This window comes from Rhizobium sp. BT03 (genome assembly GCF_030053155.1).
Lineage (GTDB): Bacteria > Pseudomonadota > Alphaproteobacteria > Rhizobiales > Rhizobiaceae > Rhizobium.
In genome coordinates, this window is the sequence record NZ_CP125646.1 from 57672 (window position 1) to 114233 (window position 56562).

Sequence of the window (56562 nt, forward strand, 5' to 3'; positions counted from 1 at the left end):
ATCATGACCGACAATGCGCGGGCGCCATCGGCGCGCGACGACTTCTTCCGGGCCTCCGCCATGCAGTTGCTTACCGCCCTGATCGCCGACGTTTGCCTCTCCGGCAATACCGACCAGAAGGAGCAGACACTGCGGCGCGTCCGCGCCAATCTCTCGGAGCCAGAGCCGAAGCTGCGCGAGCGGCTGACACGCATCTACGAAGGCTCGGAATCCTTGTTCGTCAAGGAGAACGTCGCGGTGTTCGTCAATATGACACCCGAGACGTTTTCAGGCGTCTACGCCAATGCTGTGAAGGAAACGCACTGGTTATCCTATCCGAACTATGCGGCGCTGGTCTCGGGCAACAGCTTCTCTACCGACGAGCTCGCAAACGGCGAGACCGACATCTTCATCGCGCTTGACCTAAAGGTGTTGGAAGCGCATCCGGGCCTCGCTCGCGTCGTCATCGGATCGTTCCTCAATGCGCTCTACAATCGCAATGGCGAGGTGTCAGGACGAACGCTCTTCCTGCTCGATGAAGTCGCCCGACTTGGCTATCTCCGCATTCTCGAAACCGCGCGCGACGCCGGCCGCAAATACGGCATCAGCCTGACGCTGATCTTCCAGTCGATCGGCCAGATACGCGAAGCCTATGGTGGCCGTGACGCTAGCTCGAAATGGTTCGAGTCCGCGTCGTGGATATCCTTTGCGGCGATCAACGATCCGGAGACGGCTGACTATCTGTCGAGACGCTGCGGCGAGACGACGATCGAGGTGGATCAGATGAGCCGCACCTCCCAATCGTCCGGTTCGTCGCGCTCGCGATCGAAGCAGCTGAGCCGCCGGCCCCTGATCCTGCCCTACGAGGTCATGCGCATGCGCGGCGATGAGCAGATCGTGTTCACCGCGGGTAACCCGCCGCTCCGCTGTGGCCGCGCGATCTGGTTTAGGCGTGAGGACATGAAGGCATGTGTGAAGCCGAACGCGTTCTTCCGCGATACCGCGCAGAAGCAGTGAGGTTCGTCAAGTCGCGTCAGTGGGCGCCTCATCCAGCAGCCCATCGAAGACTTCGAGCAGCGCGTTGGTGATCGCCTGCCCCAGAGCATTGCCGGCGGCCTGCACATCATCCTCCGTGCCGTCGCGCGCGGCCTGAGCAAGCTCGAAGCCCTGCTCGCCGACAATCTGTTTGGCGACTTCGATTGCCCAGAGACCGAAGTCGCCGCGGCTTCCGATTTGAATGGTATCGTCCATAGTGAACCCTCTGATGTCCTGGATTCGCCATACATTCTTGGCGCGGCAAATTCCAGTTGCCTCAGAGCGAGACTCTAGCTGGACGCGTCCGAAGCAATTTCGGATCGTTGACGGCAGCCGGAGAGGACGTTCGCCGGGCAGCTAGCTGTGGAAATAGGGGCGATTGTGAGGATTGCGTAGCGACGGAGCGGTGACATCAACGCTAACAGGTGGGAGTGTCTGCCGTCACACGAAGAGGGGCACAATGATATGACCACCACCAATGAAATCGCAGACAAAATCGCAGCTGACCATGGCCTGACGAAGGCGCAAAGCAAAACGATCGTCGAGGCCGTGTTCGCCGCAATCACGACCGCCGCCACATCCGGCGCCGAGACGTCGATCCCTTCGTTCGGGAAGTTCAAGGTGAAGGCAACGCCCGAGCGCGATGCGCGCAATCCGGCTACAGGCGCAATGATCAAGGTGGCAGCTGCGAAGAAGCTGACGTTCCAGCCTGCCAAGGCGCTCAAGGATGCGATGAACACGTAACCCGCGTCCGCGGGGCCGCGGCAGGTCACGGCAGATACCGCACCGGCGGCCCGATAGTCACGAGAGCGGCGTATCACTAATTTGAATCGATCCCGCAGGATCGATTCATAAGTCTCGTTGGACGATTGGGCGCAAATCTCCGATCGTGCCAGCATGATCGCGCAGCAGTATCAGCTCTATGTCGAACGCACCGACGCATCGAAAAACATGGCGCGCTACTACGTCATGGCGATCGAGGCGAACCTGTTCGGCGATGTCTGCCTTTCGCGTAAATGGGGCCGTATCGGTGCAAGGGGGCAGATGAAGATCCATCGGTTCGGCCGGGAGGAGGAAGCGGTTCAGCTGTTTCTCGATCTGCTGCGCCAGAAACGAAAGCGCGGCTATCGTCCGCGCACTTGGCTGCCAACATGAAATTGGCCCGCCGAAGCGGGCGATAACGCTTCATCGGTGTAACCGGTGTTCTGGGTCTCCTCCCATAGAATCGCCAGGCAGGATAATAAGGGCCCAGGAGCTCCGCCGGCCCGAGAGGTCATTGGCCGTCAAAAAAATCAGCAGTTCTGCGACGGCTGCCTCCGCTTGCGAACGTCGACTTTACCTCCGAGTGTCGGGCTCCGCCATAGGCCACCAGAACGGCCCCTACGAAATAAATCATCAGACCCGTCATTGTTGCCGGCGCGTAAGCTACGCGACCCTCAACGATCTGAAACAGAAAAACGAACAGTGGACCAAGCGCCGTGATCGCAGCCAGCGACAGGGTGGACATTAGCGATATCGCCTTTTGCATCGCAAAGACCGGGAACGCCATGATCGCGAATCCGACCACGATAACAGCGAGCAGCCCGCTAGGATCGACCGGACCTTTTCCATCAAGGCCGAGCCACGCGGCCGGGAGCGCCATCATTACGTAAAGCGGAAACCGCAGCCCGTATTGCGCAGCCGGTGCGATGCCGAGGCCGTCGAGCCTCTGGCTGTAGATCATCATTGCCGTGAGACTGATGGCAGACACACAGGTCAGCAGCAGTCCGGCCATGGCGGCAGTCCAGCCGCCTCTCACGAAGCCTGATTGTCCAAGGAGCGTGATCGCCGCCAGATAACCGACGCCGATCATTACAGCGATCAGGCCGACGCCTTCGAGCCGGTTGCGCAGCGGTGACGCTTCCGGTACTCGGCAAGCCGACGCAACAAGGACACTAATAGGTATCAGCCCTGAAAACACGGTGAAGACCACAGCCGGTTCGATCATTTGAAGCGCGAAGAAATATGCGAGCCAGACAAGGGCCGTCGAGAGGTTCAAACCGAACACACTGGCTCTGTTGGCCCATGCAGTTTTCAGTTGATCCGGGGTCCGCATTTTTGCCCAGATCAGCGTTCCGGCTGCTGTGAATCCGAAGACCGCCCCACCGATCAGGAACGAGTCATAGGCCTGAAATACGCCACCAAAAAAGACGGCTTGGACTGCTTCCAAGATCACAAAGGAAAAAGCCCAGATCAGGCCGCTCGTTGCATTGTTCATCATCACCACACCGATTTTCTACTTTGATACGGCAAAAATCGCGGATAAGGTGGCCAAAATATCCGAATTAATGGTGTTTTAGACCACAGGAGGCGCGGCATTTGGATGAACTGGACCTCCGCATCGTGGCCGTGCTTCAGGCAGACGGTGCGCTCACCAAGGCGGAGCTGGCAGAGGCGGTTGGCTCAACCCCTTCAACTTGCCTGCGGCGGGTCGCGGAGTTGCGGCGAACGGGCGTCCTGAAAGCCTGCGTCTATCTCGCGGACCCCGCCAAGCTCGGGCGCAGCATTCGGGCTGTCATTACTGTCACCAAGCGCAACCACACCAAGGATGTGCGGTCGTCCTTCGCGTCGCGCATTTCAGAGGAGCTCGCGATTACCCAGGCGTTCGGTGTCACTGGCGATCTGGACGCGGTGCTAATCGGGCATTTTGGCGACATGGAAGAATATCAGGCGCTCTGTGACCGCCTCTTCGACAGCGATCCCGACGTGGTCCGCTACACGACGCTGTTCGCCGTCGAGATCTATAAGGAGACGACGAAGATTGCGCCTCAAGACGCCGCCCCCAATTAATGGCGAGCCGCTGTGACAAAAATCCTGAGATAAAAGCGACACTTGCTTCCCTGACCATTGCAACGTTGAAGAGCAGACAGTTCCGCGAACCAGCAGTAACCGCCTGGCGCGAAGTTGCCGTCGCGCTCATCGCGCAGTCTCGAAAAGGATCAAGCATGAAGGGCAAGGTGCCTGCGAGATAGCGCGTCCTCATCGGCGCCGGCCGGTGTAAAAAATTGAGATATGTTTTGCAGGGGTAGCCCTCAGAAGGGCGGCTCTGCGTCGAGTCGCCCGTCCTGTTCGGCGACGATGATTGCCAGTTCAGCCTGAGCGTATTCAAGCTCGGCCTCGATCTGGCGGCGCTCTGCGATATCACAGGCGTTCTTCAATTCCATCCGCAGTTCTACGATGTGTTGTTCCATTGTCATCGTCTCATCTCCTTGAGTTCGTGAAAGACGAGACGGCGGGGCGGGAGGAGGTGACGGGGTCAAGGAGCGCGGCAGCGACCGGCGGAGCCGGCGCGTGGGGGTGCCGATTTTGTTGGAGCGGAGGTACGAAGCGGAGGCAAAATTGGGGGAACCGCGCGTCCTCTGACGCCGGCATTTCCTCCCGGCACACTAGCCCGATCTGAGCAGATGGGATAATCGGCTTGGTGCCCATCTTTGACGGTGAGGAGGTGCTGCGCTTCGAGTTGATGGTAGAACGTGGTCTGAGCAATCAGCCACAAGCATCAGAAAGGAAGCGCAGCATGAAGCATTATGCCGGTCTCGATGTTTCCGTAAAGGAGACTTCCGTTTGTATTGTCGATGAGAATGGGAAAGTCTGCCGGGAACGTAAGGTGGTCAGTCACCCGGAAGATCTCATCACACTTCTATCCGATCCGCAGTGGCGTATTGAGCGGATCGGTCTCGAAGCGGGTCCGCTATCTCAATGGCTGTTCGAGGGCTTGGCCAAGGTCGACCTTCCTGTGATCTGCATCGAAACCAGGCACACCAAGGCTTTCCTGAAGGCGCAGCCGAACAAAAGCGATCGCAACGACGCTCGTGGCATTGCCCAGATGATGCGCGTCAACCTGTTCCGGCCTGTCCATGTCAAAACCCTGACAAGCCAGAAGCACCGCGCACTGCTTACCGCGCGCAAACTTCTACAGGAAAAAGCAATAGCCATGGAAAACGACATTCGCGGGCTGCTCCGCAACTTTGGCCTCAAGGTAGGTGTTGTCGGAACGCCAAAATACGATGAACGCATTCGTGAGCTTCTCGATGGTCTGCCGGAGCTGATGGCAATTCTCGAACCACTGCTTGTCGCCAGGGCAAAGCTACGCGAAGAGTTCGTGAAGCTGGATCGCAAGGTGCGGGAAGCGGCAAAAACTGATCCTGTCTGCCGACGTCTGATGACAGTCCCTGGCGTTGGCCCAATCGTATCATTGGCATATGCTGCAACGATCGATATCCCAGCCCGTTTTCGCAATTCTCGCTCAGTCGGGGCAGCGCTGGGATTGACGCCAGTCCTCAATCAATCGGGAGAAAGTTGCCGGATAGGCCGCATCTCGCTGTGCGGAGATGGAATGATGCGAACTCTGCTCTTCGAAGCTGCACAGACGCTCCTGACAAGGGTCGCAAAATGGTCATGGCTGAAGGCCTGGGCCATGAATATTGCGAAACGACGCGGCGCCAAGAGGGCCATTGTTGCTCTGGCACGAAGAATCGCGGTGATTTTACATCGGATATGGAGTGACGGATCGGAATTCCGCTGGACGCGAGTCGCTTCGGATGCAGCCGCATAAACCGAAGTTCGTCGAGATTTAAAGTTCCGCCTGGCGGCGGAAGACGTCCTTCGCGGACGATGGGTGATGTGAGTTCGGGAATTGTCTTACTCCGAGGATACTGCATCCTCAGGATGTTGAGCAGATGGAACCACATCATTCTTCTGATCCCATGGTGGGAGAGCTTCAAAGCTTATCCCGGAGAGAAGCGCGGGCCGCGAACGACATCACAAACCGCACAGGCTGAAACTCGTAGGCGCTTGACCTCGCCACGCCGATTAGAGAAGACATATTCCGGTTCCGTATCGCACCGAAAAAGCCGGCGGCAGGCTCGATGCCTGCCGCCGGCTTGTCTCTATCGCCGGTTTGGGCCCCGCCTTGGCGGCGGGGCCTTGTCCCAGTCTCAGTCCCGGTTGGGGCGGGACCAGATCAGCTGGTAGCCGTCCTCGCCCTCGACCTCAGTCAGTGTTGCGTAGATCGGGGCGGGAAAGCTCGGGTCGTCAAGCTTGACCGAGAGGTAGTCGCGGTCGGTCTGCTCGGAGCGCTTCTGCCAGGCGGCGCCCAGCTCCACGGCCCCTGCGTAGATGCGGAAGTGCGGACCCTTGTCGGAGGGGGTTTCGACGCGGGCGATGCGAGCCTTGACGTTGAGAGCGAGCGTGCGGATCGAGCCGTTGAAGCCGTTTTCGGTGGTGGTGAAGGTGCCGATGGTTGCCATTGTCGTATTCCTTTGCTGTTTCGGGCCGCGCCCATCGCGGCCTCGATGGCTGTCGCAGGGATCGGGGACGATCGGACCGCACCTGTAAGGCCGAAATAAAATGGAGGGCGGCCAGGAGAAGCTTTGTTGTTCCGCGAGGAATGAGCGCGCAGCGCTCAGGGGAAGAAAGTTTTGGAGGGCCGTTGCGGGAAGACGATCGAGGCGAAGCCGGTCTTCGATCTGACATGCCTCATCGAGCCCGCGAAGGACGTGGCCTGGTGCAGTGGTCGAAGGGATATGGCAACGGCAGCCGATCCTCGAATGCCCATCCGAACGCCACAACGATCGGTCCACTGTCCTGTCCACACGCCAAGCCCAAGCCTGGCGGAACCACCGAGCGCGGGGCGTTGCATTGCCCGCTCTCCGCGTTATCGTCGCGCCTTGCGATTCGTCGCCTGGAGGATCTATGCGTCAGCAGCCAAAGCCGTTTATCGTCGAAATCAAGCCGTCCCGGAAGCTCAAGCCGATCGACCGGAAAACCTCGATCTGGGGCAAACTGGACCTCATGGCTGATCGTGACGCGCCCACCGCGACCGACGGCCAAGAGCTGCCGGCCGCTGGCGAGGCCAACGACCGGCGCTGACCAAGTCTTCACGCAGCGAGCCGCTCGCCGGCGGCATCGGGCTGCAAGCCATGCAGAAAGCTCACGGCCCGTTGCGCATGCGCCGCGGCCGCAAAGATCGCCTTTCGGTCGTCCTGAAGCACAGTCACCCAGGACTTGATGTAACTGGCGTGATCGGGCCGCGGCTCCAGTTCGGGAACAACGCCGAGGTCTGCGCAGAGGAACGAACTCCCGATCTCCACCAGCATTTCTTCGAAGGCCCTGTCGCCACGGTCTTTGTGATAGCGGCTCAAATCCCGGTTCAGCCGACCGGGAGCTGCAGTCCAATGCAGCGTTTCATGCGCCCGGGTGGCAACGAATGAAGCCATATCCTTGAAAGATTCCGGCCGCGGCAGCTGGATGTGGTCGGTAACCGGAGCGTAGTAGGCCTTGTCGCCGCCATAGCGCAGAACAGCGCCGGTGTTGTCGAAGAAGCGGTCGGCGTGCTCGATGCGTTCGAGTGGCTCGGCGACCGGATCGGGGCGCTGATAAAACTGATCCGGCAAACCCTCCACCTGGTCGCAGTTGAATACCGAGTAGGTTTTGAGGAAGGGTATGTCGCGCTCGACGTCGTCGCCTCTGGCGTCCTTCTCAGTCTTCGTGAAGCGGCTGGCGTAGACAACGGTGGCGCCAGTTTCACCCTTGCGGATTTGCGCGCCAAATTCGTTGGCCTGCCTCAACGTCATCCAGGTAGGCGACGAAAATCCCCGCGCGATGCCCTCCGACCAGAGAAGCAGCACATTGATGCCCGAATAGGGCGCACCGTTGTGGCGTAAGGGCCGAGTGACCCGCCCGAAGGCGTGGCCGGCACTCCAGGGCTGCACCCAGGGGCGAACGCCCTTCTCGAGGTCGGCGACGATCCGTTCGGTGATCCGCGCATAGATGTCGGTGCGAGGTTCGTTTTTCCTATTCGACATTTTTCTGGACTCCATCATCTGGGCGGCGACCATCGCGGCCCGTCACGGAGGTTCATGAGCCGGGGTATTCGGGCAGCGAACGCACCGAAGGCCGAAACGTCAGTAGAGGACGGCAAAGCCGTTGCGATTTGCTGCCGCCCCCGGCAGAACCGACAACCGGGACGGGCCGCGCATGGCGTCGCATCGTCCTTTTTCAGGTCATCATTGCGAGCCACAGGAAACTTGCCCGTGGACATGACGAAAGGCTGGCTCGCGAGGAGCCAGCCATCTTCGGAGCATGGAAAAAGGCGGGATCGCAGCCCCGCCGGGGAGTGATCAGCCAAGTGCGGCCATCTGGGCCTCGGCTGCCTTGCGGTCGAGTGAGGCGCCGGGGTTTTCAACCGGGCGGTCGAAGGGCTTCCAGGCCTCGCCGACGATCTGCTCGTAGGCGGCGACGGCGCCCTCAGCGGCCATCCTGAGCGAAAACGCCTGGATCCCCATGTCGGCTGCGAACTCACGCTTGCGCTGGGCGGCGCTGTCGTAGCCGACCGGACCATCGAGGTCCTCGTCGCGGGCATCATTGGCCGCCTTGGCGGTGGCGTCGCGAGCCTCCGAGACCGCGCGGGAGTAGAACTGGCCGGCGCCATGCGCGGACCCGACATAGGCGCCGACGATGCGCTGCAGATGGATTTGCATGGCGCGTTCGCCGAGCCCGTCGGAAAGACTGTCGGCGGTTTCGATGATCAGGCGCTCATGCAGGTCGCGGACACCATCGCCGTCGATCACGGCGGTTCCGAAACTTTCGGCGATCGCCATCGCCTGGGCGGCGTCCGGGCAGGTGAGCCGGACCATTTCGAGGGTGGCGCCCTTTCGAAGCTGCACGACGCGCGCTGGCTGGCGGGTTTGGGTTGCGGGCTTTGCCATGGGTTCGTCCTTTCTCAGTTTCCTCCGAAGCGGCTCCGGCCCTTGCCGGTCTGCCTTTCGGTGCGGTCAAAAGGAACCGGCGGAAGACGGGCGTATCAGGGTCCGGGCCTGCCTGGACGAGCGAAGCTGGGCTGCGTGCAAGCAGGGTAAAACCCTTGCGCGGCGCGCGGTCCTGCTTTGCCGAGGACGGCGGGACCCGGCCGCCCCGCGGCGCGATAGCGGCCTTGAAACGAACGGCCGCCGGTCAGACCGCAACAAAACCGAAGGGCGGTCCGGCAAGGGAGGCTCCGACCGGGAAAGACATGAGCAGGACGACCTGCAGCAAATCGCGACCCACCCGCCGGGAGCGGCTTGGGGCTCGACGGGCAAGCGCACAAACGCCCGGCTCATGGCAGCCATCGCCGGAGCGATTGTGGTCGCCAGTGACTGCCGAGTGTTCGAGCGACGATCCCGTGAGCCGGTCACCAGATTAGGCGCCTGGGCGGTCAGTCCGACTTGTCCGCATCTTGCCGGGCGGCGTACGGCTTCGGCAGACGATAGGGCTGCAGCCAGGTTGGCCCATGGGAATTGCGCAAGCGACGCAAGGTTCCGCCGTCGTCATGGGGCGCGCCGCCCATCCAGACATGGTTGAGGATGCTCTTCCAGCGTCGGCCGTGCCTGATGGCATAGGCTTGAAGCGCCCGTTCCTCTTCGGCGGTCAATGGGGGCAGCTTTTCGAGCTTCGACCGCGTGGTGACCGGCTTCGTTGCGGCTGGCTCTGCCTCCTTCGCGGCGATCAGCCTGTTGAGTTCAGCCACACCGGCTGTCAGGCATTCGGCCCCGTCAAGGTGGTGGAACCGCATCCAGAAGTCCGTCCGCGCCTCCCGCGTCGCGCCGATGCCTGCCCTTTGCTCCAGTTCGCCGATGGTGCTCATGTCCGAACACCTTCCCTTGGCAGCTCGTTGTCTCCATCAGTCCGACCCGGAGGCAACAGGTGACGTGTTCGCAGCGCCGCGATTGCTGCATCCTGCCGGGCGAGCTTTCGTGTGAGCGCATCAACTTCAGGCTGACGTTCGGCCGTCAGAGCGGCCAGATTGGCGCGGTAGCGTTCGAGGAAGACGCCCGGCTCCGGCGGCTTGCTGCGGCGGTAGCCAGGCTGGCGCCGGCCAAGCAGCGGAATGAGCGCTGTCATGCGCCGCGTGATCTGCCGATCGATGAGATCGAGCTGGTGCTGCGTTTGCCGCCGCGCTGCTTGCATGCGGGTGAGTTGCGCCGCCTGTTGCTGGACATTGGCCATCACGCCACCCTCCCGCCCCAACCCGCAAAACTTGAAGGGCCGTCATAGGCGACGTGCTTCGGCCGCGCTCGTTGAGCACCACGGCGAGCGCATCGGCCGCGGAGGTGATCACAGGCGGCGCTGGCGGCGCGATGACGCGCTCGGAAAAGATCGGCCCTGGCCTCGCCGTATCTGTCTCCAGATCGTAATCCTCGATCGAGGCGACCAGCCAGCAATCGGGATCGTCGAGGAAGGGCTGAAGGTTCGGGCGACGATGCGTCTCGCGCACTTCGCCGCTCTCCGGATCCTCCGCTATCGAGACGGTGGTGTGGTTGATCGGGCCGAAGTCGCGCACGAAGCTCGACCAGACGATGCGCAGCCGTACCTGCGCCTCCTTCCACGGACGGTCGAGCTCCTGCGCCTTCAGCACCGCGCGCACGGCGTCACGGATCGGGATCAGCTTGGCGATGATGCGGATATGTTTTTCCGACAGGCCTTCGCCTGTCCGCCCTTTCCGCATGGTGACAGTGACCGGCTCGCCGTCGATAATTTGCATGAGACCGCGGCTTTGGTCGAAGAGGAAACTGCCCTCGCGCGCATGCCGGTCAACAGGCAGATCGACGACACGGTCACCGGCGTCATCCAGATCGAGATCGATTTCGGTCGGCTCGCCATCATAGAGGGCTTCCGGAAGAAGGCGGATCGCGGCATCCAGGAAAATGCCGAGATCCTGCCCATCGTGTGGCACGCAAGTATAGGTTTCGCCGAACGGCCCGGAGGTGAGCGCGTGTGTGCCGAGCACAAACTCCGGATGCCGCGCGAACCACCGGTTCACCCGGATGGCGCCCTCGTCGGCCGTGGCCCCGCGAACCTCGTCGAGATCGAGCCAGGACAGATCACCCTCCGGCTCGCCGATCTTGCGCTTGCGGAAAAACAGGATGTCGATGACGACGTCCGTGCCCGCGTCAGCACGGAACGAACCCTCGGGCAGCCGGATCGCCGCCACCAGGTCGGCCGACTTGCCGATATGCTCGCGCGCGGCGCTGTCCGCCTTGTCCATCGTCCCGTGCGAGGTGACGAAGGCGGCGAGTGCGCCAGGCTTGAGCAGGTCGATCGACCGGGCAATGAAATAGTCGTGCAGCCGAAGGGCGAGCGAACGGTAGGCCCTATCCGAGCGCACGGTGCGATCGGAAAAGGGCGGATTGCCGATGGCGAGATCGAAGCTTGCTGGCAGCTCCGTGCGCGCGAAATCGCCGGTGACGATCCGGGCGCGTGGCTGCAGCAGACGCGCAATGCGCGCGGTGACCGGATCGAGCTCGACGCCGGTGATGTGGGAAACATCGTGCACGTCCTCCGGCATCAGCGCCGCAAACAGGCCCGTGCCGATGCCCGGCTCCAGCACCCGGCCGCCGCGCCAGCCGAGCCTTAGCAGTCCGGTCCAGATGGCCCGGACGATAAACTCCGGCGTGAAATGGGCATATTGGGTTGAGCGCGCAAGCAGCGCCCGGTCGGCTTCACCGACGGCATCCTCGAGACCGGCGCCGATCGCCTCCCAACCTGACCGGAAACCGGCCTCGCCCGGCCGACGGAAAACACCGTTGGCAAGATCGGTGGCGCCGAAGCCGGTGAAGCGTATCAGCCGTTCCTGCTCCTCGCGCGTCGCGGGGCGTTTGTCGGTCTCGATCTCGGCGGCAAGCCGGATCGCCGCGATGTTGTCGCGCGCGCGTTGCTTCCAGCCGCGGGCGAGGCGACGGTCGGTCGCGAGATGGAAGTCGGCTCCGCGCGCCCGGGCTGCGGTCGACGCCTGTGGCGGGGCCGCTGCGACCGGCAGCGCCGGCGCAGGGGATGACGGATCGGGATCGTCGTCACCCGGTTCGAAAGCGCCGGCGAAGGCAGTCACGCCGAGACCAAGTCCCGACGAAAGCGTCGTAGTGCCGAAAAGGTCGATGGTGAAGGGATCGTCATGCGACATGCGAAAATCTCCTGATTGAAAGCGCACGAACCCGTCCTCCTGGAGGCTTCCAGTTGGTAGGTGATGCGCGGTGTGGGAAAAGGGTGATGGACCGCCCGCAGCGGCGATCGTCAGGTTCGCTCGATCACGAACAGCTGCATGGAGTCCGGCAAGAAGGCGATCTGCAGATGGGTGCAGCCGGGAGTGGCCGTGATCAGCGCCTCGAGGCCTTCGGCGTCGAGGAAATCCACGCCGTCGTCGCCGCCGAAGGTTCGGCGCTTGACCTCGAACCAGTCCTCATCCTTGGTCGGATCGCATTCCTCGGCATAGACGACGAACGGCTTTGCGCCTTCGGCGAGTTTGCCATTGGAGCAGAGGTAGACCCCATGGTCTCCGACCAGCCAGAAACCGGGTTTCAGGTTATCGGTCGGGGAAAGCCCACAGTGGGGATCGCGAAAACCGCCATTGGCTTCGGCGTCGGATATGCCGCGCGCGATCACCTCGCGGACGGCTGGGATGGGAAAGGTCAGCATCATCTTCCCCCTCCATCATGCCGCGATAGCGTCGGGCAGGAAGCGCAGATGCACCGGCAGCTTTGCCGCGATCTCCACATCCGCCAGGTGGTCCAGCAGCTTCAGGGTCGTGCCATCCCGACCGCCATAGAACAGCACGGTGCGCCTGCCGCGATTGCCTTCCGGGAAACTGTCGCCGGCATAACCGCGATAGTCGTCATGACTGCTCGACCAGATGTGCTCGAGGCGCTCGTCGCGCGTCATCGCCCGGACGGGACGGGTCTCACGGTCCACGATCGCGTCACGCATCCGATCGGGCGATCGCTTGTCGGCGAGGTCGCAATAGCCGTGGAAATACCGGATCCGACCATCGATCCTGAGGGTGAAGAAGATACTAGTGATAGATCCTGTCAGGAACTCGCGCATGGCAAACATCTCACCACGCATCCACAGCGGCGGCAGGATCTCGAACATGTAATCGTGGCCGGCCTGGTCCAGTTCGAACCATTCACCGCGATAGAGCGCGCTGTCATCATTTGCCCAACGGTCCGGACGCTGGGCGTGCCGATCGAACATCCGGAACATCTGCCGGCGATCGGCGATGCCTTGGTACACTTTGCGGATTGGTGAGACGGTCATGGCTGGGCTCCTTCAAGGCCTCGTCTGGGCTGAAGCGCGGCACACCTTCGTGATGTCACCATTTCTCTTCAGCTCTTCCTGACCCCTCCCCCGCAGCCGCCTCTCCGTCCGGCCGGGTCAAGGGCCGGTGCAGCCCGGCGAAGCTTCACCCTTGACGCCGCCGGCGGGCATGCGGCACTTCCATATTCTTCTCTTTCCCGCTCCCCTCTTTTCCTGACCAAACTCGAAAATCGTCTATCCTGTGAGCCAGGGATCGTTCAGTCCATGGGCTGATTGCATCTTGGTCGCGGCCCGTTCGGGCGGCGACGATCATGAACTCGGTCCGCTTCCCGAATTCTCGCGGCGCCGACCACGAAGCTCCTCGTTCCAATCTTCCCGGTCAGGACGGAGCCGCTCGAAATCGCACCCCATCTCGGAGGCGATCCCCCGAAGGCGGTCGGCATAGGCATCGCCCTGCGCGTTGTTGTCGGTGGCGGCCACCAGAAGCATATCCTGGCGCGCCGCCATCAGTCGGATCGCCGCGTCGGTAGCCGGAGCCCAGCCGCCACCGGTGCTGACATAGAGGCTATCGTGTCGGCCGCACTCCAGGGCTGCGAGGCTTAGGGCGTCGATCGCCGCCTCGGTGACGCAGAGGCGCATGGCATCATTCTCGCCGAACCGGAACAGCACCTTGGCGCCACCGGTCGAATAGCCGCGCCATTCGGGACCGCGCTCCTCCCAGCCGATCACGGTCCCCTCCCCGTCTTTGTGCGCGGCCCACATGCTGCCCCGAGGACCCTCGCGCAGCAGGTCGTCACGGACGACGGTCCGGATCAGGGCTTCCGGAAGATGGCGCTCGTCGCGCAGATAGCGCCAGGTCCTCGAGCCCGGCCACGGCTTGCGGCAGGCCCTCCATCGCTCAGCCACGCAAAATTCCGGATCGTATTGCCGTGCCTGCTTTTTCCACACGGGCTGGCGCGGCTCGTAGCCGATCAATCGGCCTATCAGCTTCTTCGCGTCAGGAAAGCCGACCGCATGCAAATGGGTCATCAGAGAGAACACGTCTCCCTTCGCCTCGGAAAGCGGATCGAACCAACCTTTCCCCTCATGGATGACGATGACGATCTCGTCTCCAAGCCTGTACTTGACTGCCCTTCGCGTGCTCTCCTTCTGGTCGATCGCATAGCCAGCCGCATCCAGCACCGCCGCGCAGGGCACCTTGTTTCTAAGTTCATTCAGTTCGTCCTGGTCCATTTTCCTTTTTTTCGTGCGCTGGAGGCGCCCGCCTTTCGTTCTTGGCTTTCTTTCCCGCACTTTGCGGGGCTCTTTCCGGACGACGCGAAGAGCAAAGGGGGCAAGGGCGCGGCTGGCAATCTGCAGATCTGCATCCCGGCGCGCACCGAAGCAGCCAGCCGCGGCGGAGCTTCCCTTGCCGCCTGCTGCTCGCAAGCGGCACCTCAGGAGCAGGAACCCGCCTCAATGAGCCGGTCTATGGTCAAAGGGATCGAACTCGGCGATCGCGTCGACCTCGCCGTCTTCGAGTTCGTCGGACGGAAGGACGCCGAACTCGTTGCCGGATCGGAAGAGTGTGACGGGAACCATGAGCGTGCGGGCGAGCTGGAAGGCGTGGTTTTGGGCAAGAGCAAGATCAGACATTTGAAGGCTCCATCTTCGGAGCGGGCCAATCCCGCTCGATGGCTCCGTCAGTGTCCGTCCCCGGGCGCGATCACCGCGAAGGCGCAGCCGAGAGCGGCGGCAGCTTGCTAGCCGACCCCTTGAGGGTTGAACGTGGTAGATCCGGAGACGGACCAGGAAGCCATCACCAGAGAGCGGGATTGGATTGCTCTTATGGAGAACGACAGTGCATTCTGATCTTGCGAGCCCAAGGGTTCGCGACTGCCAAGCGTCATGAAAACGGATAGCGGGCGATCGGCGAAGCATGCGGGGCGAGCTCGCGAAGACAAAGAACTCGGAGACTTGTTATCTTACCGGGCGAGCCGCATAACGAGGCAGTGGAGAGACCCCGGGCTCCGCGCGGAATTCTGCCTTAGCGGTACCGGCACGGTCACCAATCCGATCGTCGGAGCCTTGCAGGCTGGCCAGATTGAGAAAATCTCTCTCGGAGACGAGGCTAAAATACTTATGCATCAAGAAGACATAGAAAAACAGCTTGAGCAAATGCGCAAACTCGGTAGCGTCCGCTCTTCCGAATGGCAGTCCTATACCTGGAAGAATGAGCTCGCCGAGCAAAAGCGGCGGATCGGTATGCACCTTGACGAGGCGCTGAAGGATGCAGAAACCGAGCACAATCCTTATCATATGCTCGAACGAGCCATCGGAATCGCAGCGGTCTGCATGCGGCGGCTGATCGAATGTCGACTGGTGACAGATCGATTTCGCGATACGGCGCTTGAGGTTCACGAGGTGCATGCAAAGGCAGACACGGACTGGCGCGAGCCGTTCATTAGTCGCACCGCCAGCGAAATCTTCAACAACTATGATCTGACCGCCAGATATGCGGAGAAGCGGATTCCGAAGGTCGTTTCCGACAAGATGCTGCACGCACGGGTCATCGGGGTGCTTTCCGGCAACGAATATATGCCGGATGGGCTCCTGATTGCGTCGGACACGCAAAGCAGGACGCAACTCTTCCACTTCACGCCACCCGAGATAGCGTCGATTTTCGATGCATTTCTCGACGACCGGGTTCGATCTTCGACGGACGGGTACTTAGATAAGGACGGCAATATTCAGGGAACGCGTAAGGTATTCGCGACCAGGGAGTAGTCGACCGCTATGTTGGCTGGAGGGCCGAGAGCCCTCGAACAAAAGGATCAACCCTGCCCGACCGTAAGCTTTCGCCATGCGCCCGTCAGACCGAGGCTTAGATTGAAAACTACTACCGCAATCAGCCCGAGGGTTCCCCGGCGGTCGTTCGCCGGACTCACGGCGGCATCCTGACCTACGAGATCACGACCTTCGGTTTGCGGCGGACGCGCTCGGGCCAGACAAGGCTGGTTGTCCCAACCGACGAGGTCCTGGCTTGGGCCGCCGAAAACCCACGTGGGCAGATGGGCGTCAGCACCTATGCGGACGAGCCATTCTGGAGGAAGGCTCCGAGCGCCTAGATCGGTCCGGCCATACGAGCCGCCGTCACGCGGCCAACTGCCCATGCCGATCGATCAGGCGGATCAAGATGGCGTTGGCGTCACCGCCGTGCTTTTTGGCACCATTGCCGCGGAATTGGACGAGCAGTGACAGGCCCAGCCAAATCTTTGGTGACAAACGGAAATAAACCTGGAGCTTTTTGTCGGTTCATTGCTCAATTCATTCTTGCAAGCGTTGGATGATCCTGCAAGAAACTTGAACAATCTTTCGCAAGTAGAGGACATGGGTGCAGCGGCGCGCCTTCGGCCTCACAATCCCAAGAGGGTCAAGGATTCGAGCGTGGCTTCAGCTGGGTGGACGTCGGTTTTTGAAAATTTCGGCCTGAAAGCCGTATCGCGAACCGACAAGGAAAAACAGGCTTATTTGCCAAATGAGGAGCAGCGCGCGGCATTGGCTGCAGCCGGCTATCTACCAAGCTCAGGACCGTCCGCTGATCTCATCGAGATAGAAGTGCTTGGAGAGGCACGTCCGCCTCTGGCGACCTCATATTACAGCTCTTTGCGCGCAGGTTCCGGTCGGGAGCCGGAAACGCGCATGGGGCGCGGGTTGATCACATGGGCTGAAGAAGGAGATCAGCTCGTTATTGGCAATATCGGCAATCGTGTGTACGTCGTGAAGGCCAACGAATGCACGCCGGAAATGGCCAAATCGTCGATACAGAGACGTGTCACGCAGGCATTCAAGCCGCGCGCAAGATTGCTGCAACTGCTTGGCGATCAGCTGATCGGATCTTCAAAGCTGGCGGTCTTCGAACTTGTGAAGAATGCCTATGATGCGGACGCCAGTGAGGTAACAATCACTCTGGGTGATCTGTCCACTGAAGCCCCGTGGATACGGGTGCAAGACAATGGACAAGGAATGTCACTCGATACTATCCGGGACGTCTGGCTTGTCCCGGGGGACGATCACCGTGAACGGGATCGCGATCAGGATCGTAGGTCTCCGAGGTATCGACGCCTGCCGCTCGGCGAAAAGGGAGTTGGACGTTTCGCAGTGCACAAGCTCGGCGGAAAGGTCCGGATGACAACCCGGGCGGCCGGAAACCGCGAATGCTTCGTGTCGATCGATTGGTCCGAATTGATGTCCACCCGGTTTCTCGAGGATGCGCCCGTCACCGTCACCGAGCGCGAAGCCAAAATCTTCACCGGTGAGAAAACGGGTACCAGAATCCGAATAGATAACCTCAGCCAGAAGGATTGGTCGCGAGGAGAGGTCAGAGACCTTTACCGGCAGGTTACCTCCATATCTTCGCCCTTCTCTGCAAAAGACGACAATTTCGTAATAAATTTTAAGGTCCCCGGATTCGAGAGCTGGATTTCAGAACTTCCGGACGCGTCGGAGCTGGTCGAGCGAGCACCATGGCGCTTCGAGTTTGAATTTGACGGCACAACATTTCGCTATACCTACGAGTTCCGGGGGGTCCCCGGAGTTCGGGTAGAGCCTCGCACAGTCCAGCAGAATGAACCGTTGCAGATAAACGCGGAACGTGAGCCGGATGATCTGGACGCTGCATCGGGGCCAAGGCCCAAGCGTTCAATCAGCATCGTCGCCGAAAGTTCGACCATCAACGGCATAGGGCGGCTTAAAGGCACCCTGTACGTGTTTGATCGAGATCGCGAGATCATGTCGAAGTATGCACAGTCGCGCCTGATCGAGCGCTTCCTTGATCAGAATGGCGGCGTACGGGTCTACCGCGATGATATCCGCATTTACAATTACGGGGAGCCCGGAGACGATTGGCTCGGCCTCGACCTCCGACGCGTCAACAGCCCTTCGAGAAATCTCAGCCGAAACATAGTGTTGGGCTTTGTTGACCTTGACCTGGAGGCGAGCACCCAGCTTAAGGAGAAGACCAACAGAGAGGGTTTTGTCGAGAACGGGGCCTACCGCAGGCTGCGCCAACTTGTTCTCGGAGCAATCAGCGTTTTTGAGACCGAACGGCGCCTTGACAAGCAGCGGATCCGTGCTGTGACCGGAAAGGCTCCCAGTGCAGATCGGGATGTCGCAGGTCCAATTGGCGATGTGCGCAAGGTTGCTCGCTCAAAGGGATTTCTGCCTGACATCGATCCTTCACTCAAGCGGGTTGAACAGGAGTTTTACCAGCTCCGGGAGGATTTCCTGCGTGCCGGCATTTCACAGGTCGGTCTTGCCGTCGTTTTTCATGAAGTCGAGCGCGGCATAGGTGCTCTCGCAACCGCATTAGCTGAGGGCGCGAATATAGCTGATCTGAGAACACAGGTCGGTCAACTTCAGGGAGTTCTGGAAACTTCGACCCAGTTGCTGCGAAAGGGCGACAAGAAATCGTATTCCCTCAGACAGCTCGCGCGAAGAGCTCGGGACATCACACTGGTCCGCTTCCGCATTCACAAGGTTCAACTTGTTTGCCCAGCTCTGGAGGAAGGGGCAGAAGACGCAAGTTCCGTGTTCGCGTTCGGACTGGCGCTCGGCGCTGTCACCAACATCATCGATAACGCCATACATTGGCTGAAGGTGAGCACGCCCGACGGCACGACATCTGGCGCCCGGCGTATTTTCATGAACGTTGTTCCTGATTACAAGGGGCGCCCTGCGCTGGTGATTGCTGATAACGGCCCCGGTTTCAGGGATCCTCCCGAGCAGTTGGTCGAGCCATTTTTTTCTCGTCGTCCCGACGGCATGGGACTGGGCCTTTACTACGCCAATCTCGCAATGAGCCTGAACGATGGGGAGCTTCTGTTCCCCACGATGGACGATTTCGACGTTCCGGAAGATTTCAATGGCGCCGTGGTGGCGTTGGTATTCAAGGGGGATAGATAGCCTGTGTTCACGCCAGCACGATACGTCATCGTTGATGACAATCCTGACGAACTGAAGCAACTCTCCGACTGCATGCAGAAGATCGGTGCGCCATGTCTGCCGCTGAGATACGATCAGGCAGAAGGGATCGAAACGAAGCATCTGGGTGGGGTGAGACTTCTCTTCCTTGATCTTCATCTGACGACCGGGGCGCAATCCGGGAGTATCGCGCAGACAGCAGGGCTGATCGTGTCGATGCTTGAAGAGGGGATTGTCGCCACCGCAGGGCCATATGTGATCATTCTCTGGACCAAGCATCAGGAGCAGAAGGCTGATTTTGAAGCTTACGTGATGGAAAACCTCGAGCCCCTGAAGCGACCTCTCGCTATCCTCAGTCTGGACAAGAACAATTATCTCGCTGGCGACGCCGGGGAAAAGCTGACCAACGACGTGGGTCAGATTATAGAGACAGATCCCCGGTTAAGAGCGCTTCTTGACTGGGAACGAGAAGTTCTGCGCGCGGCCGGGTCGACCCTTTCCGAGATTGGAACGCTCGTAGCGAAAGAAGACCGGACTGCTGCACGATTCTCTGAGAGACTTGACGAAATTCTCAGCCTGCTGGCGTTCGAGGCAGTGGGAGACGCAAATGCCAAGGCCGATCCTTATAGCGCGATCAACGCTGCCCTAATGCCGATCCTGACAGATCGCATAGCCAACCAGCGCACCGACCCAAAGAGCAATGCCATCTGGCAAGCTGCCGTGACCAAGATCGCGGAAGTCCCCCAACCGTCGCCGGGGGATGCGGCAAAACTCAACTCAATGCTCCATATTGCCAGAGCATCTACCGAAGCCCTCAAACCGGGCGCATGGGGGGCCGTCACCCTCTTGCCGGCAGCTGAACTTGTTGACGATGTGATGATCAAGCGATTTGATCTGCCCGCCAAACCCATGTTGGCTGGTACGTTCTGCCTCACCGACAAAGCTGAGCGCAGCGCCAGCCAACTGTGCGTCCTAAGGATTGGGGCAAGTTGCGACTATGCGCAGAGCCGCAAAGGGCCCGTTCCCTTCGTTCTTGGAGCAATCATTCCTGCCGAAGCAAAGCGACGAGAAGGCCTGCCAAAAGCCGAAATCGTAACGCCGCCTCTTATCATTGATGGTTTTGACGGTCCGGTCAGGATGATTTTCAACACGCACCTCCAGATTTCATTGGTGCCGACCGAATTTGCCGCCTGGCCTGCACTCTGCAGGCTGCGTGAGCCCCTCCTTATGCAGATAACAACATACGGAGCACGCCATGCAACCCGGCCTGCAATAATCAGTTTCGGATCGCACGGAGGCTAACCCGGGCGAGGGCCAGTTTTGGGCCCCGGGGCCCGGAACTGGTCAGGAGACCAAGATGCAAGTGAAACTGCCTGATGGCTTCTATCCATTCATCGATCAGCGCTTTCCTTTGTCGGAACTGGTGATGATCGAAGTTCCTCATGATCTCGAACAACTTCTCCGGTCTCAGGCTACTGCAAACGGCATGTCAATCATCAGGGGCGTGCCGGTGGAGCTTCGATGCCGGGCGGAGCAGTTTCCGGATGCTACTTTTCTTGTCTACTGGCCGCATGAGGAAGATCGCCTGCACATGCTTGCGCCGCGGAAGTTCGCAAAGGGCCGAGCCTGACCCTTTCTCGCCCAAGGGCGAAAGAACCTGTGAAGTGCGATTTAAATTTCCAGAACAAAATACGAACATTCATTGTTTGTAAGGAAGAATAATGTCAGTCTGACAAAAATTGACCCAGAAAATGATTCGAGCCACATCATGCGAACCAGAAAGCGGACTGAATTCAGCAGGTTGAGGGAGCAAGCAGGGCTCACTCTTGAGGAGACCGAGGCGCTTCTTGAGGTTTCACCCCGCACAGCCTATCGTTATGAGGACGGCACATCCAAAGTTCCGCGGCTCGCCCTGAAGACGCTCAAGGATGCCGCCGATCGCCGGCTCAGTGTGTGCGAAGCCGGTAAGGCCGACTTCCGTTTCATCGACCTGTTCGCAGGGATAGGAGGGCTCCGGCTTGGATTTGAAAGCATCGGTGGACGTTGCGTTTTCACATCCGAATGGGACCCGCACAGCCAGCAGACCTATTCGCTGAATTTTCCTGATAACCATCGCGTCAACGGCGATGTGCGCGAATTCTCAAAGAATCCGGACCTTATCCCGGAACACGACGTCCTGCTTGCCGGTTTTCCGTGCCAGCCGTTTTCCCTGGCAGGCGTTTCCAAGAAAAACTCGCTTGGCCGGCCGCATGGCTTTTTATGTGATACGCAAGGAACGTTATTCTTCGATACGGCCCAGATCATCGCCCATCACCGGCCGGCAGCGTTCGTTCTGGAGAACGTCAAAAACCTCGAGAGCCATGATCAGGGCCGCACGTTTGCCACTATCATGAACGTTCTGCAGAACGAGCTAAAGTATCATGTCCAGCATCGCGTCATCAGTTCGGAACCATGGGTGCCGCAGAAGCGGGAACGCGTGTTCATAGTGGGCTTCCGTGAGCCGTCGAAGTTTGACTTCAAGGGCCTGAAACTGCCGGCTGCGAAAAGCGGCCCGAAGCTTGGCACCATTCTCCAGCCGCATGACGAGGTTGATCCGAAATACACCCTTACCCCGCGCTTGTGGGAGTATTTGCAGGGCTACAAGGCGAAGCATCAGGCGAAGGGCAACGGGTTCGGATTTAGCCTGTTTGGACCTGATGATGTGGCTCGCACCCTGTCTGCCCGCTACTATAAGGATGGGTCCGAAGTTCTGATTGATCAGCCCGGCAAGCGGCCGAGACGTTTGACACCGCTCGAGTGCGCCCGGCTGATGGGCTTCGATCGGGGTGACCGGCGTTTCCGGATCGAGGTCTCTGATACCCAGGCTTATCGCCAGTTTGGCAATGCTGTCGTGGTTCCGGTTGTCGAGTTCGTTGCCGAGGCTATGAAGCCGCACATCGAGGCAGCACTTGCGGCAGGCACCGAATTTCCGGTGCTTTCTGGCCCGGCTCTCTCGGTCACACGTCCTGTTTCCTCCCTGGCAGCCATTCATGGCTGACATTGTTACCCCGGAGGTCCGCAGCCGGATGATGGCCGGCATCCGGGGTAAAAACACAAAGCCGGAGCTGACGCTGAGACGTGGTTTGCACGCGGCCGGGTTCCGGTTCAGGCTACATGACGTCACCCTGCCAGGAAAGCCTGATATCGTCTTTCCGAAATACAGGGCTGTTCTCTTTGCTCACGGATGCTTCTGGCACGGGCACGATTGCCATTTGTTCAAATGGCCTTCCAGCAGACCTGAGTTTTGGCATGCCAAGATACACAAAAACCGTGAGGTTGACGCTCTTGCGTCAGCCGCCTTGCAGGCAGCAGGATGGCGGCAGGGAATCGTCTGGGAATGCGCGCTGAAAGGCAAGACCCGGTTGCCGATCGAGAGCGTCCTTGCCGAATGCGCGGCGTGTCTTCAGTCCGATATTCCTTTTTTCGAGATCAGGGGGAGCGCATAGGTCATGCGGCGGGGGCTGCTTTCAGATTATTTCGACGGTGTGGCGGTCAAGCGGCTGAGTGCCGTCGAGGCCAACGTCCTGCGTTCGAACCAGCACGAATTCAATAGTTCGAAACAGCTCAAGACCCTGCTCGGGACGCCTGACCGATTGCAGTACCAGGCAATATTCATCTGGATTGGTGGTGAGCAGGAAGCGCTTTCCGAAGAAGGCTTCCTGACCTGGTACCAGTCACGGAAGCCCCCGAGGCGGGAGCACAGGCTTTATTTTCCGACGAATGCGGTATGCGAGGCGGCCGCCGAAGGCGATGTCCTGTTTATTGCAAGGCGCACCGACAACACGCTGATGGCAATTATTGTCCCCGGAGACAGCACAATCCAGAACCAGTTGCTGTGGCTGTTCGGGCTCGAGGCGCAGCCGGCCTTGCAATTTGAATCGCTGGAAATCAGCAAGGACAATGCTGCTGAGCTCGACTTTACCGCGCGATATATCCTCGACGAACTCGGAATCGAAGTCGAGGAACCGGAAGCCGATCGCCTTGATAAACTGATCCAAAAATTCGGGCTGGTGTTTCCGCCAACCCGCGTCCTGTCGGAACTCGCCCGGGCCTCACTTCCGCAGGTTTCAGCTGCCGACGATCCGGATGCAGCCCTGATGGCATGGATCGACATGGAAGAGCAGCTGTTTCGCCGTCTGGAACGGCATGTAGTCGCAGACCGGATCAAAAACGGCTTTCATTCCGACGAAGGCACTGACGTTGACGGCTTTATGGGCTTTTCCAAAAGCGTCCAGAACCGCCGTAAAAAACGTGCGGGCCTCGCACTCGAACATCACCTAGAGGCTGTCTTTTCTGCCCACAAGGTGCGTTTTGATCGTGAGGGTGAAACCGAAAACCGCAACAAGCCGGACTTTCTTTTCCCAGGTCAGGAGGAATACCGAAATCCGGCATTCCCGGCCGCACGCCTCACCATGCTCGGCTCCAAATCAACGCTGAAGGATCGCTGGCGTCAGGTGCTTTCCGAGGCCGAAAGGATCACGCCAAAACATCTGTTGACGCTGGAGCCCGGTATCTCGGAGAACCAGACCGATGAAATGCGGGCGAAGCAGCTTCAGCTGGTTCTTCCGCAATCGCTTCACTCGACATATCGGGAGAGTCAACGCGGATGGCTCATGACGCTTGGTAACTTTGTCGAGCTGGTGAAGGAGCGCCAACAGACAGAATAGCCGTCACTTCTCATGCGTCGAAGCGAGCATTTCGCGAAGATCATCGACGGAATAAGGCGGGTTCCGGCGATGGGCGACCGAATGGCAGTTGGGACAAAGCGGCGTCAGGTCCGTTCTCGGATCGATGATGTAGTCTTCCCCGAGCTGCGAAACCGGCGTGACGTGGTGAACCTCTATCAGACCGGCAGCGGCTGCACCGTAGCGCTCTCCCAAATCCAACTTGCAAGCCTTGCAGGAATAGCCGTGAATCGAGAGGGCAGCAGCACGATTGCGCCGATCCCTTTCGTAGCGATTGACTTCGATGCGGGTCCTTGCCCCCTCCGGAAGCCGCGATACGTGAAAAGACGCCTCAGCGCCATCGTCTTCAGCTTCAACTGGCAGCAATGCCAGAACGGCCGCCGCGACCCTGGCGGTCCAGAGTTCGACCTGGCGCATGTCCTCTTCAGCGTTGCCGTCGTTGATCGCCAGCATTCCCCGGCGTACATCGAGGCTGAAGCTGCGCCACTGCGTTTCCCAGATCGCAGAATCATCCGGTGAATATGTCGCGCCGTTGATGATCAAAGAAATTTCGGCCTCAGCATCGCGACAAACGTCCAGCACTGCCCGGAAGGTACGACGGCCGGTCTCGTCTGCCGAGCCCATGGCGCTCATGAGATCACCGGCGAAATTGCCCGGCCGGAAATGCACGTCCAGCCGCCGCCATCCTATCAGGGTCCGCAGCGTAAAAGTCTGGCCGGCAGGGTAGCCGGCTGGCTGGAGTTCGAGCCAGCGCGTGCCGTCGTTGTCCCGGCCCTCCCGGCCGGAAAATTCCAGTCCGGTTTCAGCGGAAATCCGCTCCGCAAGCGAGCGTGAATCAGGCAACATCCTTATCCACGTCAGGTTCGGGCAGCGTTTCTACGAGCTTTTCCAGAATGCGTGAGACCTCGAAGCGCATGTCACGGAACATGGAGGCAGTATGGTCCTGCACTGTGGAGAGTTCCGCGACGGCCAGTGCCCACATCAGGGAGTCGAGACCCTGCATGGTCACACTGCGATTAAGGTTCGGGATGTAGACCTTCTGGTAGTAGGGGTGACTGGTGTTGATCCGAATGCCCTTGTGCCCCTCGATCAGCGCCGGTTCAAACAGCAAACCGTTGTTGATACCCTCTACCGGCTGCACGAAAACCTCGCCCGGTCTTTTGGCCGACGTAATTGTCAACTTCAGACGGGTTGTACCGTGTTTGTTTTCAACGATGGCTTCGCCGGTATTCGGGTCCGCGATATTGACCTTGGGGCCGCCGGCCGCCGCCTCGCGGTTGCGAATATTGGTGTTGGAGGTATCGTGAGCTCCCTCCCCCTTTTTCGAGATAACCTTCTGCTGTCCCTCGCGATAACGGCGATTGGCTTCCCGTCGCGGAGCGGGAAGAAATTCACCTTGCAGCCAGTTCGCCAGATCGTCATTCAGAATAATCTGCGACTTCTTGATATCGAGATGGAAGGCATCGTCCAGCTTGTGGTCGAACGAAAATTCGATGCGCAGGCCGGTCAGATGCGGTTCTTTCTGGTAAAGCCCAAGCCAGTCTGCATCGTGAATGAGACGGTTTTCGCGATAGATGTATATGCCTTGGCGATCGTTCGACAATTTCGCCGCAGCTGCCGCCTTTTCATCCGGAAACTCTTCCCGGCGCGGAAGGATAAATGCTCGCACCGTGAACGATGCCTTCCGGTTGTCTGACAGCTCTGTTTCGATAGGCTCGTCTGCGACCAGTTCCGATAACTTGGACTGGAACGGGTCCCAGGCTGCGACGGGCCTGCCATTGAGTTCCATGATGACGTTTCGGGCGCGCTCGTCTTCCGGGTCGAGGAAGCGTTGATAGACCATGGAAAGATGCTCGCGAAGGGCGTCCTCGCGGGACTTCAGCGCCTTGCGCGCCGGGGCCCCGGCCGGATCCTGGTATTCCTTCAGCAACCTGTCCACGTCCTCCCACAAGACGACAGTACCGGCATGGCCGAGAGCTACGGCATCGAGGTTTTCGAGCGCTTCCGGATCGCATTCCTCGTTCAGGAGCAGCGACCATTTGTTGACTCTGGCAACGTGGTACAGGTCCCAGGTCGCCATCAGCGCCGGAGTATTGCCGTCCGGCCGGGAAATCACCGACAGCTTCTTGCAGAAGGCCGTTGAGGCGGTTTTCAGACCAAGACCATATTTGCCAAGGCTGGCGGCGCTAGGGCGTGCTTTCGAGCCATACTGCATGGCGTTAATCAGGCCATCCCGGTTCATGCCGTCGCCGTTGTCAGCAATCATCAGACGGATGTTGCCGCGCAGATCGGCAGCAAGCCAGAGCTGGACATGGGTCGCGTTCGCAGCAATGGAGTTGTCCACGATGTCGGCAACTGCCGTATCGAACTCATAGCCAGTGTCACGCAGGCCTACGATAACCCGCTCCGGGTCCGGTGGCAGTTCAATTTCTTCAATGCTGCTCATTTTCCCCCCTGAATTTCGATTACGCGCCAGCCAGTTCCTAGTTTCAGGACGCCCTTTGCCCGTTCCGTTTGCTGCTTGCGTCTATGGGTGATGCGATATCGGTCATCGTCATCTCTCACCAGAATGACTTCATCGCCAGGAACCAGATTTGCCTGACGAATGTATTTGGTCATTCTGGTCAACCTGTACTCGTTACGTGTACCGTCAAAAAACTTGTTGTTGTAATAGATGAAGGCAAATTCCCAGAAGGTGCCCCCATCATCCACAAAATTCAGGTGACATCTCGGGTTGTACTGGCCTGGGTCGAGGCGGGGAAAGAACGACAGCAACCGTTCCTCTCTGGGCACCAGGATGCCGGCCTGGTGCCCACCGGTTTCGCCCGTATCGTTGGCGCTCAGCACCTTTGCAATTGTTTGCTCTGCCATATCTTGCCTGTTAAGCCCCCTTCGCTGGCGACCGCATCAGCGCCGCGACGATATCGCCGTAATCATCTTCCCTGCCTTCAAGGCCCACAACCGCAGTGCCGGAAATCGCCCTCTTGCGCGCCAGTCGTTCATCCACCACGTCCTCGACCGTATCGGCCACGAGGAGTCGGTGAACTGTTACAGGCAATTGCTGGCCGCGCCGGTGAGCCCGGGCAGATGCCTGGTCTTCGAGTGCCGGATTCCATTCCGGATTATAGTGGATCACATGGTTGGCGGCTGTAATGTTGAGGCCAGCTCCTCCGGCCTTCGGGTTCAGCACGAGTGCCTCCCCGCCCTGGACGGCGCTGAAGCGGTCAATCAGCGGCTGGCGATCATCAATAGGCAGACGACCGTCGATCACGCCGGCAAAAGCTCCAAAACGGGTCTTGATGTGCCGGGCGATCATATCGGCCATTGCCGTAAATGATGTGAAGATGATCACCTTCTCGCCACGTGCGAAAATCTCTTCCACGATCTCGTCCATGCGCCGGAACTTCGAGAAGGACATGGGATCGGCCGTGGCGGTATTGCCACTCATCAGGTCGGGGTGAGCGCAGAAACGGCGCAATGATGTCAGGGCGACGAGAGTCGCGGCCGCACCATATTCCGAATAGATGCGTTCGCGCTCGGCGTCATAGGCCGCTATCTCGCCTTCATCAAGTTCAACCACCTGGGGAATATCGATCCGCCTTGGCAGGTCCTGCGCTACCTCGGCAACACGTCGGCGCAACATGAGCGGCGAAACCAGCGGTTCCAGCTTCGCTGCGCCATCAACATCATCGGCATATTCTGACCCGAAGGTCTTTGCGTCCCCAAGATGACCAGGCAGGACAAAATCCACGATCGACCATAGATCGAGCAGACGATTTTCGACAGGCGTCCCCGTCACGGCCAGACCAGCCTCACGCTGGAGCCGTTTTACGGCCTTTGTCCGTTGGGCGTCGGGGTTCCGGATGAACTGTGCCTCGTCCAGCACAATCACCTTCCAGACGATCATGTTGAGCAGACTGTTATCGCGGACGGCATTGTCATAGGAGGTCACGACGACATCGTACTCCTTCAGCTCTGAAGGCCTGCCCGTTCGAACAGCCCCATGGTGCTTCAGCACTGTGAGATGCGGCGCGAATTTCGAGATTTCCCGCCGCCAGTTCTCCAGCAACGAACCGGGTGCGATGATCAGCGCTGGCCGCAACGGCGGACCACCGGAATCGCTGAGCGCGCTGATGATCTGCAGGGTTTTGCCGAGGCCCATCTCGTCGGCCAGAAGGCCGCCGACTCCCTCAGCAAGCAGGAACTTCAGCCAGCGCCAGCCGGAAATCTGGTATGGATAAAGGGTCGCCTGCACTCCATCCGGCACATCATCGCCGGAGGGTGTGAAAGCGAGTGGGGAAATCGCCCGGTCAGCTGTCCGGTCCTCGATAGATGCTCCGGAGCCGGCAGCCTTCCGGATGGCAAGAAAGGCCTTGAGAGAGTCAGCTTCCCCGAGGGTTACGCCAGTGCTTCGCACCAGTTCCCGGATTTCCGCGCCGGCAGCCGGTTCGATCGGATACCAGGAGCCTTCAGCGACCTTGTGGCCGCGTTCCAGGTCCGCGAGATCAAGAGATACTTCCACGCCTCGGCTGGTGGACGTGATGCTGTAGGATGGCGCTTTGTTATTGCTGCCTTGCGAGATCGTCAGGGTCGGGACAAGGGGGTATCGCGAGGGGCGAAGGCCATCGACGCTTGTCGGGATCCAGTCGGCCGAAGGCCTCTTTTCCACGATGGCGCTGTAAATCTCGTCGGCAGACAGAAGACGTGTAGCTCCGGCCTCATCGATGAGCGAAAGTACCCCTCCCTGAATTTCCCACCCCGGTGTCGTCATATTCGCCTGATGCTCAAGTATATCCGTGGTTTGATATATCGATTGCACGGGCTACATGAAAGCCGCAAAGGCAAGAATTCGGTCGCAGAAACGGGCAAGCTGTTGTGTCACCAATCAGCCTTTCGGCTCGGGTCAGGCTCATGCTGGGGCTCCCGCTGCTACCTTGTTCACCGCTCCGGCGGCTGAAATTCATGAAGCGGGGTACCACCAGCGCGATGCCGACTTCTCCGATACTCTTCACTTCCTTTGGATCGGCCTTGCTCGTGGCATTTCGTTCCTGTGGGATCATGTTGGCGACGAGCGGCCGGAATGCACTTCACGCCTTCCCATGCATCTCAAGAGTCGAAAAGTCGGTTATCGCTTTTGGATGCGTGAGAAATCGTCTAATCAGAAAACGCTGTAAGCCGTCACGCTGAGGGAAAAATGCTCTACAAATATTGGCGTGTCAGCGAGCGCTCTTTGAATGCTCTTTCAGAAGGCATGCTTTACGCGCAGCATTTCACGCGGTTCAATGATCCTTTCGAATGCGGAGCTCATTTCGTTGCTGGCCAGATTGATCCTGAGAAGGAGCCAGAGCGTTTTGCTTTCATGATCAGGGCCTGGGGGTTTGATGATCCCGAGGCCGCTCCGCTTGAGGATGCTGAAGGATATTTTGAGCAGTTCGAAAGCTATAGCCTCGAAATGTCGCTTCCGGGAGTGCGAATCTGCTGTTTCGCCTCGGAGGTCGACAATCTCCTGATGTGGTCACACTACGGCGACGGATTGCGAGGCTTCTGTGTGGAATTTGACGAGGCGATTATCAGCGCAACGATCGCTAAACTTGCCGGTTTTCCTTTTATAACGGACGTCACCTACGCTGATACTCCGCCATCGGTAGATGGAATGGTGTTGGGCGTCCTCGGTGACCAGGTCGATTACGCTTATATGTGTTTCCATGAGGAAAAAAACGACTTTTGGCTGGAGGAGGCAAAGCGCCTCGAAGGTGAGATACAAAATCTGTTTCGCCAAGGGTTCGCCACCAAGCCTTTAGCTTGGAGCTACGAACAAGAGCGTCGTCTCATTGTTCAAACAGATCAGCATGACATGGAACCGCTCACTATCCAGTTCCCGCCAGAAGCCGTGAAATCGATCATTCTAGGTGAACTCATGTCGCCGGGGGATCGTGCACGGATCGAGCAGATTGCAGGATCCTATCCAGCGGCAAGTATACGTACAGCACGAAGGGAGCTCTTCACCTATAAGCTGAAGATCGGATGATAAGGGTACGCCCGAACACTTCACTCAGGGTCCGAATGCTCGGGATAAAAGGGCGAAACTGGCTGCAGGCCCGCGGCCTTCTTAAGGTTGCAGGGCTCACATAGCAGTTGGAGGTTCGTGACGTCGTTCGCACCGAACCGCGCCAGTGGCACGATGTGTCGTACCGCTCTGTCTCGAGACGGTTGATCACCATTGCCAAGCTGCGCTTGCATTCCCGGCACTCCCCCTTGTCCCTATGGAAAACCGCCCGACGCGCCCACGCTGGAATCGGCACGCGCTTCAATCTTCCAGCCTGCGTCATGAACTCCTGACCGAAACCGGCGCCGTCAATGTATCTGGCACAAAGCTCGTTGAAACTATGGAGGAAACGAACGTCGTTGAAGAATACGTGGAATACCTCGTCAACAAGGTCGTCCATTGCAGAATGGTATGCCTCGGATTCCGAAACGAACGTATAGAAGTCGTCCTCGTCGACCAGGTTCATGGCGGTAAAAGGCACTTTGTAGGTTTGGAGGAAGCCGATCAGGAAGCGGGGCTCGTGCTCGTCCCGACGGTCCATCTCCTCCTCGATAATGTCGCGAATGATCGCATTAAGGAAATGGTGGAGATTGGTAAACTTGTGAAACGGCCTCATCAGGTTGAGCACCTGCATATCCCCGAGAATCTCTTCGATGCCACGAAGATATGCGCCGTCGTCCTTGACTACATTGAATACCGCGTTGGCGAAGTAGTAGACGCTAAAGCCCCGGGCCTGGTAATAATGCCTCGACTTGTCAGCCATAAGGCTAGCCCAGCGGCAATTTGACGCCGTGCTGCTCCAACCGCTTGCGGGCGGCCGCTACTACATCGGGCTCGAACCTGTTGGGAAACTCCGCGACAACGTACTCGCCCGTGAACTCAGCCATTCCGCCTTCGCCCAAAGCTATGAATCCCGGGGTCGCGTTCGGGTTCAATGCCCAATCAGACAGTGTCGCGACCGCGCCGGCATTTGCGATCTTCCGTCGGGTGTAGCCGGCAGCTTGCGCGCGCCCATGCTTTTCACGATAGGTTTCCTCAAGCGCGGCAACGGCTTGCGCCAGACGGCGTTCGACAGGGTCGTCGAGATTGGCCCCACCGAGTTCGAAAAGCCGGCGCCGGCACGCAGCTACCATTTCGGTCGCGTTGAGCCGTTCGGCGTTCGCAAGCAGCTGTCTCACCTTGGTCGGATCGCTCATTTTAGCTGGATCAAGCTGACATTCTTGATCTCCTCCGATTGGCTTGTTCTGCGGCGCGATGAGTAATGAGCATGCTGCCCATGTGCTGCTAAAACCCACAGTTGTGGGATACCATCCTGATGAAAGGCGTGAATTGGTCTTGCGGCTTGCACATGGTTAGCCGCTTCGAAGCGCGGCGGCAAGAAGATGGGATGCGCATCAGCTTTCGGGAAAATCAGATAGCTTACGTTTCCTCTGGATCTTCGAAATAAGTCGTGCCTTCATCTGAAACGGCCTTAGTAGTTTCTACTGAATGATCTGCCTTATTCAGTAGACCAGCGTGTTCAAGCGCTTCGATATCGGGAAGGTCGCGCAGGGTCTCCATTCCGAAAGCGGAAAGAAAGTGTGGCGTTGTCACATAGGTATAGGGCGCACCCGGTGTCGGGCTTCGCGGCCCGGAGCCGATGAAACCCGCGCCCCGCAAGTTGCCGATGGTGTCGCGGCTCACCTCCTTGCCAAAGATCTTTGATAGCTCGCCGCGTGTCACCGGCTGGAAATACCCCACCGCCATCAGTACCATTGCCTCGAACTCCGACAGCGCGGCGGCCCCTCCCCTCGTTGGCGCCGAGGAAGCGCGGATCGTACCCGCGAACCGCGATCGGGTCCGGTGCTGCCAGCCGCCGGCGACCGACACGAGCTCGTAAGATCTATCACGCAGTTCCTCGATGAGATCGTCGATCAATAGGTCGATGCTGCAATCCTTCCCCACCACTCGCGCCAGCGTTTCGCGGCTGACCGGCTCGGCCGAGGCAAAGATCACCGCCTCCACCCGGAGCATCCATTCCCGCCAGCGCAGCTCCGCAGGTAGGTCTTCGAGCTCGCGATCGTACAGGACTTCTTGCTGTCGCTCTTTCGCCTGTCGCCCACTGGTTCTGGTTGCGCTCGCTCCCGCCATTGTCACAACCCAAATAGCCGAAAGGAGGAGCGGCCGGAGAGTTCCCGCACCGCCTCGAAACTTTCGAGGCGCTCGAACAGCCGGTTTGCCGCCCAGCGTGATAGGGTGCTGCCCGGCGCCGAGGCTGCTACAGCATCCTCGTTCAGCAGTCTGCGGATCACAGGCTCGGCGCCTTTTGTTCGCACCTTTGGCGCCACGGAGAGCAGGCGCGCGGCACGGCGGTCAATCTCCGCGGCGGAGCGCAAGGCGGCGTCGACGCCGCCGACAAGCGCCAGGCAGATTGCTCTTGGATAAGCCGGCTCGCCCGGCCGAATGCGGCCTCTGCCGCCGATCGTCCGAAAAGCCGGTCCATAGCGTTCGGGCAGCAGCAGCGGCACGGACTTCGGCCAATTCAGCTTGTGCGCCAGCGTGACCTCGGCGAGGCCGAACGCCATCACCTCGGCGTCCGGGCGAACGGCAGAGATCGCCGTTATCAGGTCCGCTACCGCGAAGGGTGTTGCGCGCCCGGACTGATTTGCGGAATCAACCATATCAGCGATCGAGGCAAGGCTGTCGTCCCATTTCATCCCCAGAAGCGCGGCAAGCTCCTTAACGAACGGTGTGGTGTGTATCCCGGATCGGCGCGCCAGCATTCTCGTGGCCAAAAACAGCTTTCCGGCCGGCCCGGGATCATCGCCCGTAGCGGTCAGCAAAATCGCATCGCGGATGGCATTTTCATCCTCGCTTCGGCCAAGCATTCTTGCGGCCACCGCCGCCGATTTGAGGGCCAACCGATCGCGCCAGCAGCCGAGCCATGGTGGATCGGCGCGGATCAGATCATCCAAGGATTTCAACGCAATGCCGGCGGCGAAGGCGGCGTCGGCTTCAGTGATGTCATGGGCGCGCGGTCGCGCCCAGCCTGGCAGGCGGGACGACCAAGTCGGCGTCGTTGGAGCGGCGGGGGTGAGCGAATCCATGCGGAAGAGCATAAATTGTACGAGCAGTTTACGCCAGCAATTTAATCCTAAACCGCACCGCCTGTCGAAAACAAATAACGTCCGATAATCTTGCATTATCGGACGTTTTCTCTTTATATAAAGAATGACCCAAATCATCGACCAGACCGCCCAAAACCACCGCCAAGAGAGCGCAGCGCCGTCTGACAGCACGGCGCATCCCAGTGATGTTTCCGCGCCGGCAGTGTCAGCCGACGCCTCCCCTCGCCTGCCGGCGCATCTGCAGGATCTCACTGATCGTGCCCGCGGCTATGTCGAGGCCGCCAGTTCCACCAATACCCGCAGGGCCTATGCCTCCGACTGGAAACATTTCACCGCCTGGTGCCGGCGTTCAAACCTCTCTCCCCTCCCCCCGGATCCGCAGGTCGTCGGCCTCTACATCACCGCGTGCGCGTCGGGAACCGCAGAACGCGGCATGAGAGCGAATACGGTTTCCACGATCGAACGGCGCCTGTCCGCCATCACCTGGAATTGTTCGCAACGCGGCAGGCCGCTCGATCGCAAGGACCGGGCCATCGCCACCGTGATGGCCGGCATCCGCAACACCCACGCGTCCCCTCCCCGGCAGAAGGAAGCCATTCTGCCGGAAGATCTCATCGCGATGTTGGAGACGCTGGATCGGAAAACCCTGCGTGGCCTGCGTGATCGCGCCATGCTGCTGACCGGCTTTGCCGGCGGCCTGCGCCGCTCGGAGATTGTCGGCCTCGACCTCGGTCGCGGCCAGACTGAGGATGGAAGCGGCTGGGTCGAGATCGTCGACAAAGGCATGCTCGTCACCCTGCACGGCAAGACCGGCTGGCGTGAGGTGGAGGTCGGTCGCGGCTCATCTGACGCGACATGCCCGGTCGCCGCGATCGAGACCTGGCTGAAGTTCGCCAGGCTGGCTCATGGCCCCCTCTTTCGCCGCGTGACCGGACAGGGCAAAGCTGTCGGGTCGGATCGGTTGAACGATAAAGAGGTTGCCCGCCTGGTGAAACGAGCGGCGATGTCGGCGGGGGTGCGCGGCGACCTCAGCGAGATCGAGCGCGCCTTCAAATTTTCCGGCCATTCGCTCAGAGCGGGTCTCGCCTCGTCTGCCGAAGTCGATGAGCGCTACGTCCAGAAACAGCTGGGTCATGCTTCCGCAGAGATGACTCGCAGATATCAGCGACGGCGGGACCGCTTCCGTGTGAATCTGACCAAAGCTTCAGGGCTTTAGCGATCCCTCTCCTCGGCACGGTGAAGTGCACGGAAATTTGGGTGTAGGACTCTCGCATAGCTCTATCGCCGAAATTGAAGGACGAAGGGCGTCCTGTCGTTGCTTGATCCGCGCTTTACGGTGAAGAGCCATGAAAGTATCTCTGCGCAGAACTGTGAGATCTTGATGCTGTTTCGGCGAGACGCCAACCTCGCTAACCTTGGCGCTCGTACGGCGTCTGCCCTGAATATGGGCCCTCGCCGGAAACAGGACCGCTCTCTGACGTGCTTGTAAGGAAAGACCAGGAGGAAGGCCCGTGGAAGTATCGGCCATTGATCATCTCGTCATCAACGTCACGGACGTGGAACGCCCCGCCGCTTGGTATGTGCAGGTTCTGGGCATGAAACGATTAGAGTACGGGAGTGATCGCGGCCATCCGCGTAAGGCTCTCATGTTCGGCTCACAACGGATCAACCTTCGTCCAGTCGCTATTACCAAGCAGGAATGGTTGACAGCAGACTATGAGGCTCCTGGAAGCGACGACCTATGCTTCTTGACCACGAGTTCGCCACAGGCCGTGGTGGCTCACCTGAAAGAGTGTGGGATTGAGATCGTTTCGGGTCCAGACCGCAGAGATGGAGCGCGCGGAGTCCTCCACTCCGTCTACTGTCGAGATCCAGATGGCAGCTTGATCGAAATTTCGTCTTACGCGGTGTGACCGAAAGACTTGCGCTCTAGCTGCGGTCTTCGCACCAATCCAGTTGAAATCGGCGTTTCGGCATCGCCCATTCGAAAAGCTCTGGCAGCTCCGCTAGGTCCTAAATCCCTTAGCTTGCTCACCATCATTTCGGTGCGCCATTCAAAGACGACCTCCCTCACAGAACCTTACGAGAGCTCTGGGCATGGCCAGCAGCCCCGTCCCCGGCTCCTGATTGATGCCGCTGGTCGGGCATCCACTCCTTGAACCCGGATCTGACGCTGCGCGAAATCGCGCCCCCGTTGCAACGGCTTCGCACTCCCCGCGGCGGCTCCAAACTATCGCCTTCCGCCGTGAAAAACCTCTTCGGTCACGCCGTCCGAATGAGATTGCTTGCTGGTGCCAGCAACACTGAGATTCCGATCGTCGACTAGAAGCGCAGCCCTCATCGCGGTTGAGGCGACTCTGTAGAATCGCCATTAGCCTGTTCGAGACTTGCAAACTGTGCGCCGTCCTGGGGCGCGGCCTCCGCTTCGCGTTCACCAGCGGCAGGCTTTCCTGCGCGTCGAGCTTAGCCAGGAGTCAGGCCATGATCCTCGGCCAGGTCGAAAACTTCCCGTCTGCAGCTATGCGATCGGATGGAGGTCCGGATTGATGACCACCGGTCTGTCGTTATGGGTAACGAGATGGCAGTGCCTCCATTTGAGCCTCACGCACGAGCACGGCTCGGCCCGAGCGAGCTTCATCACTCAAATCCGAGTTTTGAGGATTGCAAAACTGGTCTCCATCTGCCGCACCATCCAATCTGCTCCACGCCAGTTCGTTTTCTTTCGCCTTCCCACATTGGTGAGGTCCAGCCGGGTATTCGATCTTCAAAGTCCATAAACCCTTGTATCAAAGGAAGAAATTACGAAAAAAAACGGCTGACAAGTTGGCCGATCCGAGCTCGTGAGCGGAGCCGTATTTTCCAATACTCGTCGTCGACCTCGCAGCGCCAGGGTCAGGCGGTTCTTTGCCTTGCATCACCATTCACCCTCATGAGAGCCATGAGCATCGGCCCAAGCGAAAACTCCCCTCGCTCAGACCGCCTAGTGAGGTCCCTGAGATAACCGCCAGCAGAAGTTATGAAATTTGAACGCTCGAGAATGCAGGCGATGGCCACTGCTGCACTCTCCGGCCCCATCGCGCCGCATGCATCCTCATAGGCTGACGGGCTGACACCGAGCATGGACCGCACGACGACAGCCGCTGTCATGAGCTCGCGCCAGTGTTCAATACGGCCGTCGGGCCCATAGTCGGCAATCTGCGGGCAAGCACGAAGCACCATCCCAAGTGGGAAAACCTTGATCGGCTCGGATCTCGCCTTCCGCTGCCCCTGCGTGACACTCGTTGTATGAGCTTCTTGCACCAGGTTTTCGCCCCGCTCACTTCGAGAGCTAGGTTCAAATTCATTTATAAGTTCGGTATTTGAATTCTGTATATGGCGGTCAATCTGAACGGCATTGCCATGCATATTTTCAGTTTTAAACTGCATTTCCAGAATGTTGAGCACCTCTTCGCGCAGGAGCTCCATTTCATCCAGCGTCAGCTCCACTTGCGCCCTGTTCGCATAGCGAGGGAGGCGGGCAAGAATATCGACATACGCAGCTTCCACCTGCGCCCAGTTTCCAGCGGCACCCTCTTCTACTGCGGCCGAGATCAACTTCCGCACATCGCGACGGCAGATCGTGAGCGCTTCTTTGGCTCGCCGGAATCGAGACCGTTCTGCGGCTACGTCCTGCGCCATCAGCGCGAGCTCCCTGGCACGAGCCACAAGTGGGGTTAAATCAAATCCATATGCCTGCTCGACTTCGCCCTCGCGGTTGCGGTGTGCATACCGTTTGCCGTTTGGACTGTCGCGGCGCAGAATGAGGCCGGCATCGACAAGTGCCGCGAGTTGCCGCCGAAGTGTGGTCTCTGTTATTCCATGAGCCCGTAAAGACAGCTGCGCGTTGGAAGGGAAAACGACCAGCCCGCGGTTGGAGTCGAGTTCCACATCGGGGTAAAACGTCAGGAGTGCATCAAGGACGGCCAGCGCCCTGTCCTGGATTCCGAGACGTTCCCGTGCCTCGCACACGTCACGAAACACTTTCCATTTTTCAACCCGCGCGTCTGGATCCGGACGCTCGATCGCCATTTGGCCCCTGACGAGGGCAAGCGACATCGGCCGCCGCCCAAAGGGCGTCGTCACATGTTCCGTCTGCATTTTTCTCTCACCTTTCTTCAGGCAAAAGAAATCCGCTCACCAAATCGGCGCCAAGACTCTTGACTGTGATTCCGGGAAATGCGATTCTCGATCCTGCTAGAGATGACGAGAGAGGCTTCCACGGTTTACCGTTCGGGGGCCTTTTTCTTTTGCGGTTCAGTCTCCGTTAGTTTGCGTTTTCGATCCTTTGTACTCTTCGTACAAACGACCCATGTGAGACGACAGCCATTCGCTGAATGGCTTGGCTTCAACATTTGAAAGCTCGATAGCTACCTTCTTCGCCTTCGGATTCATCACGAAATTCAGTGAGCGATCGCTCGAAGTCCAGTCGCGGACCGGGGCCTCAGTCTTCGGCTTTTTCGCAGCTGATTTTGACTTGTACCGCTTCAGGTAGTCGTGAAGCGCATCGAAACGCTGGCCTTCAGGAAGCTCCCGGAGTTCGGCGGATTCCGAATACTCCACCGCCACCTTTGAGAGGGCAGGGGCAAGAACGAACTGGCGAAGGCTCAGCCAACGGTCCCGCCCGATTTTCTTGGATGCGCCTAATGCTGTGATAACTGAAGCCGGCACGGCATCGACCACGGACAGCATCTTGGAGAGCATCGCTTCATCTACGGCAAGTGACGACCGGACAACGTCCTTCGTCATTCCTGACGCAATCAGGTTCTGGGCGAAGTACGCACGCTCAATGAACGACAGGTTCGAACGGGCTGCGTTCTCCTGCCCTTGGACAATCGCCGAAGTGACGTCGTCGAGCTTCTTAACGATTGCCTTGACAGGAATTCCCAGCTCGCGTGCGACGCTCAGGCGACGATGGCCGAACACGACCATATATCGCTTGGCATCTGCCGAACTTGGTCGAACAAGGATAGGCGTCGTCTGTCCTGATTCCTTGATAGCCTGGAGCAGTTCCTGGAATTCCTCCCCGTCGTCAGACAGGCGGTCGGCGACAAAGGAGACATCGATCAAGCGCGGATCGAGATCCACGATCACCTCGCCTTCCATGAGCTTCTTCGTGTTCTCGGCCATGTCCTCGATGGACCGAACAACCGTCTTGGCTGCTCCCGTCATGCCATAGCCCGGCTTGGTCGGCGTCTGATTTGCCGAGATCGATGCCATATCGAGCTTCGCAAACGGGTTTTCACGAGACATGGGTAGCCTCCGGGGTTGCCGTCAACGCCGATAAGTCACTGACGTCGTTTAACAAAACGATAAAAAAAACGGCTGACAAGTGTCTCATTTTCTCCCCCAGACGCCGTGGATGAGGTCAACGATTTCCGCGTTAGCGGCGTTCAAGCTTTCCTTGGCCCTGTCATAGGTCGCTCGGACGAAGTCGCCCCGCTCAACCTCATATAAAGTCTGCTTCTTGATCGAAGCATCGGAGATCGCGGTCGACTTCAGGACGTGATTTCTCAGCATCTGCTGTGCGAACATTGATTGCATGAACCCAACCATCTGAGCCTGCGGGATATCGGTGGGCTCAAATCTTGTTATGAGGTACCGGAACCACTGAACACGCATTTCGGCGCCGGCCTCGGCAACCGGCCCCATGATCCCGCCAAGCATCATGAGGAACTGGCTCATTGACATGATGTCCAGCATCTGAGGATGGATAGTGATCAGAATTCCCGTCGAGGCCATGAGCGCAGTAATCGTCAGATAGCCCAATTGTGGAGGGCAATCGATCACGACGACGTCGTACTTGTCATCGACCTGCTTCAGAGCACTGGCAATCCGCATATAGAACAGTCGACCGTCCTCTCCCTTCTTGGAGGAGATCGCCAACGGCACGTCATACTCGTATTCCTGCAGAACCAGGTTCGCTGGTACAACGTCCAGGCCTGGAATATTGGTTGGCTGGATTACATCGCCGATTGGCTTGCGATCATCGTCAAAGCGAAGCGCCTCATAGAGAGAGGCCGTATCATCAAGTTCTGGCTGAATCCCGAAGAGGGAAGTCAGGGATGCCTGCGGATCGAGATCAACCGCCAGCACCCGATGGCCGGTGAGTGCGAGATATTGCGCCAGATGCGCGGCTGTCGTCGTCTTGCCGCTCCCGCCCTTGAAGTTAACGACCGACACGACCTGCATCGGCTCGCCCTCCTTCCGCTTGGGCACATAGTATCTCTTGTCCGATTTCTTGTTAGCCTCGAGATAATCACGAAGCTCCAGCATCTGGTCGGCCGTGTAGTATCGTCGTCCACCGATTGACTCTATCTCAGGCCCCTTGCCATCGGCATGGATCTGTCTGAGATGGGTTTGAGTTACACCCATGAAGTCAGCAGCCTCCGCAAGCTGAAACTTGCGCAGCCCCTTGCGGGCATCAGGCGGGTACTGCTGGCTGCGCAACATGTGCAACGCGCTTGAGATCTTCGCCCCTTGCTGGGCGATCTCAACATCAAATCTGTTGGGCAACGTATTGCTCATTTCGCGAACTATTTCCCGGGGTTCTTCACTTTCGAAAAAATGGCTGGAATACCATTATTTGCGAAACTATCTCCCGATTCCGTCGCGCTTGGCAAGATATTTAAGGTTAACAAAAGGTTAACGCGGCGCTCACACATTTCGGTCGAATCTCGATTCATCCATATGGATCCGTGGCTTATCGCAAAATTGCAGGCTGACGCTCATCCACCGGAAATGCAGATCTGCAGCCACGACCACACGTCTGGTCATCGTTTTCACGGCACTTAACCGCGATTCGGCAGAATCGCGTAGGTGCAGATCTGCATGTGGCCAGACGCGATTCGTGATGATTTCTGTATGCCCCAGTTCGAATCACGGAGTGGAGCATGCACATCAAGGTTGTTTCGCCGGACGTTTACGAGAAGCACTTCGGGTTGCTGACGCAAATGCATCGCCTTCGTGCCGAGGTCTTCGGATCGCGCATGGGTGGGACGTGACCGTCTTGGACGGCGAAGAGCGAGATCAGTTCGACGATCTTGCACCGACTTACATCCTTGCCGTCGATAACGAGCACCGGGTCGCCGGCTGTGCCCGCCTTCTCCCAGCATCAGGCCCGACCATGCTCACGGTTACATTCCCGGCATTGCTGGCTGACAGCTCACTCATCGCCCATTCCGGCCTGGTCGAGAGCTCACGCTTCTGCGTCGACACGGCGTACGAGGCGGGGAAGGGAGGCGGCCAACTGCATTCGGCCACGCTCGCTATGTTCGCTGGGATCATCGAGTGGTCGATGGCGAACGGCTACAAGGAGATTGTCACGGCGACTGACCTTCGCTTCGAGCGTATTCTGAAGCGAGCCGGATGGCCGATGAGGCGCCTCGGCGAACCGGCGCCGATCGGCAACACGATCGCTGTCGCCGGCAGCCTCCCGGCCGACCGGGCAAGTTTCGAGCGTCTGCGGCCGCGGGGCTATCGCTCTGACATCTCTCCAAACGACGGCGCGTCAGTCAGGAGCGCGGCGTGACCCAGCTCCAATCTCACTTCCGTTTGGTGCGCAAGCTCCAGGACGCGCTTGGCGATCAGCTTTGCTTCGCGCTCGACGATGCGAGTGTTGTCGAGATCATGCTGAACCCGGACGGGCGGCTGTTTATCGAGCGTCTGGGCCACGGCATCGCGCCGGCCGGAGAGATGACGTCGGCTGCGGCAGAGGTCGTCATCGGTAGCGTGGCGCATGCGCTGCAATCCGAGGCCGACCACGATCAGCCGATCATATCCGGCGAATTGCCGATCGGCGGCCATCGTTTCGAGGGCCTGCTGCCGCCCGTGGTGTCGGCGCCGACTTTCACGATCCGCCGGCGCGCCTCGCGACTGATTGCGCTCGACGATTACGTCAAGTCGAAGGTGATGACCGAAGCCCAGGCCTCGGTCCTCAGGAGCGCGATCTCGAACCGCTTGAACATCGTCATCTCCGGCGGCACGGGGTCCGGCAAGACGACGCTCGCCAATGCGGTGATTGCCGAAATCGTAGCAACCGCGCCTGAGGATCGTATGGTGATCCTGGAGGACACTGCCGAGATCCAATGCGCGGCGGAGAACGCGGTCTCACTGCACACCAGCGACAGCGTCGACATGGCAAGGCTCCTCAAGAGCACCATGCGTCTGCGGCCCGACCGGATCATCGTCGGCGAGGTGCGCGACGGCGCGGCGCTGACATTGCTGAAGGCCTGGAACACCGGCCACCCCGGCGGCGTGACGACTGTGCACTCGAACACGGCAATGTCGGCGTTGCGACGCCTCGAGCAGCTGACGGCCGAAGCCAGCCAGCAGCCGATGCGGGAGGTGATCGGCGAAGCCGTCGACCTGGTCGTCTCGATCGAGCGGACTGGCCGCGGCCGCCGTGTGCGCGATGTGATCAATGTCGAGGGCTTCAAGAACTCCACCTATCAGACTGAACATTATGCCCAGATCGATGAGGACAGTCATGCAGCGTAAGTTTCATCATGTCGTGGTCGGCAGTGCAGTTGCTCTCGTGTCGGCGGTCGTGCTGGTTTCGCCGGCACTGGCGTCATCCGGCGGCGGTGGCCTCCCGTGGGAATCACCGCTGCAGCAGATCCAGCAATCGATCACCGGTCCAGTGGCTGGCTTCATTGCGCTGGCGGCGGTGGCGATCGCCGGCGGCATGCTGATCTTCGGCGGCGAGCTCAACGACTTTGCCAGACGTCTTTGCTACATCGCATTGGTCGGCGGCGTGCTGCTCGGCGCAACCCAGATCGTCGGCTTGTTTGGCGCGACCGGCGCCACGGTCGGCAGCATCGAGCCGCAGATCAGGCATCACGCCATCGAACAAATCGAGCTCGCGCTGCGGGTAGGGGAGGGGGCTCATGGCTGAGACCGGCTCCAACCTCGTGCGTTCACGGATTCATCGGGCGCTCTCGCGGCCCAATCTCCTGATGGGCGCCGATCGGGAACTGGTGCTGCTCAGCGGGCTCGCGGCGATCATCCTGATCTTCGTGGTGCTGACCTGGTATGCGGCGATCTTCGGACTGGCCCTTTGGCTGGTGGCCATCGCAGCGCTTCGGATGATGGCGAAATCCGATCCGCTGATGCGCCGGGTCTATCTGCGGCACGTCTCCTACCGGTCTTCGTACCGGGCAACGTCAACGCCCTGGCGACGCTATTGAGGGACGCGCCATGGTCGCTCTAAAGTCGTTCCGCCAGTCCGGTCCGTCATTCGCCGACCTCGTTCCCTATGCCGGTCTGGTCGACAATGGCATCATGCTGCTCAAGGACGGCAGCCTGATGGCCGGCTGGTATTTTGCCGGCCCGGACAGCGAGAGCTCGACCGACGTCGAGCACAACGAGGTCAGCCGCCAAATCAACGCGATCCTGTCGCGCCTCGGTTCGGGCTGGATGATCCAGGTCGAGGCCGCGCGGGTGCCAACGGTCGACTATCCGGCCGAGACAGACTGCCATTTCCCCGACGCCGTCACCCGCGCCATCGACGCGGAGCGGCGAGCGCATTTCGAGCGGGAACGCGGCCATTTCGAGAGCCGGCATGCGTTGATCCTGACCTGGCGGCCGCCGGAGCCGCGACGCTCGGGGCTGACCCGCTACGTCTACGCTGATGCCGGCTCCCGCTCGGCGACCTATGCCGACAGCGCGCTCGATTCTTTCCGCACCTCAATTCGTGAGGTCGAGCAGTATCTGGCCAACGTGGTGACGATCCGGCGCATGATGACCGAGGAGACAGAAGAGCGCGGCGGCTTCCGGATCGCGCGCTATGACGAACTCTTCCAGTTCATCCGCTTCTGCGTCACCGGCGAAAACCACCCGGTGCGCTTGCCCGAAATCCCTATGTATCTTGATTGGCTGGTGACGGCCGAGCTTCAGCATGGTCTAACGCCGACGGTCGAGAACCGTTTTCTCGGCGTGGTGGCGATCGACGGCCTGCCAGCGGAGAGCTGGCCGGGCATTCTCAATGCGCTGGATCTCATGCCGCTCACCTATCGTTGGTCGAGCCGCTTTGTCTTTCTCGACGAACAGGAGGCGCGGGCGCGGCTAGAGCGCACCCGCAAGAAATGGCAGCAGAAGATCCGGCCGTTCTTCGATCAACTGTTCCAGACGCAGAGCCGCTCGCTGGATCAGGATGCCATGATGATGGTGGCGGAATCCGAGGACGCGATCGCGGAAGCGGCCTCGCAACTCGTGTCTTATGGCTATTACACCCCGGTCATCGTCCTCTTCGACGACGAGCAGCCGCGTCTGCAGGAGAAGTGCGAGGCTATCCGCCGCTTAATCCAGGCCGAAGGCTTTGGCGCCAGGATCGAGACGCTGAACGCGACGGACGCCTTCCTCGGCAGCCTGCCCGGTGTTTCGTACGCCAACATCCGCGAGCCGCTGATCAACACCCGCAATCTCGCCGATCTCGTGCCGCTCAACTCCGTCTGGTCGGGAAGTCCTGTGGCGCCCTGCCCATTCTATCCGGCCGGTTCGCCGCCATTGATGCAGGTCGCCAGCGGCTCGACACCGTTCCGCTTGAACCTGCATGTCGATGACGTCGGTCATACGTTGATCTTCGGCCCGACGGGCTCGGGCAAGTCGACGCTGCTGGCGCTGATCGCCGCGCAGTTCCGCCGCTACAAAGATGCGCAGCTGTTTGCCTTCGACAAGGGGCGATCAATGCTGCCGCTGACATCAGCCGTCGGCGGTGATCACTATGAGATCGGCGGCGATGCGAGCGGAGAAGGGGAGGGGAGCTCGCCGCGGCTCGCCTTCTGCCCACTTGCAGAGCTCTCGACGGATGGCGATCGCGCCTGGGCGACCGAATGGCTGGAGACGCTTGTCGCGCTGCAGGGGGTCACGGTGACGCCCGATCATCGCAATGCGATCTCGCGTCAGATTGCACTCATGGCACAGTCGCGTGGCCGCTCCCTGTCTGACTTCGTCAGCGGCGTGCAGATGCGCGAGATCAAGGATGCGCTGCATCACTATTCTGTCGACGGGCCGATGGGCCAACTTCTCGATGCAGAGGAAGATGGCCTGACGCTTGGCGCCTTCCAGTGCTTCGAGGTCGAAGAGCTCATGAATATGGGCGAGCGCAACCTCGTGCCGGTTCTCACCTACCTGTTTCGCCGGGTCGAGAAGCGTCTCACCGGCGCGCCCAGCCTGATCATCCTCGACGAGGCGTGGCTGATGCTCGGTCATCCCTTGTTTCGAGACAAAATCCGCGAATGGCTGAAGGTGCTGCGCAAGGCCAATTGCGCGGTAGTGCTTGCCACGCAGTCGATCTCGGATGCGGAGCGTTCCGGCATTGTCGATGTGCTGAAGGAAAGCTGCCCGACCAAGATTTGCCTGCCGAACGGGGCGGCGCGCGAGCTCGGCACACGGGAATTCTATGAGCGGATCGGCTTTAACGAGCGGCAGATCGAGATCGTCGCCGCGGCACTGCCGAAGCGCGAATACTACGTCGCTTCACCGGATGGACGGCGGCTCTTCGACATGGCGCTCGGGCCCGTTGCGCTCTCCTTCGTCGGCGCCTCCGGCAAGGAAGACCTCAAGCGCATCCGGGCGCTTCACGCCGAACACGGTGACACCTGGCCGCTTTTGTGGCTGCAACAAAGAGGGATTGCTCATGCTGAAACATATCTCCGAAGCCCCTGATTGGGGGCGCGCTGTCGCTATCCTTGCGATCATGGCATCGATGGCGATGCCTGCAACGGGGCTTGCTGGTGGCGTCACCGGCGAGGCCACCGAGTTCACCCAGCTCGCCAACAACGCCGAGCTCATCTCGCTGGTCGGCAAGTCGGCCGAGCAGGTGAACAATCAGATCACCCAGATCAATCAGCTGGCCGAGCAGATCCAGAACCAGCTGAAGATCTACGGCAATATGCTGCAGAACACCGCGCAGCTGCCCGATCACGTCTGGGGCCAGGTCGAAAGCGATCTCAATCGGCTGCAGAGCATCGTCGGGCAGGGGCAGGGCATCGCGTTTTCGATGGGCAATATCGATGATCAGCTCAAGCAGCGCTTTCAGAGCTATGCCGATATGCAGACCAACCTGCCGACCCAGGCAAATTTTTCCACCACCTACCAGTCCTGGTCCGACACCAATCGCGACACGATCGCCGGCACGCTGAAGGCGGCGAATCTGACGGCTGAGCAGTTTTCGAGCGAGGAATCAACGATGTCGTCGTTGCGTACGATGTCGGAGAGCGCCGATGGCCAGATGAAGGCATTGCAGGTTGGCCATGAGATCGCCACCCAGGAAGTGGCGCAGATCCAGAAGCTGCGCGGCCTCGTCTCCCAGCAGATGACCATGATGGGCACCTGGTATCAATCGGAACAAGCGCAGAAGGATCTCGCCCAGGCCCGGCGCGAAAAGTTCTTCAACGCGCCCCAGCACGATATCCGCGGCGGCCAGATTATGGAGCCACGCTGGTGAGCGCGCGCCTGATCATCGCCCTTGTACTGGCAGGGATCGTCGGCTTCGGCTCCGGCGTCGGCTGGACCCGGTGGCAGATGTCTGCGGCGCAAGTGACTGGAGGCAATACGGTGCAGCCATCATCCGATGATGCACGGCGCGAGCGCAAGGAAAAATTCTTCAGCGGCGATACGGATCGCAACATTCGCGGCGGACAGGAGCTGAAACCGAGATGGTGATTGTCCGTCCGTCCCGTAGGCTCGAGCTTGCCTTCATCACCATTGGCATTCTCCTGTTGGCGAGCGCGCCTGCGCTTGCACAGCAAGGCCAGGTGCTGACCACGCTTGAGAACTCCGTCTCCACGGCCGTCAAAGGCTGGGAGACGACGATCACCAATGCGGCGCGCTCGCTGTTCTGGATCCTGGCCGGGATCGAGGTTGGCATCGCAGCCGTCTGGCTGGCGATCAATGCTGCCTCGCTCGACGCCTGGTTCGCAGAACTCGTCCGCCGCATCATGTTCATCGGGTTCTTCGCCTTCATTCTTGATCAGGGGCCGACGGTCGGCAGAGCGGTCGTCGACAGCCTCTATCAGATCGGCGCCGGCGGCGGGTCCGCTTCGCCTGCCAACATCTTCGACGCCGGTATCCAGGTCGCCTCGAAAATGTCTGAGCAGGTCAAGTTCGGCCTGTTTGAAGACAACTCGCTCGCCATCGCCGCGGTCTTCGCCATGGTGGTGGTGGTGATTGCCTTCAGCCTGGTTGCCGCGATCTTCGTCGCGGTCATGGTGGAGATGTATATCGGCCTGCTCGCCGGCATGATCATGCTTGGCCTTGGGGGTTCGTCCTATACCAAGGATTTTGCCATCCGCTATCTCGTCTATGCCTTCAGCGTCGGCATGAAGCTGATGGCACTGGTGATGATCTCCAAAATTGGTTCCGACATCCTGCTGGGGCTCGCCGAGACACCATCCACCGATACCGACCAGTTCATCAACACCCTGGCGATCGCCGGCATCAGCGTCGTCGTCTTCGTCATCGCCATGTATGTGCCGCCGATCATCCAGGGCGTAGTGCAGGGCGCATCGGTCTCCGGCGGCATGGAGGCAATCCGACACGGCGGACAGGCAGCGTCGTTTGCAGCGGGTGGAGCGTTTCTCGCCGCCGGCGCTGCCGGCGCTGGAATTGCGGCAGGGCAAGCGGCACGATCCGCTGGATCCTCGTTCACGGGTGCGGCTCTGCGAGGGATGGGCGCCGGCGTCTGGTCGGCGGGTCAGGCCACGGGCTCGGCTGCCAAGGAAAAGGCAATCGGCTCGCCGGGCGCCTATGCCGGTTCGCTGCTCGGTTTGGCGAACGCCAAGCTGGACGGAAACCGCAGCGGCTCTGGCAGACGCACGCCCCCTCCCGAACGCCACGATCAATCGTAATCAAAAAAGGACGGGAAGATGGCAGCCAATCGTGCCCCCGATAACCCCTATCTTGCCGCCCGCCAGGAATGGAACGAGCGCTACGGATCCTATGTGAAATCTGCATCAGCCTGGCGGCTCGTCGGCATCACCGGAATGGTCATGGCGGTCGTCGGCTTTTCCTATGCGCTTTACCAGAGCACGCAGGTCAAGCTCGTTCCCTATATCGTCGAGGTCGACAAGCTCGGCACGGCTGCGACAGCCGGGTTCCCGCAGCAGATCGAATATGCTGACCCGCGCGTCGTGCGCGCTACGCTTGGCGGCTTCGTCTCGAACTTCCGCTCCGTGACGCCGGATGCCGTGGTGCAGAAGCAATATATCGACCGCACTTATGCGCTGCTTCGAACCTCGGATCCGGCAACCGAGAAGGTCAATGCCTGGTTTCGCTCGAGTTCGCCGTTCGAGAAGGCGAAGAATGCCACCGTCGCCATTGAGGTCAACAACATCGTGGCGCTCTCCAATCAATCCTATCAGATCGACTGGACCGAGTTCGAACGCGACCGGAAGGGCAAGGAGACCGCCCTTCGCCGGTTTCGCGGCATTGCCACTGTAACGCTGACCCCGCCCCAGGACGAGGGCGTCATCCGCCTCAACCCGATCGGTCTTTACCTCAAGGATTTCGACTGGACTGCACAGCTTTGAAAGGCATGGCCTCTGCATGAATACGACAACACTGAATGGCCGCGCCGGGCTGGCCCTGACATTAGTATCCAGCCTGATCGTTGGAACCGCTTTCACCTCTGACGCGCGAGCTCAAGACGTTTCGGCCAACGAACGAAAGGGCATCGATATCTCCGGCAAGTGGCGTGGCACGCGCGGACTTGTAACCAAAGGCGACGATGGAAAGATCATATTCCTCTTTGGCGAGGTGCAGCCTTCCGTCGTCTGCTCGCCGCTGCAGGTCTGCGATATCGAGCTGCAGCCTGGCGAGGTGGTTCGGGACGTGCTGGTCGGCGATACCGTGCGCTGGAAAGTCGAACCCGCGACGTCGGGTGCAGCCGGCGGGCAGGCGATCCATCTGATCGTCAAGCCGTCTGAGCCGGGATTGGTCACCTCGATGGTGGTTACCACCTCGCGGCGCACCTATCATATCCAGCTGAAGTCTCATCCTACCCAATACATGGCGCGCGTCGGCTTCGAATATCCTGAGGACGTGTCGGCCAAGCTTGCTGACATCAATGCCCGACTGGAGGCCAGCACCATTCCCGGCGCCAATGTGCCGGCCGAGCAACTGAGCTTCTCCTATTCCGTCTCCGGGCGGGCCGGATGGCGGCCGACACGGGTCTATAGCGACGGCCAGAAGACCTACATCCAGTTCCCGCGCAGGATTTCCGGCCAGGATGCGCCGGTTCTGTTCGTCGTATCCGGCGGCCAGAACCGGATCGTCAATTACCGCATGAAGGACGACATGATGATCGTCGACTACAACGTCGACAAGGCGGTTCTCTTCTCCGGCGTCGGCTGGAAACAGGAGAAGGTGACGATCAGGCGGGGAGGGCGGTGATGAGAACCGCTCGCTCCACCCAGATGCGATGCCTCGCGACCGCCGTCCTCATCGCTCTTCTCCTTTCCGGATGCCAGAGCGCCGGAAGCGATGGTCTCGTGGTCAGCGATGCGGCGCCAGAAATATCGGGGCCGGCAGCCAGCGCGATTGCCGGCGATATGGTCAGCCGCCTCGCGGAACAAATCGGACCGGGCAAGGCGACGGTGGCACTTAAGGCTGACGACTCTCCCTTCGGCCAGGCACTGGAAGCCGCTCTGAAGGGTTGGGGTTATGCCGTCGTCACCGATCAGAAGGCTGACGACAAGCAAAAGGTCGTTTCGCTTGCCTATGTGATCTTGCCCTTCGAGGGCCAGGTGCTGGCGCGCCTCTCCACGTCCAATGTCGAGCTTGGACGCGCCTATACGGTCACGGCGAACGGAGCGACACCGGCAAGCGCGCTTTCGTTGCTCAAGCGCGGGTGAGGGGAGGGGATCATGGTACAATCGCTCACGCTCGGCGGCGCCACCAATGAGGAGGCGCAATCCGGCATGCGCCGGATCAACCGCCTGCCGATCATCATCGTGGTCGTGCTGGTGGTCGCGTTCCTGGGTGTGATCTTTTTCGGCCTGACTTCCCGCGGTCTGTTCTTCAACAGGGACCCTAGTCTGGAGACCACTACCGGCACGCCCGCCTCGACATTCGCCGATCAGATCAAGCGCGGCGTCACCGATGGCATTATCGGCGACACCGAGCAGCAGGTTACCTTCCAGCCAACGCCGGTTGAAAAGAAGGAGGACAAAGGGGCCAACCGCTTCGCGGCGCAGCCGACGAAGGTGGAAGATCAGAAACAGGCGTTAGAGCCGGAGGCGGAATGGCGGGCGCGGCTGCGTCGTGAGCAACAGGAGCAGTATCTGCGCGAGCGGCAGCGCCAGAGAATGGCCCGCTTGCAGGCCAATGACGCGGCCTATGATGCGCCGCTCGCCATCGATCGCAGCAAGCGGGCGGCAAGCGCGAAAGCAAACGACCAAAGGACAGCTGATACGAGCACGGCATCATCGACGAATACGACGACGCCGGACCTTTATGCCGCCGCCCTGAAAAGCGGCTTGATGGGGCAAGACGTCGATCAGAACGGTCAGAAGTCGAAAGAGGATTTCTTCAACAGCGACCTGAAAGAGCTCGGCTATCTGCCGAACCGTGTCGTGCCGCAGCAATCGCTCTTTGAGCTGAAACGGGGCTCGGTGATTCCGGCGACATTGATAACCGGCATAAATTCCGACCTGCCAGGCCGTATCACGGCGCAGGTCAGCCAGAATGTCTATGACAGCGCGACCGGGCATCGGCTGCTGATCCCGCAAGGCGCGAAACTGTTCGGTCGCTATGACAGCAAGGTGTCGTTCGGGCAAAGCCGCGTTCTGGTCGTCTGGACCGACCTGATCTTTCCGAATGGGTCGACGCTGCAGATCGGCGGCATGGCTGGGACCGATGCCCAAGGCTATGGCGGCTTCAATGACAAGGTGAACAACCACTATTGGCGGACCTTCGGTTCCGCGGCGCTGATCGCGCTGATCGGGACGGGCATTGACGCGTCGATGCCGCAAAGCTCGACGTTAGCCACGCAGGAGACCGCGTCGGATGCGGCAAGGCGGAATTTCGCGGAAAGTTTCGGTCGCGTGGCCGAGCAGACGATTAGTCGAAACCTGAATGTCCAGCCGACGCTTGAGATCAGGCCTGGCTACAAGTTCAACGTGCTGGTTGATCAGGACATCGTGTTTCAGGGGTCGTACCGAAAGTAGGTTTCTGGTGCAGGAAACGACGGCATGCCGGCGTCATCTTTCAGTCTCGAACGCCTCATGTCTATAGCGCTTTGCTCTAATAATCCGTGGCGATACTGCAGCTGAGGGAAGATGAGAAAGCTGGTCGAAGCGCTGACTGGATCCCGACCATTGCGAGGAAGCGGGCGTCCTACCCATGGAATTTGTCGAGATCTGGAACGAGATTTGGCCCACCAGTTCCTTGCGAAGTTTCATCGTCGCCTTCGCCCTCTTCGCCCTTCTGGACCAGAGGGCTGAAAGATCGGAGCGGCCCACATGATGCTTCTTGATGCGCATGGTCTGGCTCGCGCCTAAAACGCGCAGCCGTCGACACACTTCTGCCTGTAGCAAGTATTGCGATCGCACGTATCGGATCCGACAGATTCCGCCGCTTTGTCGCATCCATGACAAAATTTTGTTGAGGCCTTTCTAAGGTTGAATCAGGTTAACTTGTTGTAATGAAATTGCAAAATTTCTTTCAAAATCGATCATACAAACGGCACAGATCTTGAAGTTCTTCACCGCGAGCCGGCTGGCTCGAAATGCCACCCTGTCGCGCGCTGTCGCGATTGTTTGAACAAGAGAGTTGAGCAACATGGCAAATCGGCATCAAATCGCAATGAAGGGATAAGCAGAGCGCCGATGAACCCAATGGTCCTGATTTGTTCGCAAGACGCGGAGTTCTATTTAAATTACAGCCACATCCTGAGGATGGCCGGCTTCGCGAGTGGATTGGCCGGCGGCTTTGAGGAAGTGCTTGCAATGGTCGACGAACGGGATGCGCAGGCTGTGGTGTTGGACTGCCAGCCCACGAGCGTGGCATTCTCCAAAAGCTGCGTTCGACTGAAGCGAAAGCTCCAGCTTGGCGATGTACCTGTCGTTGCGTTGATCCCGCCGGGAGCCGGAAGCCAGCAACTCGACCTCTTGAAGGCCGGCATTGACGAGAGCTTCATACGTCCAGTCGCGCCGGCTAAGGTAATCGACTATCTGCGCGCGAAGACAGTTTCGGCGCCACCGGCGCCACACGGCCGATCGCTTTGCTGTGGCGACCTTGAAATGATGGTTGATACGTACCGGGTGCGCTGCAGTGGCCAAGAGATACATCTCGGACCGATTGAGTTCAACTTGCTCCGGCACCTGCTTGAGCATCCTCAGAAGACCTTTAGCCGAGGCGATTTGATTCGCGCAGTCTGGCCTGACAATATCCACGTGGGTGAACGCACCGTCGATGTTCATATCAGCCGGCTCAGAAGAACGCTGGGGACGTCCTCACCTCGCCGGATCATTCGCACGATCAGGTCGGCCGGTTATTGCCTCGAAGAACCGGGCAACTGACATAAATGGCCAGTCCTGAAGGCGTACAGAAGCTTGATTGTGGCCCAGAAACAGCTCGGGTTTTGCAGCGCAAGCAAAATGGCGAGCGCGCCGACCGGCTCCGCCTCGTGGCCAATGAGGAACGGGTCTCGTTTGCCTTCGAAGAAGTGGAAACCGGCCTATCAGAAATCCTCAGTGAATTCGACTGCGCAGCCAAAGACAAACCGACGCGAGCGCCCCGTTCGCGCAAGGTTTTTGCCGCACATCTCGAGTGCATCGAGGAGGTCATAGAGCCGGCGATTTCGGCCGGGGTCAAAGTGCTGGAAAAGGTTTTGATCGATCAGGACCGCTGGGAACATCTAGGCGTCCTGCCGCCGACGTTCAGTGTTGTCGTGACGCGTTGTCCCAAATACGCTTTTCGGAGCAGCGACGGGGCGGTCCAAGCCCTGACACCGACACACCTCATCGAAGACGGGCTGCCGCCCTATATCGCCGTTTCCAAATACTCCGGCAGTCTTCCTCTTTATCGCCAGGAAGCAATCTATCTGGGTGCGGAGATCAGCCGATCGCTGATGGCCCAATGGATAGAGCATCTCGGCTTCAAACTGCGGATGCTGACAGATTATAATCAGGATAGGGTCAAGCAGGGCGGAAGGATCTTTTGCCGACGAGACGACCCTGCCGGCTCTTGCGCGCCGTTTGGGGAAAACCAAAAAGCTTACGAACGCGACGACCGCGCCTATGGTGGAACAAGTCCGCCGATGGTGGCATATCGTCTTGAAGACAGCAAAGTGCGGATCGCGTGATGCGTCATCTCTCCAGATTCACCGGCATCCTGCAAGTGGATGGCTACTCGGCTTCTACCGATCTCGTCAAGACGCGGGCAAAAACCGGCAGCAACGAAACGGCACAGCTTGCGGGATGTTGGGGATATCTACGGCGCAAGTTTTGTGACCTGCACATAAGCGGAATCTCGCAGGCCGCCACAGACGCTGTACCCGCAATCACCGATCTCTGGCACATCGAGGGTGAAGTTCGCGGGAAGATTGCCGACAGCCGCACCATCCGGCCCCACCTGAAATCCTCAGCTATGGTCGCTGGCCTCTTCGAGCTCCGGGGCAAGGAACTGGGGAAATTCTCGAGAAAATCTAAAACCGCCGAGCCGGTACGCGCTCAGCCGGCGCGAAGCGCTGGAACGCTTTCTGATGGACCGCCGCATCGAGATCAGTTCCACCATCGCCGAACGATAGTCGCACGCTTGCACCTACAAAATGAATCGCGTTGATCCGCTCGACTGGCTCTCGCGGACCCGCATTACTCAGGTCTGGCCCGCATCCGAAATCGAAGCCCTCATACCTTGGAAGTTCATGTCAGACGCCTCCGCTTATGAATGACCCCGATAATACCCGATTTTGGAGATCAACCCAAATGTCACAACGCTCGAAGTACGAAATACCACCATTCAAGGCTTCCCCGAGTTCGACTATTGAGCATGTCTATACGGAACTGAAGAACGCATTGATGTCTGGGGAATTTTGGCCCGGGCAGCCGATGCGTCTCAACGATCTGGCTGCCGCATTCGGCACCAGCCACATGCCGATCCGCGAGTCGCTCAACCGGCTCAGCGGCATCGACATACTCGAACGGGCGCCGCGACAATCCGCGCGCGTTCCAATGATCACTGCTGAAGGCCTCCGCGATCTACTGCAAGTGCGCCTTCTGAATGAACGGCAGGCGATAATCTGGGGCGCAAAGAAATCTTCTGGCAAGATTCTGAACTATGTCAGAGAAATTGACGACAAAATGAATCTGCTCAATCTGGAAAAGAAAGCTGACCTCAAAGAGTATCTGAAGCTAAACCAACTGTTTCATTTTACCGTGTACAATCTCTCTCAAAACAAGGTCTTGATGAACACGATCGAGGCGCATTGGCTCCAGGCGGGCCCGGTCCTCGGGCTCAGGCGGAAAGAAACAAAAGTTGTTGCGGACCACCAAAATCATCGCGAAATAATCGACCAGTTGGAGAAAGGCAACGGCTTGGCTGCCGCCGACGCCCTCGAGCGCAACATCATTGAAGCGCATGAGCAGGTTCTTGCGATTCTTAACAAGTCTGACCTGAAGAATCGTGCGGGAAATCAAGGCCGTGCCTAGGAACGCGCAATCGTGTCTCGAAGTGGCAACAGACTTGTACCTTGTGCCCGTCGCAGCACTAGGTGACCTATGTGCGGGTGACTGGACGCAGGAGTGCATTGGCCAGCGCCTTCATCGCTGTGGTGATCGCGGGTATTCCGAAATTCAAGCCAAGACAGAGCCGAACCATCGATAGTCAGGCGAACGCACCTCTCCCTAGTTTCACTCAGTCAAGACTTGGTTGAGACTTTGGTTCGATCCGCGATTTCGTGGATCGTCTGCGCGTCTACGAATGCTTGCCTCCGGTGAAGTGAGGCTTGGGAGTAAGGTCGCGACAGGCCGCAAAGTCCCTCGCACACGAAGTTGCCGACATCCGGGATGGTGGCTGCGGCAATCGTTGCGGACATCATTCCCACACCGGGATCGTAACCAAACGCTGGTTTGTTTCGCCAGGTTCGTTGGCCCCTTCGATCCGTCTGTCAGCCGTTCGATCCGCTGCTTCGTCTCGGACATGGTCGGAGTGTAAGGTCTCGGGCAACCGCGCTGCTTTCCGGCATCCCCGCACTCTTCGCCCGAAATATTAAGAACATATTAAGTTTTTGTAAACCGATTGACTGTGCAACTTCCGCCGATAAGGTAAAAAACCTATTCAACGATGCCATAGCATGCCGAAAGAAGAATTATGCAGAGTTTATACAACGCCAAAAGTCCTTCAGAGCAGACTATTGCGTCGTCTGTGCTTCGGCATGCATCCAAATTTCCTTTTCGTCCGGCTGTAATTTACGGAACAGAAGTGATCAACTACATGGATTTGTGGCGGCGAGCCCGTGAGATAGCTTGCGCCCTAAAAACTGGACGTAAAGGGGGTTTGGACCGCGTCGCAATCCATCTTCCCATCGGCGTTGACCGGATCGCGGCGATCCTCGGCTGTCAAATCCTGGGTGTTCCCTACGTTCCTGTGGAACCCAATCTTCCAGAGAGTCGCATTCGCGAGATGCTTGCGCAAGTGAAGCCGAGCGTGCTCCTCAGTTCTTCAGCCGTCTACTCGGCGAGTCTCGAGGATGTCTCGTCGGGCTCGCCAGTGCTCGTCGAGAAAGTTAGAGTGCGCGCAGCCGACGGTGGACCGTCGAACGGAGATGTGGCGCTGCCGCCAAAGTCCAGTGGCTACGTTATCTTTACCTCGGGTTCAACTGGCAAGCCGAAGGCAGTCGACATGAGAGGAGCAGCGCTTCAAAACCTGGTGGATTGGCAGATCGAACTTTCGACCCTGTCAGACAATGCGGCAACCGCTCAGTTCGCCCCTATTTCGTTTGATGTATCGTTTCAGGAGATCTTCTCCACCCTCTGCTGCGGTGGCCGTATCGTCATTCTAACGAATGAACAGCGGATCGACCCCGATTTGCTTTCCGACGAGATACAGCGTGCCCGGGTGGAACGACTGTTCCTGCCATTTGTCGCCCTCCAGCAATTGGCGTCGAGTTGCGTGGAGCGCAATGTGTTTCCCCACTGTCTACGCGAGATCCACACCGCCGGCGAACAGCTCGTGGTCTCTTCCGCTTTGCGAGAGTTTTTCGACAAGCTCCCCCAGTGTCGGCTCTTCAATCAGTACGGTCCCTCCGAGACCCACGTCGTCTCCTGTCACGAGCTTGACGGCAATCCAACCGAATGGCCTAGGTTGCCACCGATCGGTCGGGCTCTGCCGAATGTCGAACTCCTTATTTTAGATGAAGATGCGCGACCGGTGAGGTCACGTGAGGTGGGAGAGCTCTATATCGGTGGCGTTTGTCTCGCACAGGGTTATTTCCAGGATAACGAGCGGACAGAGGAACGATTCGTAACTATTGATGTTAACGGCACGTCAACGAGATTGTATCGGACCGGAGACTTTGCGACGTCAGATGAAAGTGGCTGTTTTTTCTTTTGTGGTCGCCGTGACGATCAAATCAAAATCGACGGCCACAGGGTAGAACTCGGGGAAATTGAGAGCGTTATAGCTGATCACCCGGACGTGGCCGAAGTCGCCATGGTTTTCAAACGTGATGCAAATGGACCGGGGCGGCTGATCGCCTGCCTAACGAGCAAAGATTGGGCGCCAACCGCCGGTCTCGAGACAGCAATTCGCGCGCATGTCCGTAAGATGCTCCCTGGCTACATGACGCCGGACCGTGTCCAGATCATCGGCGCGATGCCCAAAACGGCGAGTGGCAAGGTCGATCGCAAATCAATCGCCGAAAAGCTGTGTGCCGAAAAGGTCAAGACCTCGACACCGCCTGTCGACAAGGCTGCCAGTGCCAATACAAGCGGATTGGCGAAGGGCGGTGATCTGTGCGGCGCGATTACCTCCCACTGGCAGGAGCTTCTGGACCATCCCTCGCTCGCGGATTCGGACAACGTGTTCGATTTCGGCGCGCGTTCGATCATGATCCCGGAGCTTCAACGCCGCCTTCGCCGCCAGTTTGGTATAAACATGTCAGCGATCATGGTTTTCCGGCATCCTTCGCCGAGGGAGCTTGCAGACTTTTTATCGGGAAAATCGGCGAAGGGCGATGCATCGAACACGACGTTGGCTGATCTCGCAACCCGGCGCATGTCGACCAAAAGACGCGCTTCCCGGCGCTGATCTGCGCACCGATGACCCGCTCCAGACCACAGATTAAGGCGCTCCGGAAGCCAACGTCCAGATGACCGGAGCAGAGACGAGGTGAAAATGAACGGCCCCATTCACAGAGCTACGCCCATCGCAATTATTGGCATGGCCTGCCGGTTCCCCGATGCTGATACGCCCAAGGCGTTCTGGGAAAACATTATTGCCGGACGCGAGAGCGTCCGTCAGTTGTCGGATGTTGAACTCGCCGGCGCGGGCGTCGAGCCCGAGGATTGGGAAGCAGACGATTATATCCGCCACGGCGCCCCGCTTATGGGCCTCAGCTACTTCGACG

At 59.3% G+C, this 56562-nt stretch carries 56 protein-coding genes and 4 pseudogenes (2 of these 60 running past the window's edge); 35 read left to right on the forward strand and 25 right to left on the reverse strand.

The window, feature by feature from the left end; all coding sequences use genetic code 11:
* On the forward strand, positions 1-996 hold the 3' portion of the coding sequence (traG, locus tag QMO80_RS32675; RefSeq protein ID WP_127758573.1) for a Ti-type conjugative transfer system protein TraG. It extends 933 nt beyond the left edge of the window; the window shows 996 of its 1929 coding nt (coding positions 934-1929); its start codon lies beyond the left edge, outside the window; it ends in the stop codon at positions 994-996.
* A 6-nt stretch (positions 997-1002) separates the two neighbouring features.
* On the opposite strand, the gene QMO80_RS32680 is transcribed toward traG, so the two are convergent.
* Positions 1003-1230, reverse strand: a complete 228-nt coding sequence (locus QMO80_RS32680; protein WP_127758574.1) for a hypothetical protein — start codon at positions 1228-1230, stop codon at positions 1003-1005.
* 249 nt (positions 1231-1479) lie between these two features.
* Between QMO80_RS32680 and QMO80_RS32685 the strand changes: the two genes are divergently transcribed.
* Positions 1480-1758 (forward strand): HU family DNA-binding protein, encoded by a 279-nt coding sequence (locus QMO80_RS32685; RefSeq protein ID WP_283201841.1) that lies wholly within the window; start codon positions 1480-1482, stop codon positions 1756-1758.
* Between the two features lie 153 nt (positions 1759-1911).
* Positions 1912-2169 carry a WGR domain-containing protein gene (locus tag QMO80_RS32690; protein ID WP_283201842.1) on the forward strand — a complete coding sequence of 86 codons (258 nt, stop codon included), beginning with the start codon at positions 1912-1914 and terminating at the stop codon, positions 2167-2169.
* Between the two features lie 118 nt (positions 2170-2287).
* Here QMO80_RS32690 and QMO80_RS32695 read toward each other — a convergent pair whose 3' ends face one another.
* Positions 2288-3280, reverse strand: coding sequence for a DMT family transporter (locus QMO80_RS32695; RefSeq protein WP_283201843.1), 993 nt, complete (start codon positions 3278-3280; stop codon positions 2288-2290).
* A gap of 92 nt (positions 3281-3372) precedes the next feature.
* On the opposite strand from QMO80_RS32695, the gene QMO80_RS32700 reads away from it, so the two are divergent.
* Complete coding sequence (locus QMO80_RS32700; RefSeq protein ID WP_283201844.1) at positions 3373-3843, forward strand: Lrp/AsnC family transcriptional regulator; 471 nt, start codon at positions 3373-3375, stop codon at positions 3841-3843.
* Positions 3844-4085: 242 nt separating this feature from the next.
* Here QMO80_RS32700 and QMO80_RS32705 read toward each other — a convergent pair whose 3' ends face one another.
* Positions 4086-4244, reverse strand: coding sequence for a hypothetical protein (locus QMO80_RS32705; RefSeq protein WP_283201851.1), 159 nt, complete (start codon positions 4242-4244; stop codon positions 4086-4088).
* Between the two features lie 326 nt (positions 4245-4570).
* On the opposite strand from QMO80_RS32705, the gene QMO80_RS32710 reads away from it, so the two are divergent.
* Positions 4571-5608, forward strand: a complete 1038-nt coding sequence (locus QMO80_RS32710; protein ID WP_283201846.1) for an IS110 family transposase — start codon at positions 4571-4573, stop codon at positions 5606-5608.
* A 382-nt stretch (positions 5609-5990) separates the two neighbouring features.
* Here the strand turns inward: QMO80_RS32710 and QMO80_RS32715 are convergent, their stop codons facing one another.
* Positions 5991-6302, reverse strand: a complete 312-nt coding sequence (locus QMO80_RS32715) for a DUF736 domain-containing protein (protein ID WP_283201845.1) — start codon at positions 6300-6302, stop codon at positions 5991-5993.
* A gap of 445 nt (positions 6303-6747) precedes the next feature.
* Here QMO80_RS32715 and QMO80_RS32720 point away from each other — a divergent pair, with 445 nt between their 5' ends.
* Positions 6748-6924: a hypothetical protein gene (locus QMO80_RS32720; RefSeq protein WP_283201791.1), complete on the forward strand. Its 177-nt coding sequence runs from the start codon at positions 6748-6750 to the stop codon at positions 6922-6924.
* Positions 6925-6932: 8 nt separating this feature from the next.
* Here the strand turns inward: QMO80_RS32720 and QMO80_RS32725 are convergent, their stop codons facing one another.
* From QMO80_RS32725 to QMO80_RS32765, 9 genes and pseudogenes are all read right to left on the reverse strand, one after another.
* A complete protein-coding gene (locus QMO80_RS32725; protein ID WP_283201847.1) occupies positions 6933-7859 on the reverse strand; it encodes an ArdC family protein in 927 nt (308 codons plus the stop codon).
* Positions 7860-8174: 315 nt separating this feature from the next.
* Positions 8175-8762, reverse strand: coding sequence for a hypothetical protein (locus tag QMO80_RS32730; RefSeq protein WP_283201792.1), 588 nt, complete (start codon positions 8760-8762; stop codon positions 8175-8177).
* Positions 8763-9247: 485 nt separating this feature from the next.
* A complete protein-coding gene (locus tag QMO80_RS32735; protein WP_283201793.1) occupies positions 9248-9676 on the reverse strand; it encodes a hypothetical protein in 429 nt (142 codons plus the stop codon).
* On the reverse strand, positions 9673-10038 hold the full coding sequence (locus QMO80_RS32740; RefSeq protein ID WP_283201794.1) for a hypothetical protein: 366 nt from the start codon (positions 10036-10038) through the stop codon (positions 9673-9675). Before QMO80_RS32740 ends, QMO80_RS32735 begins: the two co-directional genes overlap by 4 nt.
* A 58-nt stretch (positions 10039-10096) precedes the next feature.
* A pseudogene (locus QMO80_RS32745) lies at positions 10097-11989 on the reverse strand (N-6 DNA methylase); the annotation flags it as partial.
* Positions 11990-12099: 110 nt separating this feature from the next.
* Positions 12100-12501 carry a DUF3085 domain-containing protein gene (locus QMO80_RS32750; RefSeq protein WP_283201848.1) on the reverse strand — a complete coding sequence of 134 codons (402 nt, stop codon included), beginning with the start codon at positions 12499-12501 and terminating at the stop codon, positions 12100-12102.
* 15 nt (positions 12502-12516) lie between these two features.
* Positions 12517-13119, reverse strand: coding sequence for a DUF1419 domain-containing protein (locus tag QMO80_RS32755; RefSeq protein ID WP_283201795.1), 603 nt, complete (start codon positions 13117-13119; stop codon positions 12517-12519).
* A 309-nt stretch (positions 13120-13428) separates the two neighbouring features.
* Positions 13429-14352: a DUF3991 and toprim domain-containing protein gene (locus QMO80_RS32760; protein WP_283201796.1), complete on the reverse strand. Its 924-nt coding sequence runs from the start codon at positions 14350-14352 to the stop codon at positions 13429-13431.
* A gap of 222 nt (positions 14353-14574) precedes the next feature.
* Complete coding sequence (locus QMO80_RS32765) at positions 14575-14754, reverse strand: hypothetical protein (RefSeq protein ID WP_283201797.1); 180 nt, start codon at positions 14752-14754, stop codon at positions 14575-14577.
* Between the two features lie 252 nt (positions 14755-15006).
* On the opposite strand from QMO80_RS32765, the gene QMO80_RS32770 reads away from it, so the two are divergent.
* The 7 genes from QMO80_RS32770 to QMO80_RS32800 all read left to right on the forward strand — a co-directional run bounded on the left by QMO80_RS32770 (position 15007) and on the right by QMO80_RS32800 (position 23786).
* Positions 15007-15885: a hypothetical protein gene (locus QMO80_RS32770; protein WP_245483078.1), complete on the forward strand. Its 879-nt coding sequence runs from the start codon at positions 15007-15009 to the stop codon at positions 15883-15885.
* A 576-nt stretch (positions 15886-16461) separates the two neighbouring features.
* On the forward strand, positions 16462-19062 hold the full coding sequence (locus tag QMO80_RS32775) for an ATP-binding protein (RefSeq protein WP_283201798.1): 2601 nt from the start codon (positions 16462-16464) through the stop codon (positions 19060-19062).
* A 3-nt stretch (positions 19063-19065) separates the two neighbouring features.
* Positions 19066-20382, forward strand: a complete 1317-nt coding sequence (locus QMO80_RS32780; protein WP_283201799.1) for a hypothetical protein — start codon at positions 19066-19068, stop codon at positions 20380-20382.
* A 55-nt stretch (positions 20383-20437) separates the two neighbouring features.
* The gene (locus QMO80_RS32785) at positions 20438-20710 is read left to right on the forward strand and encodes a hypothetical protein (protein WP_283201800.1); all 273 of its coding nucleotides are present in this window, start codon (positions 20438-20440) and stop codon (positions 20708-20710) included.
* Between the two features lie 138 nt (positions 20711-20848).
* Entirely contained in the window at positions 20849-22117 is a 1269-nt protein-coding gene (gene dcm / locus QMO80_RS32790; RefSeq protein ID WP_283201801.1) for a DNA (cytosine-5-)-methyltransferase, read from the forward strand.
* Positions 22110-22565, forward strand: a complete 456-nt coding sequence (locus QMO80_RS32795) for a very short patch repair endonuclease (RefSeq protein ID WP_283201802.1) — start codon at positions 22110-22112, stop codon at positions 22563-22565. The genes dcm and QMO80_RS32795 overlap by 8 nt, the downstream gene beginning before the upstream one ends.
* 3 nt (positions 22566-22568) lie before the next feature.
* Positions 22569-23786: a type II restriction endonuclease gene (locus QMO80_RS32800; protein WP_283201803.1), complete on the forward strand. Its 1218-nt coding sequence runs from the start codon at positions 22569-22571 to the stop codon at positions 23784-23786.
* Positions 23787-23789: 3 nt separating this feature from the next.
* Here the strand turns inward: QMO80_RS32800 and QMO80_RS32805 are convergent, their stop codons facing one another.
* The 4 genes from QMO80_RS32805 to QMO80_RS32820 form a co-directional block, all read right to left on the reverse strand.
* The gene (locus tag QMO80_RS32805) at positions 23790-24437 is read right to left on the reverse strand and encodes an HNH endonuclease (RefSeq protein WP_283201804.1); all 648 of its coding nucleotides are present in this window, start codon (positions 24435-24437) and stop codon (positions 23790-23792) included.
* A 202-nt stretch (positions 24438-24639) separates the two neighbouring features.
* Positions 24640-26250, reverse strand: coding sequence for an ATP-binding protein (locus QMO80_RS32810; RefSeq protein ID WP_127758577.1), 1611 nt, complete (start codon positions 26248-26250; stop codon positions 24640-24642).
* Positions 26247-26675 (reverse strand): EcoRII N-terminal effector-binding domain-containing protein, encoded by a 429-nt coding sequence (locus QMO80_RS32815; RefSeq protein WP_283201805.1) that lies wholly within the window; start codon positions 26673-26675, stop codon positions 26247-26249. Before QMO80_RS32815 ends, QMO80_RS32810 begins: the two co-directional genes overlap by 4 nt.
* Positions 26676-26685: 10 nt before the next feature.
* Positions 26686-28575 (reverse strand): DEAD/DEAH box helicase, encoded by a 1890-nt coding sequence (locus QMO80_RS32820; protein WP_283201806.1) that lies wholly within the window; start codon positions 28573-28575, stop codon positions 26686-26688.
* A 55-nt stretch (positions 28576-28630) separates the two neighbouring features.
* Here QMO80_RS32820 and QMO80_RS32825 point away from each other — a divergent pair, with 55 nt between their 5' ends.
* Together QMO80_RS32825 and QMO80_RS32830 are read left to right on the forward strand one after the other, a co-directional pair.
* Positions 28631-28978 carry a hypothetical protein gene (locus tag QMO80_RS32825; protein ID WP_283201807.1) on the forward strand — a complete coding sequence of 116 codons (348 nt, stop codon included), beginning with the start codon at positions 28631-28633 and terminating at the stop codon, positions 28976-28978.
* A gap of 20 nt (positions 28979-28998) precedes the next feature.
* Complete coding sequence (locus QMO80_RS32830) at positions 28999-29832, forward strand: DUF2971 domain-containing protein (protein ID WP_283201808.1); 834 nt, start codon at positions 28999-29001, stop codon at positions 29830-29832.
* Between the two features lie 20 nt (positions 29833-29852).
* Here QMO80_RS32830 and QMO80_RS33110 read toward each other — a convergent pair whose 3' ends face one another.
* Entirely contained in the window at positions 29853-30044 is a 192-nt protein-coding gene (locus tag QMO80_RS33110) for an HNH endonuclease (RefSeq protein WP_369685957.1), read from the reverse strand.
* A 146-nt stretch (positions 30045-30190) separates the two neighbouring features.
* On the opposite strand from QMO80_RS33110, the gene QMO80_RS33115 reads away from it, so the two are divergent.
* On the forward strand, positions 30191-30637 hold the full coding sequence (locus QMO80_RS33115) for a hypothetical protein (protein WP_369685958.1): 447 nt from the start codon (positions 30191-30193) through the stop codon (positions 30635-30637).
* On the opposite strand, the gene QMO80_RS32840 is transcribed toward QMO80_RS33115, so the two are convergent.
* The 3 genes from QMO80_RS32840 to QMO80_RS32850 all read right to left on the reverse strand — a co-directional run bounded on the left by QMO80_RS32840 (position 30618) and on the right by QMO80_RS32850 (position 32936).
* Positions 30618-31046 (reverse strand): hypothetical protein, encoded by a 429-nt coding sequence (locus QMO80_RS32840; RefSeq protein ID WP_283201810.1) that lies wholly within the window; start codon positions 31044-31046, stop codon positions 30618-30620. The genes QMO80_RS33115 and QMO80_RS32840 overlap by 20 nt on opposite strands.
* Before the next feature lie 223 nt (positions 31047-31269).
* The gene (locus QMO80_RS32845; RefSeq protein WP_283201811.1) at positions 31270-31980 is read right to left on the reverse strand and encodes an SMC-Scp complex subunit ScpB; all 711 of its coding nucleotides are present in this window, start codon (positions 31978-31980) and stop codon (positions 31270-31272) included.
* Positions 31981-31982: 2 nt separating this feature from the next.
* On the reverse strand, positions 31983-32936 hold the full coding sequence (locus QMO80_RS32850; protein ID WP_283201849.1) for a DUF1403 family protein: 954 nt from the start codon (positions 32934-32936) through the stop codon (positions 31983-31985).
* 124 nt (positions 32937-33060) lie between these two features.
* Between QMO80_RS32850 and QMO80_RS32855 the strand changes: the two genes are divergently transcribed.
* Together QMO80_RS32855 and QMO80_RS32860 are read left to right on the forward strand one after the other, a co-directional pair.
* Positions 33061-34173: a site-specific integrase gene (locus QMO80_RS32855; RefSeq protein WP_127758549.1), complete on the forward strand. Its 1113-nt coding sequence runs from the start codon at positions 33061-33063 to the stop codon at positions 34171-34173.
* Between the two features lie 295 nt (positions 34174-34468).
* Positions 34469-34870, forward strand: a complete 402-nt coding sequence (locus QMO80_RS32860; RefSeq protein ID WP_127758550.1) for a VOC family protein — start codon at positions 34469-34471, stop codon at positions 34868-34870.
* A 979-nt stretch (positions 34871-35849) separates the two neighbouring features.
* On the opposite strand, the gene repC is transcribed toward QMO80_RS32860, so the two are convergent.
* The 3 genes from repC to repA all read right to left on the reverse strand — a co-directional run bounded on the left by repC (position 35850) and on the right by repA (position 39521).
* Positions 35850-37094 carry a plasmid replication protein RepC gene (gene repC, locus QMO80_RS32865; protein WP_127758551.1) on the reverse strand — a complete coding sequence of 415 codons (1245 nt, stop codon included), beginning with the start codon at positions 37092-37094 and terminating at the stop codon, positions 35850-35852.
* Between the two features lie 156 nt (positions 37095-37250).
* Positions 37251-38246, reverse strand: a complete 996-nt coding sequence (gene repB / locus QMO80_RS32870) for a plasmid partitioning protein RepB (RefSeq protein ID WP_283201812.1) — start codon at positions 38244-38246, stop codon at positions 37251-37253.
* An 84-nt stretch (positions 38247-38330) separates the two neighbouring features.
* On the reverse strand, positions 38331-39521 hold the full coding sequence (gene repA, locus QMO80_RS32875) for a plasmid partitioning protein RepA (protein ID WP_127758553.1): 1191 nt from the start codon (positions 39519-39521) through the stop codon (positions 38331-38333).
* 365 nt (positions 39522-39886) lie between these two features.
* Here repA and traI point away from each other — a divergent pair.
* From traI to QMO80_RS32950, 15 genes and pseudogenes are all read left to right on the forward strand, one after another.
* Positions 39887-40524: pseudogene (traI, locus tag QMO80_RS32880) on the forward strand (acyl-homoserine-lactone synthase TraI).
* Entirely contained in the window at positions 40521-41492 is a 972-nt protein-coding gene (gene trbB, locus QMO80_RS32885) for a P-type conjugative transfer ATPase TrbB (protein WP_283201813.1), read from the forward strand. The pseudogene traI and the gene trbB overlap by 4 nt, the downstream one beginning before the upstream one ends.
* Complete coding sequence (gene trbC, locus QMO80_RS32890; RefSeq protein WP_283201814.1) at positions 41482-41889, forward strand: conjugal transfer pilin TrbC; 408 nt, start codon at positions 41482-41484, stop codon at positions 41887-41889. The genes trbB and trbC overlap by 11 nt, the downstream gene beginning before the upstream one ends.
* Entirely contained in the window at positions 41882-42181 is a 300-nt protein-coding gene (locus QMO80_RS32895; RefSeq protein ID WP_283201815.1) for a conjugal transfer protein TrbD, read from the forward strand. Before trbC ends, QMO80_RS32895 begins: the two co-directional genes overlap by 8 nt.
* A gap of 10 nt (positions 42182-42191) precedes the next feature.
* Positions 42192-44660, forward strand: coding sequence for a conjugal transfer protein TrbE (locus QMO80_RS32900; protein ID WP_283201816.1), 2469 nt, complete (start codon positions 42192-42194; stop codon positions 44658-44660).
* Between the two features lie 31 nt (positions 44661-44691).
* On the forward strand, positions 44692-45441 hold the full coding sequence (gene trbJ / locus QMO80_RS32905) for a P-type conjugative transfer protein TrbJ (protein WP_283201850.1): 750 nt from the start codon (positions 44692-44694) through the stop codon (positions 45439-45441).
* The gene (gene trbK / locus QMO80_RS32910) at positions 45438-45659 is read left to right on the forward strand and encodes an entry exclusion protein TrbK (protein ID WP_283201817.1); all 222 of its coding nucleotides are present in this window, start codon (positions 45438-45440) and stop codon (positions 45657-45659) included. The genes trbJ and trbK overlap by 4 nt, the downstream gene beginning before the upstream one ends.
* Positions 45653-46843: a P-type conjugative transfer protein TrbL gene (gene trbL / locus QMO80_RS32915; RefSeq protein ID WP_283201818.1), complete on the forward strand. Its 1191-nt coding sequence runs from the start codon at positions 45653-45655 to the stop codon at positions 46841-46843. The genes trbK and trbL overlap by 7 nt, the downstream gene beginning before the upstream one ends.
* An 18-nt stretch (positions 46844-46861) precedes the next feature.
* Complete coding sequence (locus QMO80_RS32920) at positions 46862-47524, forward strand: conjugal transfer protein TrbF (RefSeq protein ID WP_283201819.1); 663 nt, start codon at positions 46862-46864, stop codon at positions 47522-47524.
* Positions 47525-47540: 16 nt separating this feature from the next.
* Complete coding sequence (trbG, locus tag QMO80_RS32925; RefSeq protein WP_283201820.1) at positions 47541-48386, forward strand: P-type conjugative transfer protein TrbG; 846 nt, start codon at positions 47541-47543, stop codon at positions 48384-48386.
* A complete protein-coding gene (trbH, locus tag QMO80_RS32930; RefSeq protein ID WP_283201821.1) occupies positions 48386-48847 on the forward strand; it encodes a conjugal transfer protein TrbH in 462 nt (153 codons plus the stop codon). Before trbG ends, trbH begins: the two co-directional genes overlap by 1 nt.
* A gap of 12 nt (positions 48848-48859) precedes the next feature.
* A complete protein-coding gene (trbI, locus tag QMO80_RS32935) occupies positions 48860-50161 on the forward strand; it encodes an IncP-type conjugal transfer protein TrbI (RefSeq protein ID WP_283201822.1) in 1302 nt (433 codons plus the stop codon).
* A gap of 660 nt (positions 50162-50821) precedes the next feature.
* Positions 50822-51514 (forward strand): response regulator transcription factor, encoded by a 693-nt coding sequence (locus QMO80_RS32940; protein ID WP_127758567.1) that lies wholly within the window; start codon positions 50822-50824, stop codon positions 51512-51514.
* A 56-nt stretch (positions 51515-51570) separates the two neighbouring features.
* Positions 51571-52887 (forward strand): annotated as a pseudogene (locus QMO80_RS32945) (transposase); the annotation flags it as partial.
* Between the two features lie 34 nt (positions 52888-52921).
* Entirely contained in the window at positions 52922-53644 is a 723-nt protein-coding gene (locus tag QMO80_RS32950) for a GntR family transcriptional regulator (protein ID WP_245483072.1), read from the forward strand.
* 274 nt (positions 53645-53918) lie between these two features.
* On the opposite strand, the pseudogene QMO80_RS32955 reads toward QMO80_RS32950, so the two are convergent.
* Positions 53919-54180 (reverse strand): annotated as a pseudogene (locus QMO80_RS32955) (transposase); the annotation flags it as partial.
* A gap of 236 nt (positions 54181-54416) precedes the next feature.
* Here QMO80_RS32955 and QMO80_RS32960 point away from each other — a divergent pair.
* Both QMO80_RS32960 and QMO80_RS32965 read left to right on the forward strand, forming a co-directional pair.
* Positions 54417-56243: an amino acid adenylation domain-containing protein gene (locus tag QMO80_RS32960; protein ID WP_283201823.1), complete on the forward strand. Its 1827-nt coding sequence runs from the start codon at positions 54417-54419 to the stop codon at positions 56241-56243.
* An 87-nt stretch (positions 56244-56330) separates the two neighbouring features.
* A protein-coding gene (locus QMO80_RS32965) for a type I polyketide synthase (protein ID WP_127758566.1) crosses the window boundary here: on the forward strand, positions 56331-56562 show its start. The gene runs 5093 nt beyond the window's last position; the window shows 232 of its 5325 coding nt (coding positions 1-232); its start codon is at positions 56331-56333; its stop codon lies off the right edge, out of view.

Coding starts and splice junctions, on each gene's coding strand:
- QMO80_RS32765 (WP_283201797.1), bottom strand. CDS start 14,754: ATGTCTGATCTTGCTCTTGCCCAAAACCACGCCTTCCAGCTCGCCCGC.
- QMO80_RS32950 (WP_245483072.1), top strand. CDS start 52,922: ATGTCACAACGCTCGAAGTACGAAATACCACCATTCAAGGCTTCCCCG.
- QMO80_RS32785 (WP_283201800.1), top strand. CDS start 20,438: ATGCAAGTGAAACTGCCTGATGGCTTCTATCCATTCATCGATCAGCGC.
- QMO80_RS32680 (WP_127758574.1), bottom strand. CDS start 1,230: ATGGACGATACCATTCAAATCGGAAGCCGCGGCGACTTCGGTCTCTGG.
- QMO80_RS32760 (WP_283201796.1), bottom strand. CDS start 14,352: ATGGACCAGGACGAACTGAATGAACTTAGAAACAAGGTGCCCTGCGCG.
- repA (WP_127758553.1), bottom strand. CDS start 39,521: ATGAGCAATACGTTGCCCAACAGATTTGATGTTGAGATCGCCCAGCAA.
- trbG (WP_283201820.1), top strand. CDS start 47,541: ATGAATACGACAACACTGAATGGCCGCGCCGGGCTGGCCCTGACATTA.
- QMO80_RS32845 (WP_283201811.1), bottom strand. CDS start 31,980: ATGGCGGGAGCGAGCGCAACCAGAACCAGTGGGCGACAGGCGAAAGAG.
- QMO80_RS32685 (WP_283201841.1), top strand. CDS start 1,480: ATGACCACCACCAATGAAATCGCAGACAAAATCGCAGCTGACCATGGC.
- QMO80_RS32810 (WP_127758577.1), bottom strand. CDS start 26,250: ATGAGCAGCATTGAAGAAATTGAACTGCCACCGGACCCGGAGCGGGTT.
- QMO80_RS32920 (WP_283201819.1), top strand. CDS start 46,862: ATGGCAGCCAATCGTGCCCCCGATAACCCCTATCTTGCCGCCCGCCAG.
- trbJ (WP_283201850.1), top strand. CDS start 44,692: ATGGCATCGATGGCGATGCCTGCAACGGGGCTTGCTGGTGGCGTCACC.
- QMO80_RS32740 (WP_283201794.1), bottom strand. CDS start 10,038: ATGGCCAATGTCCAGCAACAGGCGGCGCAACTCACCCGCATGCAAGCA.
- QMO80_RS32800 (WP_283201803.1), top strand. CDS start 22,569: ATGCGGCGGGGGCTGCTTTCAGATTATTTCGACGGTGTGGCGGTCAAG.
- QMO80_RS32895 (WP_283201815.1), top strand. CDS start 41,882: ATGGCTGAGACCGGCTCCAACCTCGTGCGTTCACGGATTCATCGGGCG.
- QMO80_RS32720 (WP_283201791.1), top strand. CDS start 6,748: ATGCGTCAGCAGCCAAAGCCGTTTATCGTCGAAATCAAGCCGTCCCGG.
- QMO80_RS32940 (WP_127758567.1), top strand. CDS start 50,822: ATGAACCCAATGGTCCTGATTTGTTCGCAAGACGCGGAGTTCTATTTA.
- QMO80_RS32825 (WP_283201807.1), top strand. CDS start 28,631: ATGAAAGCCGCAAAGGCAAGAATTCGGTCGCAGAAACGGGCAAGCTGT.
- trbC (WP_283201814.1), top strand. CDS start 41,482: ATGCAGCGTAAGTTTCATCATGTCGTGGTCGGCAGTGCAGTTGCTCTC.
- QMO80_RS32710 (WP_283201846.1), top strand. CDS start 4,571: ATGAAGCATTATGCCGGTCTCGATGTTTCCGTAAAGGAGACTTCCGTT.
- QMO80_RS32730 (WP_283201792.1), bottom strand. CDS start 8,762: ATGGCAAAGCCCGCAACCCAAACCCGCCAGCCAGCGCGCGTCGTGCAG.
- QMO80_RS32750 (WP_283201848.1), bottom strand. CDS start 12,501: ATGCTGACCTTTCCCATCCCAGCCGTCCGCGAGGTGATCGCGCGCGGC.
- QMO80_RS32705 (WP_283201851.1), bottom strand. CDS start 4,244: ATGGAACAACACATCGTAGAACTGCGGATGGAATTGAAGAACGCCTGT.
- QMO80_RS32850 (WP_283201849.1), bottom strand. CDS start 32,936: ATGGATTCGCTCACCCCCGCCGCTCCAACGACGCCGACTTGGTCGTCC.
- QMO80_RS32855 (WP_127758549.1), top strand. CDS start 33,061: ATGACCCAAATCATCGACCAGACCGCCCAAAACCACCGCCAAGAGAGC.
- QMO80_RS32900 (WP_283201816.1), top strand. CDS start 42,192: ATGGTCGCTCTAAAGTCGTTCCGCCAGTCCGGTCCGTCATTCGCCGAC.
- QMO80_RS33110 (WP_369685957.1), bottom strand. CDS start 30,044: ATGCAAGCGCAGCTTGGCAATGGTGATCAACCGTCTCGAGACAGAGCG.
- QMO80_RS32725 (WP_283201847.1), bottom strand. CDS start 7,859: ATGTCGAATAGGAAAAACGAACCTCGCACCGACATCTATGCGCGGATC.
- repC (WP_127758551.1), bottom strand. CDS start 37,094: ATGCAGACGGAACATGTGACGACGCCCTTTGGGCGGCGGCCGATGTCG.
- QMO80_RS32815 (WP_283201805.1), bottom strand. CDS start 26,675: ATGGCAGAGCAAACAATTGCAAAGGTGCTGAGCGCCAACGATACGGGC.
- QMO80_RS32830 (WP_283201808.1), top strand. CDS start 28,999: ATGCTCTACAAATATTGGCGTGTCAGCGAGCGCTCTTTGAATGCTCTT.
- dcm (WP_283201801.1), top strand. CDS start 20,849: ATGCGAACCAGAAAGCGGACTGAATTCAGCAGGTTGAGGGAGCAAGCA.
- trbI (WP_283201822.1), top strand. CDS start 48,860: ATGGTACAATCGCTCACGCTCGGCGGCGCCACCAATGAGGAGGCGCAA.
- QMO80_RS32755 (WP_283201795.1), bottom strand. CDS start 13,119: ATGACCGTCTCACCAATCCGCAAAGTGTACCAAGGCATCGCCGATCGC.
- QMO80_RS32805 (WP_283201804.1), bottom strand. CDS start 24,437: ATGAGCGCCATGGGCTCGGCAGACGAGACCGGCCGTCGTACCTTCCGG.
- QMO80_RS32795 (WP_283201802.1), top strand. CDS start 22,110: ATGGCTGACATTGTTACCCCGGAGGTCCGCAGCCGGATGATGGCCGGC.
- QMO80_RS32715 (WP_283201845.1), bottom strand. CDS start 6,302: ATGGCAACCATCGGCACCTTCACCACCACCGAAAACGGCTTCAACGGC.
- QMO80_RS32735 (WP_283201793.1), bottom strand. CDS start 9,676: ATGAGCACCATCGGCGAACTGGAGCAAAGGGCAGGCATCGGCGCGACG.
- QMO80_RS32820 (WP_283201806.1), bottom strand. CDS start 28,575: ATGACGACACCGGGGTGGGAAATTCAGGGAGGGGTACTTTCGCTCATC.
- QMO80_RS32690 (WP_283201842.1), top strand. CDS start 1,912: ATGATCGCGCAGCAGTATCAGCTCTATGTCGAACGCACCGACGCATCG.
- repB (WP_283201812.1), bottom strand. CDS start 38,246: ATGTCTCGTGAAAACCCGTTTGCGAAGCTCGATATGGCATCGATCTCG.
- QMO80_RS32770 (WP_245483078.1), top strand. CDS start 15,007: ATGAAAACGGATAGCGGGCGATCGGCGAAGCATGCGGGGCGAGCTCGC.
- trbH (WP_283201821.1), top strand. CDS start 48,386: ATGAGAACCGCTCGCTCCACCCAGATGCGATGCCTCGCGACCGCCGTC.
- QMO80_RS33115 (WP_369685958.1), top strand. CDS start 30,191: ATGGAGGAAACGAACGTCGTTGAAGAATACGTGGAATACCTCGTCAAC.
- QMO80_RS32840 (WP_283201810.1), bottom strand. CDS start 31,046: ATGAGCGATCCGACCAAGGTGAGACAGCTGCTTGCGAACGCCGAACGG.
- trbL (WP_283201818.1), top strand. CDS start 45,653: ATGGTGATTGTCCGTCCGTCCCGTAGGCTCGAGCTTGCCTTCATCACC.